We start from the raw sequence: 45124 nt of genomic DNA, 5'->3' as shown, positions 1-45124 counted from the left end.
TCAGATATAGCCCATCGCGACGGCGTAAGAGACTGCCTGCACGCGGTTACTGGCGCCGATTTTGCGTTGGATGTTGCGGTGGTGGTAATTCACCGTATCGGTGCACACCCCCATGATCACGCCGATTTCCTCCGAGGTCTTGCCGTCGGCCGTCCAGCGCAGCACATCACATTCCCTACCGCTGAACTCCACATCCGTATTGAACACACGCACGTCGCTCTCCAGCTCGGAAATCTTCTCGTGGACCGCTGCGGCAAACGCCTTGGTCACCACCTTCAACGCCTCAAATTCCTGAAGACTGATGGGATTATCCTTGCGCGCCAGGCTTAACACCCCAACCCTCCCCTGGGTGTTGAACGAGGGCTGTGCCAGGCCGTGGCGTAAATTCGAGTCGTTGGCTTCGGACCACAGATCCGGGCACCCACGGAACAACTCATTGCTCCACAAAATGGGGGACGACGATACTTTGCTGTGTTTCACCGTGGGATCGATCACCGCGTAGTTAGCCGCCTGATATCGCTGCACCCAGTCCTCGGGATAATTGCCATACATATAAGTCCTGGGCCGCATGAACGGAGTCACGCTGCACATGCCGTAGGCAAAAAAATCAAACCGTAGTTCGCGCAAGGCCCTCAACGCGACAGCCGTAAACTCCTGCATATCCATGGTTCGCGCAAAGATACTATAAAAGTACGCATCCCATCCCAACTGCTGCCCTAATTCCATCTCCCGGGAGGACCGCGCCCACGGCCCATCCATGGGCCGAAGCGCTTGCCGGGCATCCTGCCCGTCACCTCCCTCCGCAAGACCTCCACTCGGCCTCCTGAAGTCGCAATCGGTGGTGACTGAGCTAGCGCGCGCTTAGAAGCAAAGCAGAGCAAAAGCAGAGCAAAAGCACAGCAGTGCGCTTCGCACTCACGCGGGAGGGCAGGTGGGTATTGGTCCGCGCTGCGCTATGCGCCACAATAGGCGATCATTTGCGGAGCCCCCCATGACTGATTTCACCCCCGACGCCATCCTCGATGCCACCGGCCTGAACTGCCCGGAACCAGTGATGATGCTGCACACCCACGTGCGCAACCTCGCCGCCGGCGGCCTGCTCAAGGTTATCGCCACCGACCCCTCCACCCGCCGCGACATCCCCAAGTTCTGCAACTTCCTCGGCCACGAACTCCTCCAGCAGCAGGAAGAGTCCGGCACCTACCTGTACTGGATTCGCAAGAAAGCCGACTGATCCGCGCTGGATCGCACCCCGCGTAGCACCTACACTGCGTTCCCCAGACAGGAGAGCGCCATGCTGATAGTTGCCGACGAGAATATCCCGCTGCTCGATGCCTTCTTCGAAGGCTTCGGCGAGATCCGCCGTTACCCCGGCAGGAGCCTCGACGCCGCCAGCGTCAAAGAGGCCGATGTGCTGCTGGTGCGCTCGGTGACCAAAGTCGACCGGCACCTGCTCGAAGGCAGCAAGGTGCGCTTCGTCGGCACCTGCACCATCGGCACCGATCACCTGGACCTCGACTATTTCGCCCAAGCGGGCATCCACTGGAGCAGCGCACCAGGCTGCAACGCCCGCGGCGTGGTCGATTACGTGCTGGGCAGCTTGCTGACCCTGGCCGACCTGGACGGCGTGGCGCTGGCCCAACGCACCTATGGCGTGGTAGGCGCCGGTGAAGTCGGCGGGCGGCTGGTGCGTGTGCTGCATGGCCTCGGCTGGAAGGTGCTGGTCTGCGACCCCCTGCGCCAGGCCGCCGAAGGCGGTGACTTCGTCAGCCTCGAACGCATCCTCGAACAGTGCGATGTGATCAGCCTGCACACCCCATTGCAGCGTGCCGGCGAGCACCCCACCTGGCACCTGCTGGGCGAGGCACAACTGGCGCACCTGCGTCCCGGCGCGTGGCTGATCAACGCCAGCCGCGGGCCGGTGGTGGATAACCGAGCGCTGCGCGAACTGCTGCTGGACCGCGAAGACGTGCACGCGGTGCTTGATGTGTGGGAGGGCGAACCGCAGGTAGACCTGCAGTTGGCTGATCTATGCACCCTGGCTACCCCGCACATTGCCGGTTACAGCCTGGACGGCCGCCAGCGCGGTACGGCGCAGATCTACCAGGCGCTGTGTCGCTTCCTCGGCGAGGCCGAGCGTGTGCAGTTGCAGGACCTGCTGCCCAAGCCGCCGTTGGCGCAGATCGAGCTGGATGCCAACGCCGACCTGAACTGGGCCTTGGCCACCTTGTGCCGCGCGGTGTACGACCCACGTCGCGACGATGCCGATTTCCGTCGTAGCCTCAGTGACGATGCCGCCGAGCAGCGCGCGGCATTCGACCAGCTGCGCAAGCACTACCCGGCGCGGCGAGAGGTCGAGGGGTTGCGTGTACGCTTGCGCGGCGAGGCGCCGCAGTTGGCGCAGATGGTCAGTGCACTGGGGGGTGTGGTGGTCTGACAGGCCAATAAAAACCCGGCGCCAGCGCCGGGTTGCAGCAATTCTTCTTTCAGCCCTTGGGCACTTTCCTGACCCGGCTGTCCTCAAGGTCTTTGCAGGCCCGCTGGATCATCTGCTCGGTAATCGGGACTTCATGGCCTTGGGCATCGATGATCGAACCGCAGGGCTTGGATTGCGGATTGTTCTGGGGCTTTTGGGTGTCACTGCCGTGTTGCAAGGGCATATACAGTCTCCTCATCAGGTCCAGTTTCAAGGTAAACCTGCGCCGTGACCGGCCCGTGACAAGGGCTCTTGGGTGCCACGACCTCTACAGTCCAACAGAATCGCAGGCAAACCTCCAGAGGCGTTTTAGAACGTTGAGCTATAGCCACCACCAGGGCTGATGAGTGCTAGGCTGCAGGCTCATTGTTGCTGTGGTCTTCGTCATGCCCGAACCGGTTTCCTCTCGTCAGCGTCGCGCCTTGTCCCTCTGCTGGCAGTTCCTGCGCCCTTACCGTCGCCAGGCAGGCCTGGCGTTGCTGGCGCTGGTGGCGACAGCGGCTATCACCTTGTCCATGGGGCAGGGCATTCGCCTGTTGGTGGACCAGGGGTTCATGACGCGCTCGGCGCACCAGCTGAACCAGACCATCGGGCTGTTCCTGATGTTGGTGCTGGCGTTGGCCATCGGAACGTTCAGCCGTTTCTACCTGGTTTCATGGATCGGCGAACGGTGTGTGGCCGACATTCGCCGCGCCGTGTTCGATCACCTGATCGGGCTGCATCCGGGGTTCTTCGAAGACAACCGCAGCTCGGAAATACAATCCCGGCTGACCGCCGACACCACATTGCTGCAAGCGGTGATCGGCTCGTCGCTGTCGATGTTCTTGCGCAATGCCCTGATGGTCATCGGTGGCGTGGTACTGCTGTTCATCACCAACCCCAAGCTCACCAGCATCGTCGTGGTGGCGTTGCCGCTGGTACTCGCGCCAATCCTGCTGTTTGGCCGGCGCGTGCGCAGCCTGTCGCGGCAAAGCCAGGACCGGGTGGCGGATGTGGGCAGCTACGTGGCAGAGACGCTGGGGCAGATCAAGACGGTGCAGGCGTATAACCACCAGGCGCTGGACCGCCAGCTGTTTGCCGGCACGGTCGAGGCGGCGTTCAGCGTGGCACGTCAGCGCATCGCCCAGCGGGCGTGGCTGATCACCCTGGTGATCGTGCTGGTGCTGGGTGCAGTGGGGGTCATGCTGTGGGTGGGTGGCATGGACGTGATTGCCGGGCGTATTTCCGCCGGTGAATTGGCCGCCTTCGTGTTCTACAGCCTTATCGTCGGCAGTGCTTTCGGTACCCTCAGCGAAGTGATCGGGGAGCTGCAGCGTGCGGCGGGCGCGGCTGAGCGCATCGCCGAGCTGCTGGCGGCGCGCAGCAGTATTCTTGAGCCCGAGCAGGCAGTGGCCCTTGATCGACAGCACGCCAGCGGGTGCATAGAACTGCAACAGGTGGAGTTTGCCTACCCTTCACGGCCATCGGTGGCCGCGATCGACAACCTCAGCCTGGTCATCGAGCCAGGCCAGACCGTAGCGCTGGTGGGGCCATCGGGGGCGGGCAAGTCGACCTTGTTCGACTTGCTGCTGCGCTTCTACGACCCTCAACGCGGGCGCATCCTTCTTGATGGGCAGCCAATCACCAGCCTTGAATTGGCCCAGTTGCGCAGCCAGTTCGCCCTGGTTGCGCAGAACCCATCGCTGTTCAGGGGTACGGTGGAGGCCAATATTCGCTACGGCCGCCCCGAGGCCAGTTTTGCAGAGGTCGAGGCGGCAGCACGGGGCGCACACGCCGACGCCTTTATCCGGCAATTACCGCAGGGTTATCAGACGCCGCTGGGCGAGGGCGGTACCGGCCTGTCGGGCGGGCAGCGCCAACGCCTGGCAATTGCCCGGGCGTTGTTGGTGGATGCTCCCATCCTGTTGCTCGACGAGGCGACCAGTGCCCTCGATGCCCAGAGCGAACACCTGATTCAGCAGGCGCTGCCAACCCTGATGGCCGGCCGCACCACGCTGGTCATCGCCCACCGCCTCGCGACCGTGCAGCATGCCGACCGCATCGCGGTGATCGACAAGGGGCAGCTGGTGGCGGTCGGTACCCATCGCCAGCTGATCGAAACAAGCCCGTTGTATGCCCGCCTGGCCTCGCTGCAGTTCACCACATCCTGATGCAACTTGCGTTTGTAACATTTCTGTAGCAATGGCTTGAGACTATCCCCGCATCTGTTGTGTAAGTGCTCGAATTGGCTGCTATCGCCCGATGGCAGCTTTTTTTTGGCCTGCGAACGAGGACAAGGATGTCTGTCGCGGCGCTGCCAACGGCGCGCTGTTTCCTACTTCCTTGTTCCCGAGATCCGCGATGTTGCGTAAATCCCTCCGAGTGCAAATTCTCACCCTGCTTGGCGGCAGCGTTGCAGCGATGCTGCTGATCGCCCTGGTGTGTTTCCAGTTCCTGACGTCCAGCGTGCGCGGTTACGCCGAGCTGGTCGAAGGGCCGCTGCAGGCTTCGCAATCGATCGACGAAGCCAACCTGCAGTTCAAGATCCAGGTGCAGGAATGGAAGAACGTGCTGCTGCGCGGCCGCCAACCGGCCGAGTTGGACAAGTATTGGCAGCAGTTTCAGGCTCGCGAACAACAGGTTCAGCAGTTGCTTGGGCAACTGATCGACAGCAGTGATGACAAGCTCAAGGCACCCTTGCAACAGTTGCGCGACAGTCACCGGCAGTTGGGCGTGGCCTACGCGCAAGGGCGCCAGGCGTTTCTGGCTGCCGGTGCTGACCCGGTTGCCGGCGACCTGGCGGTCAAAGGTGTCGACCGTGCCGCCAGTGAGCAGATGAGCGCGCTGGTCGAGCAACTGCGCGCCGCTGCCCGAGAACGCGCCGCCAGCATCAATGCCAGTGCCGAGCGCACGGTATGGCTGGGTGTGGTGGTGATGCTGGCCTCGGCGCTGCTGGTAGGCTTGCTGAGCCTGTGGCGGGTCAATCGTAACCTGATCGAACCCATCACCCAGCTGACCGAATACGTTGCGCAACTGAGCCAGGGCCGCTTCGGCGCCCGCGTCGACGGCCGTCGTGAAGATGAACTGGGCCGCCTGGCCCGCGCGGCCAATACCCTGCGTGATTTCCTGGCCGAAACCGTTGGCCGCCTCAAGGACAACGCCCAGGAACTTGAAGGCGCCAGTGGCCAGCTGCGCACGATTGCCGGCGACATGGCACGGGGCACCCAGGACCAGTTCCAGCGTACCGACCAGGTGGCCACGGCCATGCACGAGATGTCCGCCACTGCCCAGGAGGTTGCCCGCCACGCTGCCGAGGCCGCGCGTGCCGCAGATGATGCCGACCACAGTGCCCAGGCTGGTGAGCAGGTCATGCAGCAGACCATCGACATCATTGGTGTGGTCAACCGCGAGATTGCCGGTACCGCCGCAGTGATCCGCCACCTTGAAAATGACAGCTCGCGCATCGGCAAGGTGCTGGAAGTGATCCGGGGGATTGCTGAACAGACCAATCTGCTGGCGCTCAACGCGGCCATTGAAGCGGCCCGTGCGGGCGAGGCCGGGCGTGGCTTTGCAGTGGTCGCCGACGAGGTGCGCAGTTTGGCCCAGCGTACCGCCGCGTCGATTGCCGAAATCCACCAGATCATCGAGGCGGTGCAGTCGGGTGCGGTAGAGGCGGTCAAGGCTATTGAAAGCGGCCAGCAGCGCAGCGAGGAGGGCGCCGAGCAGGTGCAGCAGGCCGGGCAGATGCTGCAGCGCATCACCACGGCGGTGGAAGCGATCCGCGACATGAACCGGCAAATCGCCACGGCGGCCGAAGAGCAGACCAGCGTGGCCGACGATATTTCGCGCAACCTGATCGAGATCACCCGCATCGCCACAGCCAACCAGCAGGCGGTGCAGCACACCGAGCAGGCAGGGCAGCGCTTGCATGGTTTGTCGGGGCAGCTGGGCGAAGTGACGTCGCGGCTGACTGCATAGGCCAATCGCAGGCAACAAAAAGCCCGCACATGGCGGGCTTTTCGAGTGGGATTTGGTCGGAGAGACAGGATTCGAACCTGCGGCCTTCTCGTCCCGAACGAGACGCGCTACCTGGCTGCGCTACACTCCGATGAACGAAATCCTACTGCATCGCATTTTCGAGCGCAAGCCCTTGTTGTTAAACGGGCTTATGCTCAAAAGCCGGTGCCAGATCAGAGCTCTTTGACGGTGCGGATCTGGTCTTTGTTCAGGCGCGTACGCTTGCCATCGAGTTGCTCGAATTCGTAGAAACCGGAGTCCTCGTCGAAGGATGGCGTGTCCACTGCCTGGATCTCACGGCCGTCGTTCAGGGTGATCACGGTCGGCGAAGCACAGCCGGCGAGAGCGCCCAGGCCGAGGGCGAGCAGGAAGGCAGGAAGGGTCCGTTGAATCATCGTGTTTCTCCAGTGCAATGGTGCTAGATGACTTTATGACGCAGGGTGTCTGCGCAAGTTCCTTACAAGTGCAGCATAGCGCCAATGACGATGTATTGACCTGGGTCTGTCGAGGGTGCCGCAGGGGCGGCTGTGATATAAATGCGGCCACCCCTTCTCCTGCGATGGACACTCATGAAAGCCAAGGCAGATACCCCCTTCGTGGCGCTGAACATTGCCGTGCTGACGGTCAGCGACACCCGCACATTCGACACCGATACCTCCGGCCAGATGTTCGTTGACCGCCTGACTGCAGCGGGCCACCAGCTGGCTGCCCGTGTGCTGCTCAAGGACGATTTGTACAAGATTCGCGCGCAGGTCGCCACCTGGATCGCCGACGACAGCGTGCAGGTCGTGCTGATTACTGGCGGCACCGGCTTCACCGGCCGTGACAGTACCCCAGAAGCCGTTGCCTGCCTGCTGGACAAGCAGGTAGACGGCTTCGGCGAGCTGTTCCGGCAGATCTCCGTCCCGGATATCGGCACCTCCACGGTCCAGTCGCGCGCCCTTGCCGGCCTCGCCAACGGTACGCTGGTGTGCTGCCTGCCTGGGTCCACCAATGCCGTGCGCACCGGCTGGGACGGTATCCTTGCCGAACAGCTCGATGCCCGCCATCGCCCGTGCAATTTCGTTGCGCACCTGAAGCAGGCAGTGGCCTGCGAAAGCCGTGGCTGAGGCGCCGCAGGCGCGGCCATTGATGCCGGTGGAAGAAGCCCTGGCACAGCTGTTGGCGCTGGCTGAAGCGGCGCCGATCAAAGACATTGAAACCGTGCCGTTGGCCGAGGCCGAGGGCCGTGTGCTGGCGACCGACCTGGTGGCGTCGCTCGACCTGCCGCCCTGGCCGAACAGCGCCATGGACGGCTATGCGTTGCGTCTGGCTGATCACCAGGGCGAACCGCTGCCGGTCAGCCAGCGCATCTTCGCAGGGCACGCACCCGAGCCCCTGCAGCCCGGTACTTGCGCGCGGATCTTCACCGGTGCGCCGTTGCCGGCAGGTGCAGACTGCGTCGAGATGCAGGAAAACACAGAAGTGTTGGCCGATGGCCGGGTACGCTTTCTCGAGCAGCTGAGGCTCGATCAGAATGTTCGCCCCCAAGGCCAGGAAACCCGCAAGGGGGAACAGGTCATGGTGGCAGGCACACGCCTGGGGCCGATCGAGCTGGGCCTGGCTGCGACCCTGGGCCATGCGCAGCTGCACGTGGTGCGGCGGGTGCGGGTGGCGGTGTTGTCCACCGGCGACGAACTGGTCGAACCGGGGCTGCCGCTGGGCCCCGGGCAGATCTACAACAGCAACCGGCGCCTGCTGGTCAGCTGGTTGCAGCGCCTGGGCTGTGAGGTGCGCGACATGGGCATCCTCCCCGATGACCTGGTGCGTACCCGCGAGTGCCTGGCCGGCCTGGGTGATGTCGACCTGATCCTGTCTACAGGCGGGGTTTCCGTAGGTGAAGCCGACTACCTTGGCGCGGCATTGCGCGAAGCCGGTGAGCTGGCCTTGTGGAAGCTGGCGATCAAGCCAGGCAAGCCGTTGACCTTTGGGCACTATCACGGGGTGCCGGTGATCGGCCTGCCAGGCAACCCGGCCTCGACCTTGGTCACATTCGGCCTGTTGACCCGCCCGTACTTGTTGCGACGCCAGGGTGTGGCAGACGTCACGCCGCTGCGTTTCGATGTGCCTGCCGGGTTCGATTGGCCCAAGGCCGGTACCCGCCGCGAGTACCTGCGCGCGCGCATCGACAACGGCCGCGTGCGCATCTACAAGAACCAGAGCTCCGGCGTGCTGCGCAGCGCTGCGTGGGCCGAGGGCCTGGTGGAGGTGCGCGAAGGCAGCACGCCGCAGCAGGGTGACAGCGTGCCGTTCATACCGCTGAGCGAACTACTTGGTTGAACGCCCCAGCCAGGCGCCGCCGGGCTGTGTGGCGTCGGCCGGCACCGACTGGGTCAGGCGCATGTGCACGTTCTCCAGTTGCTGGGCGGCCACGCTCCAGTCGTGGCGCTGCCGGGCGAACTGGCGGCCGGCTTCGCTCAGCTGGCACATGCGCCAGGGCTGGTTGAGCAGTTGGGTGATCAGCAGCGCCAATTGGCCGCCGTCATCGCTGCCCAGGTAATGCTCGCCATTGTTCACGGCCAGCCCGGACACGCCCTTGCCGGTGGTGATGACCGGCAAACCGGCGGCCATGGCTTCGAGGATCTTTACCTTGGAGCCACCGGCGTAACGCAAGGGGGCAAAGAACAGCGCCGAGCGCCGCTGCAGTTCGCGCAGGTCTGGGCGATAGCCGAGCCATTCGATGCGCGGGTCGTTCCAATGAAGCTTCCAGCTCGCCGGCATGGCATGCCCGGCGATGGCCAGGCGCACTGCCGGGTTGCTCATCCACACTTGCGGCAGGATTTCTTCCAGCGCCCACTCGATGGCTTCCAGGTTGGCACCGTACTCGAAGTTGCCAACGAACAGCAGGCGTTGGCTGTGCATGGCCGGTTTCACGTCCTGGAAGTAATCGCAATCCACACCGTTGACCACCACGTTCACCGGGCGGCCGCTGATCTGGCTGATCAGGTCGGCGTCATGCGCGCTCACCGCCACCACCTCGTTCGGCTGGCTCAATACACGTTGTTCCCACCGACGATAGCGCCAGCGGTCGAATGCGTTCAGCGGCCGCAACCATAGCGGCAGGCGGTCGTGGCAGGCGGCACCCATCACCGACTCCAAGGTATGCTCGCTGAGCATGTAGGGCAGGCCCCGGGCTTGCAGGGCTTTCTCGAAGGGCTGGAAACCATAGCTGTGTTCGATCTGGATGACGTCCCAGGGTTCGTCCAGCAGTTGTTCGAAACGATGCCGCAGGCACGGCGCCAGCCCGTTGATGATTGCGCGCATGGGGTAATCGATGATCGGCGAGGCCAGCAGGTTCAGCGGGCTGTGCAGCGCGCGGCGGGGCAGCACGATCAGGCGCTCGACCAGTGGCTCCAGCGCTTCGCGGGTGGCATCGTTCAGCGGGATCTTTGACTGCACCAGCAAGGTGATCCGGTGGCCGTGTTGCGCAAGGGCGCGCAACAGGTGGTATTGCCGGGTCTTGCTGCCGCTGGTGGTGGGCCAGGGCAGGTAGGGCAGTGTCCAGAGTATGCGCATGAGCCGGAATCCTCGCCAAAAACCGCAGACAACAAACGCGCCCGCTGGTAGCTAGCCATGTGCTGCTGCCGGGACACGCCCTTTCTTTTGAGTAAAGCTCACCTTGTCTCGTTCGCCGGGGTCCGTTGCAGCCGTAGTGCCAGCGCTCAACGACAAAAAAACGCTGACGCAAAGTCAAAAAACTGGCGACACTCAAAAGTTTAAAGAGGAAAAGCCAATTACTTGTCGATGATGCGCTCGAGCAGCAAAGCTTTCAATGCCGTTCGGATTATTCTGGCGTTTTGCTCAGGCAGATCGCTCGCCCAGACGTTTTATTACCTGAGCCATGCAGCATTCCTGCACTGACTGTGGTCGAGATTTGCAATGATCGATCCCCAGGGAGAAGCGCGATGCGCAAGGCGATAGTGATCCTGCATGGCAAGCAGGCGATGAACGAAGAGGTACGCAAAGCCGTGCTCGCCCAGCGCGAGCGGGGCTGGACCGTGGATGTGCGGGTTACCTGGGAGGCGGGTGATGCGCAGCGGCTGGTCGCCGAGGCGCTGGCGGCCGGTTATACGCATGTGGTCGCCGGGGGCGGCGATGGCACCTTGCGTGACGTGGCCGAAGCCATGGGGCATGCTCGCACCGAGGCCAGCCTGGCATTGCTGCCGCTGGGCACCGCCAACGATTTTGCCAAGGCTGCGGGCGTTTCACTGGAGCCGGCCGAGGCGTTGGCCCTGCTGGACCAGCCAGCTCGGCCGATCGACCTGGGGCGGGTTGGCGACCAGCTGTTCCTGAACATGGCCACCGGCGGCTTTGGCAGCCAGGTCACCGCCAACACCTCCGAGGACTTGAAGAAGGTATTGGGTGCCGCGGCCTACCTGTTTACCGGGCTGTCACGCTTCAGCGAGCTGCAGGCCGCATCGGTGGAGCTGACGGGCCCAGGCTTCCACTGGCAAGGCGACTTGCTGGCGCTGGGTATCGGCAACGGTCGTCAGGCCGGTGGCGGGCAGGTGTTGTGTGGGGAGGCGGTGGTGGATGACGGCTTGCTTGACGTCGCCATATTGCCGGCGCCGCAGGAAGTGGTAGGGGCGCTGCGTGATCTGCTGGCGGGGGAGGGGTTGTTCGTCCGCGCGCGCTTGCCGTGGGTTGAAATCAAAAGCTCCCAAGGCCTGGATATCAACCTGGATGGCGAGCCTTTGCAGGGTGACAGTCTGCGTTTCGAATCCCTACCCGCCGCGCTGCGCCTGCATTTGCCGCCCGATTCAGCGCTGCTCAGTCGTCCAGGCGAATGATTTTCTCGCGCACGGCAAACAGTACTAGGCCTGCAACGTCATGGATCTGCAGGCGCTTCATGATTTGTGAGCGATGGGTTTCAACGGTTTTGATCGACAGGCCCAGGCCAGTGGCAATCTCACGGGTGGATTTGCCGCGCACGATCAGGCGCAGGATTTCCAGCTGCCGAGCAGTCAGGTTGTGGCGGTCTACATTGGGCTGCTTGCCGTGCTGCGCCCGCATCAGCGCCTGGTTGATCACGGTGTGGGCGATGGCCGGGCTCAGGTAGCGCTCACCGCTGCGCAAGGCGGCCAGGGCCTGCTCCAGTTCGGTGGCGGTGGCGTCCTTGAGCAGGTAACCATGGGCACCGCTTTCCAGGGCCCGCATGATCAGGTCAGGGTCGGTGTGCATGGACAGGATCAGCACCTTGCAGGTGTTGCCGGTGGCGCGCAGCTGGGTGAGGGCGTCCAGGCCGCTGGTCGAGCGCATGGAAATATCCAGCAGGACCATATCGGGCGCCAGCTGCTGAGCCTGTTCGAGCAACTGGTCGCCATCTTCGGCTTCGCCCACCACGGTGTAGCCGGGAATGTCGGATACCAGGGCGCGAACGCCGGCTCGGATCAGCGAGTGGTCATCTACCAGCAACAGTCTGCAAGTCATGGGGAAACAGGGGTCCTGGCGCGTTCATGGGTGCGCGGCGGCCACGGGAACAAGACCTCGATCCGCGTGCCCATGCCGAGCTGGCTGGTAATTTCCAGGCTGCCTTGCAGAGCAGTGGCGCGTTCCTGCATGCCGGCCATGCCGCGTTGGCCGGCTTCGGCCGGATTGGCAGCAGGCATGAAGCCCTGCCCGTCGTCCTGAATCGACAGGGCCAGGCCGACGGGGCTGCGCTGCAGGCGGATGGTCAGGTTACGCGCTTGCGCATGGCGCAGGATGTTGGTGACGGCTTCTTGCGTGATGCGAAAGGCCGCCATGGCCACGGCTTCGGAAATACCCCCCAGCCGTTGATGGCACTCCAGGCTCCAATGCACGTCGGTGTTCGCCAGCGTACGCACCAGGTGCGCACGCAGGCTGGCCTCCAGGCCAAGGCTCGCCAGTTGCCGTGGGTTGAGAATGGCAGACACATCGCGCACCTTGCCCAAAGTGTCTTCAAGCGTGCCGCGCAAAGTGCCGCAGTGTGCCTGCAGGTCGCTCGGTAGCCGCCGTTGCAACCAGCCCACCTGCATCGTGGCGGCAGTGAGCAGTTGGCCAATGTCGTCATGCAGCTCACGGCTAAGGTGTTGACGCTCGCTTTCCTGAACCTTGAGCATGCGATCGGCCAACTCCGCCGGGCGAAGGCTGATTGACCTGGCGTCATGGCTCAACTGCCAGCCAACCCCGAGCATCGCCGCCAGTTGCAGCAGCAACAGGCTGGCCGGCATCGCCTGCCCGCCGATGAACAAGCAAAGATTGCCAGCCAGGGATGCCACGCACAGCAATGCAGTCGCCCAGCGCAGCAAGCTGGCGCGTGAACGGCAACGCAGAGGGATCTTCAAGCGTGGGAGCATAAATGGGAAGCCACTGAAGTCTTGCTGATGGGGGCCTTGAACATGTCTTGCCAAAGGCTTTGGCGTGGTGTTTTCAACAATCTCCGAGCGTGCGTCGAGGCGATCCATATACCGGTGGCCGATGATTGTTAGTGCGCATGTTAACACTTCAAGATGCGTCGGTCGCGGCTGGGTAATGCTTTGAAACCTAGGGATTTCCGGGCCGATCACGGCGGTTCTATGCCTGCGCTAAATAGCTAATTGCTATCATTGGTTCCGGTCTTGAGACATACCCCGTTCAACTTGCGCGCTGGCAGGCAAGTGCTCGCACCTCAAACTTAACAAGTTCATCCATTTCGGATTGCATGACGCGGTTAGTTGCAGGTTGCTATCCCGCTAGTGCGCCCGGCTTGCTCTGTAGGCTGTGCCCTGGGCGGCGGGTGCAGGGGGGTGAACGCATTCGTCGCCACTGTGCTGACAAGGCGCACACGTTTGCGGCAGTGGCTGGCCCAGCGCGCTTGCCAACTCGGTCAGCAACGCTACTTGCTCCGTCGCATCGAGGGCCAGGCGCCCGGTTTGCAGGTCCAGCAGCTCGACTTGCCAGGCCAACAGGGTGAGGCAGGCCCCCAGGGCGGGCAAGGCTTCATTGGGCAGGTGCTGGTGCTGGCAGGCTGGGGCCAGCAGTTGCTGCAGGGCAGTGGTGTAGTGCGCGACTTCGACCAGCCCCAGGCCGCTGGCACGCCGGGCAAGGGTATCGAGGGTATTGCTCAGGCAGAGGCAGGCGTCGGCGTCATTGGCGATCAGTTGCAGGTGCTGCAGGCATTCCTGAGACTGGGTCAGCAAGACCTGCGCATCCAGCAGAAACTCCTGCAGCGCGCTGCTGTTGGCGGCTGTGCTGTCCATCATGAGGCTCCGGCGTGCACGGCGGGAGCGGGGGATGGCAAAGCCATGTCGGTCGCTAGCAAAAGCCTGACTCCATTCATGCAGTGAGAATGGCGTCACATTAATGGCTAAAGGATATCGCGCAAATCAGGTTACACCCGATTGCTTCTAGGGGTTTCCCTGATGGCGGCCTAGGGTGCGACAGGGTGCCCAAGCACTGGATCCAAGCTGGGATGTCCGCAGTAAAGCATGATGGTAATGTGATATCAATTGCCTGCGCGGCATTTTCATACATGGGTCAAGCTGCGCTGCAAACCGCCGATACAGGGTGGATGATTTCACATTTTTCGACTCAAGCCTGGGGGCTTTCCAATGGCCGGCATTCTCGACACGGTAGACCAACGTACGCAACTGGTAGGTGAGAACCGCCTGGAAATCCTGATGTTTCGCCTGGCTGGCCGCCAGCTGTTCGCGATCAACGTGTTCAAGGTGCAGGAAGTGCTGCAACTGCCCAAGCTGACCTTGATGCCGCAGCGTCACCCGTTCGTCTGTGGCGTGGTCAACTTGCGCGGGCAAACCCTGCCGGTGATCGACCTGTCCCAGGCGATCGGCATGCGCCCGCTGACGCCTGGGCCAGACAGCACGATCATCGTCACCGAGTACAACCGTTCGGTGCAGGCATTTCTGGTGGGCGGGGTTGATCGCATCGTCAACATGAACTGGGAAGCCATCCTGCCACCGCCCTCCAGTGCCGGCCGCCAGCATTACCTGACCGCCATCACCAAGGTGGACGAGCAACTGGTGGAAGTGATCGACGTGGAAAAGGTGTTGGCCGAGATCGTGCCGTACAACGCCAAGGTGTCCAACGACAAGCTTGCCGACCCGGTACTGGCGCGTGCCCGTGGCCGGGAGGTGCTACTGGTGGACGACTCCAGCGTGGCCTTGGCGCAGTTGCGTGACACCCTGTCGCAATTGGGGGTGAAACTGCATGTGGCCAGCGATGGCCTGAAGGCGCTGCGCATGCTCAAGGGTTGGGCCGATGCCGGCGAAGATGTGTGCGAGAAGCTGCTGATGGTATTTACCGATGCAGAAATGCCTGAAATGGATGGTTACCGGCTGACCACGGAAATCCGCAGCGATGCGCGCCTGCGCAAGCTTTACGTGGTGCTGCACACGTCGTTGTCGGGCAGCTTCAATGAGTCGATGGTCAAGAAAGTCGGCTGTGACAATTTCCTCTCCAAGTTCCAACCTGATCGCCTGGTCGATGTGGTCAAGCAGCGCCTGCTGTTGAACACAACCGCTGCGTGATCCCAGCGCCTGCCGGGTATAAGCTGGGCTTTTGCATGGCACGAGGCAGGCAGGGATGTTTCTGAGTGAGTTGTATCGGTACCCGGTGAAGTCGGGGCAGGCGCAATGCCTGCAGGCTTCGGCGGTGGATCATCTGGGGCTGCGGGGTGATCGACGCTGGATGGTGGTCGAGGAAGGCAACGGCCGCTTCCTTACCCAGCGCGCCTGGCCGCAGCTCAGCCAGTTGAAGGCGCGCGATGATGAGGCCGGGGCGCTGCTGCTGGAGGCGCCGGGGCAAGCCGTGTTGAGGGTGGCGCTGCCTGGCGCTGATGAGGGCTTGCGCGGTGTGACCCTCTGGCGTGACACATTCCGTGTGCCGGATGCCGGCGACGAGGCGGCAGCCTGGTTGTCGCAGATGCTCGGCAAGCCGGTGCGTCTGGTCTACTGCCCGGAGCAGCGGGCGCGTTACCTGCCCAGTGGTTATGGTTTGATCAGTGACCGGGCGGCGTTCCCCGATGGGTTCCCGTTGCTGCTGATTGGCCAGGGCTCGCTGGATGAGCTGAACAGGCGCATAGGCCGCCCCATGGAGATGCTGCGTTTTCGCCCCAACCTGGTGGTGCAGGGTGCAGCGCCTTTTGCCGAGGATGGCTGGAAGCGGATTCGTATCGGCACGTTGCAGTTTCGTGTGCTCAAGCCCAGCGTACGGTGCATCTTCACCACGCTTGACCCGGCGACCGGGCAGCGCAGCCCGGACCGTGAACCACTGACCACGTTAAGGACCTTCCGCGAAAAGGAGGGGGATATCCTGTTCGGGCAAAACCTGGCGGTGGAGGGCACTGGCCGGGTTGAAGTGGGGATGGAAGTCGAAGTGCTGGAGTAGCGTTTACCAGCCAATGCTCTTCGCGGGTTTGCCCCGCGAAGAGCATTGGCGGTTTCACATGTCGTCGAAATACCGCTCGTGCCAATCCACCAACGGCTGAGGTGAGTTGAGCTTCTGCCCGTAGATCACCGAATACGACAGCACGTTCTGTACGTACTGGCGGGTTTCGTCGAACGGGATCGATTCCACCCACACATCGAAGCTCAGGTGCTTGGCGCCCTTGAGCCACTGGCGTACGCGCCCGGGGCCGGCGTTGTACGCCGCCGAGGCCAGTACGCGGTTGCCGTTGAACTGGCTGTGCACCTGGCTCAGGTAGGCGGCACCGAGCTGGATGTTCTTGTCTGGGTTGAACACCTGCTGTGGCGATGCCAACGGAATGCTGAACTTGCGCGCGGTTTCCTTGGCCGTGGCCGGCATCAACTGCATCAGGCCGCTGGCGCCGACGCTGGAGCGTGCATCTTCCATGAACGCGCTTTCCTGACGCGTGATGGCGAACACCCAGCTCGAATGCAGCCCACGTACCTTGGCCTCGCGTACCAGGGTGTCGCGGTGGGCCATCGGGAAGCGGATGTCCAGGTCATCCCAGTACTGGGCCTGGCTGATGGTGCGGATGGCCGGGAAGTACCAGCGCAAGTCGTAGGCCAGGCGCGCCTGGGCAACCATTTCATCGCGGTTGAAGTGGCGGCTGACGTGGTACCACTCGCGGCGCCCTTCGACTATCTGGCCGCGGGCGTGGAATTCCAGCGCACGCTGGACGCCCGGGGTGTTGCGCACTTTGTTGACCAGTTGCGGGCTCAGCACCAGCGGCCGGTTGTTCAGCTGATAAGGCGTTTGCGCACGGTCGGCAGCGAGGAAGCCATAGAAATCACGCTCCCGCGCCACGGTCTTGTACAGCAGGGGTATTTGCGGGTTGTTCGGCTGTGCCAGCTCCAGGCTGCGCGCCTGCCAGTACTTCCAGCGGTTGCTGCTGGCCAGGTCTTGCGGCAAGCGTTTGGTCAGCTCGTAGGCATCTTCCCAGCGGCCCAGGCGTAGCAGCAGGCGCATGCGCCATTCACTGACGGTGTTGTCGCGCAGCTCCGGGTCGTAGCGGGTCATCAGGTCGAGGGCGCGCGGGTCGTAGCGACGCGCCAGGGTCAGGCCGATCTCGCGGGCGATGGCGACTTTCTCGTCGCGGGAGAAGTGCATGCGCTGCGCGTAGTCGTCGAGCAGCGCCATGGCACGCTCCGGGTCCTGGCGGGCCAGGCGGCGCAGGCCGAGGCTGACCACGTCGGACATGGCTTCGTTGACCGGGGAGAAACGCGATGGCTGGTTGAGCAGCTCAGGCTTTTGCGCCACATCCACCAGCAGGCGGCCTTGCGGGGCAAGGGTGGTCAGGGAATTGACCAGGTTGTTGGCCAGGGCATAGTTGCGTGCCTGGGCTGCCAGCTTGGCGCGGTTCCAGCGTTTGGCCTCGGTGAGCTGGCCTTCGGCGGCCCACATGGCAAACAGGGTGTCGCAGGCGGCCGGTTGCGACTTGCCCACGTTCCACAGTTTCTCGGCGCTGGCATAGCCTTCGGCACGCTGGCCGTGGCTCAACTGGTACTGGCCATTGAGGCAGTCCAGCTCGGTGAAGTTGAGCTTGGGGTCATAGTACTTGACGAAGGTGTTCCACTCGCCGCGCTCGGCCAGCCAGCGCAACCAGCGCAGTTTCATCCAGTTGGCCTGGGGCAGGTCGCCGTGCTTGGCCAGGAAGGCTTCGATTTCCTCGTTGCTGGCGCTTTTCAGGCGCGCGGTGAGTTCGTCGTAGGCCAGGTAAGGCGTCAGCGGGTAGTCGCGCAAGGCCTGGGAGTAGCGCAGGTAGGGGCCTTTGTCGCCTTTGGCCAGCGCACGCTTGGCCTCGTCGTAGTATTGGCGTTGCTGAGAAAGGTCGATGGCCTGCGCCGCGCTGGCGGTGGCGGCGGTAAGCAGCAGGCAGGAGGCAATCTGTAACAGGCGGCTGCGCATGATACGTCCGGGCAGTTGAACCATGGGAAAGTGACGGCGAAGCCAGCACTGTTGGGAGCAATTGCCTTAGCTTAGCCGTTTGCCGGCAGCGGGTGAAAGCACTGTGCTTGTATCAAGGCGTTAAGTTCGACCGGATGTCGTAATGCCCGGGCGTTGCGGTCAACTTAATGCCGGAACGAGCCAACTCAGGTAGAATGCGCGCCCGCTTTCTGGAGACAAACATGACCCTGCTCAAATTCAGCGATGTGTCCCTCGCATTCGGCGCGATGCCGCTGCTGGACAAAGTGTCCTGGCAGATCGCTCGTGGCGAGCGGGTGTGCATCATCGGCCGTAACGGCACCGGCAAATCGAGCATGCTGCGCCTGGTCAAGGGCGAGCAGAAGGGCGACGACGGTGATATCTGGCGCGCCCCTGGCCTGAAGATCGGCGAACTGCCGCAGGAGCTGCCGGTCGCCGACGAGCGCACGGTGTTCGACGTGGTTGCCGCGGGCCTGGATGGCGTTGGCGAGTTGCTGGCGCAATTCCACCACCTCAGCCAGAACATCCAGGGCGACGACGACCTGGACAAGCTCATGCACGTTCAGCACGAGCTCGAAGCCCGTGACGGCTGGCGCCTGCAGCAGGTGGTGGAAAGCACCCTGAGCCGCTTGCAACTGCCGGCCGACAAGACCCTGGCCGAGCTGTCCGGTGGCTGGCGCCGCCGTGTGCTGCTGGCCCAGGCGCTGGTGTCGGAGCCCGATCTGCTGCTGCTCGACGAGCCCACCAACCACCTGGACATCGGTGCCATTGCGTGGCTCGAAGAGGCCCTGCGCGGCTTCAACGGCGCCGTGCTGTTCATCACCCACGACCGTTCTTTCCTGCAGAACCTGGCCACCCGCATCCTCGAACTGGACCGCGGTGGGCTGATCGACTGGAACGGCGACTACGCCAGCTTCCTGGTGCACAAAGAGGCCGCGCTGGCTGCCGAAGAAACCGCCAACGCGCTGTTCGACAAGCGCCTGGCGCAGGAAGAAGTGTGGATTCGCCAGGGCATCAAGGCCCGCCGCACCCGTAACGAAGGGCGTGTGCGTGCGCTCAAGGCGCTGCGCGTGGAGCGCGGGGAGCGCCGTGAGCGCCAGGGCAAGGCCAACATCCAGATCGAAGCGGCAGACAAGTCCGGCAAGCAGGTCATGGTGCTGGAGAACGTCAGCTTCCGTCACCCTGAAGGGCCGATGCTGGTCAAGGACTTCTCCATGGTCCTGCAGCGCCAGGACCGTATTGGCCTGCTGGGTGCCAACGGCACCGGCAAGACCACGTTGCTCAAGCTGATGCTCGGGGACCTCGAGCCTACCTCGGGCAAGGTCGAGCGTGGCACCAAGCTGGAAGTGGCCTACTTCGACCAGATGCGCCACCAGCTCGATCTGGAAAAGACCGTGATCGACAACCTGGCCGAAGGCCGCGATTTCATCGAGATCGACGGCCAGAACCGTCACGTGCTCAGCTACCTCGGCGATTTCCTGTTCAGCCCGCAGCGTGCCCGCACGCCGGTCAAGGCGCTGTCGGGTGGCGAGCGTGCGCGCCTGTTGCTGGCCAAGCTGTTCAGCAAACCGGCCAACCTGCTGGTACTGGACGAACCGACCAACGACCTCGACGTCGAGACCCTCGAGCTGCTGGAAGAAGTACTGTCCAACTACAAGGGCACCGTGCTGATGGTCAGCCACGACCGGGCCTTCCTCGACAACGTCGTCACCAGCACCCTGGTGTTCGAAGGCGAGGGCAAGGTACGCGAGTATGTCGGTGGCTATGAGGACTGGATTCGCCAGGGCGGTTCGCCGCGCCTGTTGGGCGTGACCGAGAGCAAGGGCGGCAAGTCCGAGCTCAACACCGCAGTTGTCCAGAAGCAGGAGGTGCAAGCCGAACCTGCGCCAGTGGCAGCGGTGGCCGATGCCTCGAAGAAAAAGCTCAGCTACAAGCTGCAACGCGAGCTGGAGATGCTGCCAGGGCAGATCGACGCGGTCGAACAGCGCATGGCGGTGGCGCAGGAAGAGGTCAACGCACCGGGCTTCTATCAGCGGCCTATCGAGGAAACCTCGGCGGTGCTGGCCAAGCTCGAGCAGATGCAGGGTGAGCTGGATACCCTGGTAGAGCGCTGGGCTGAGCTGGAAGGCTGATCAGTCCTGCCCTCATCGCCGGCAAGCCGGCTCCCACAGGCTGCCACTGTTCTCAAGAGCAGTGCCAACCCCTATGGGAGCCGGCTTGCCGGCGATGAGGCCGGGCCTGGCTACATCATTCTTTCTTCTGCAGCCGCACCGCCAGCACATCGCACGGCGCGCCATGCAGCACGTCATTGGCCGTTGAGCCCAGCAGCAATGCCAGCCCGTGCCGGCCATGGCTGCCGACCACGATCAGGTCGCACTTCTGGTCCTTGGCCAGTTGGTGGATTTCCTGACGCGGCTGGCCGTAGGTCAGGTGCGAGTCGCCACGGTTGATCTCAGGGTACTTGTTGAACAGGCGGTCCATGCGCTCCTTGGCCTGGTCGAACTGCTGCTGTTGCAGCTGCGACAGGTCCATTGGCACGTCACCGCCGAAGGCCATGGCCATGGGTTCGACGATATGCACCAGCGAGACCTTGGCGCCTGTAGGCTCGGCGAGCTTCATGGCACGTTTGATCACCGGGTCGCACTCTTCGGTAAGGTCGACGGCGACCAGAAGATGTTCGTAGGGCATGAGCTGTACTCCTGACAATCGCGATAGTAGAAGTATGGTCGCTTTCGAGCGGGTCTTCCGTGAAACCGAGTAACCCGCTCATTTGCAACGCTTTATGGGATCTACAGATATGACGGTATTGCTGGTGGTGTCAATCCTGGCGGTGATTCTCAGCCCGTTTGCCTGGCTGCGCCAGTCGCGCAAACAGGGTGAGCAGATGAGCTTGCGCCTGGAGGCGCGGCGCATGGGGTTGGCCATGCAGCTGGCGCCGCAGCAGTGGCCGCACTGGCTGGAGCATGAGCCGCCGAGCCCGTGCCCGCAGTATCACCGCGGGCGCCGGCGGGGGCGGGAGGACAGCTGGTGCTACTGGCAGGTCAGCCCGGGCGTGTGGTGCAACCAGTGGCGTGAAGCGTGCGAGGAGCCGCGCCTGAACGAGGTGTTCGCGCGGCTGCCGGCCACCGTCTACAAGGTCGAAGCCGACACGCGCATGATTGCCCTGTACTGGAGTGAGCGTGGCGATAAATCTGTGTTGCAGGATATTGCCCACGCCTTCGAAGCCCTCGCTTAAGCCCCTATCACGACAAAGCGGCAACCTGGCAGCACCCCATGAAGGGCGGTGTCAGGTTGCCGCTTTGTCGTTTCTGCTGCGCAGAAAAGGCCAGGCAGGCCGGGAATTTCTTCAAGCCAGTCGCAGTGTAGCCAGCCTGCGGCGCCGTGCATGAAAAAATGCAGCGCCCCGCGATATTTGTGGTCAATCGCTGACATGAATGATCGGCGATCACGCTCATCATGCTTTGCCCCCGGACGATACAAAATGACCGGAAAGTCGCGTTTTAACCCCGCTTGCGAGCATTTGACAACGCCGACCTTTTCGGAGAATGTGTGCATACCCAAATCAAACGGGCGTATGAATTGAGCGTTTGTATGTCACATCGCTCATTCATGCTCCCGACTAGCGCGCTGACGGGTGTGCCTGGGCAAGAGCAGCGAATGGCTGCTTTCCACCAGCGATCGGCGTGTACAGTTCAGCTTCCATATCGTGGAGATCAGTTGATGATTTACGAAGGTAAAGCCATCACGGTTAAGGCTCTTGAAAGCGGCATCGTCGAACTGAAGTTCGACCTCAAGGGTGAGTCCGTCAACAAGTTCAATCGCCTGACCCTGGACGAGCTGCGCCAGGCCGTCGACGCCATCAAGGCCGACGCCTCGGTGAAGGGTGTGATCGTCAGCAGTGGCAAGGACGTATTCATCGTCGGCGCCGACATCACCGAATTCGTCGACAATTTCAAGCTGCCCGAGGCCGAGCTGGTTGCCGGCAACCTGGAAGCCAACCGCATCTTCAACGCGTTCGAAGACCTCGAATTGCCGACCGTTGCCGCGATCAACGGCATCGCCCTGGGCGGTGGTCTGGAAATGTGCCTGGCCGCTGACTACCGCGTCATGTCCAGCACCGCGAAAATCGGCCTGCCAGAAGTCAAGTTGGGTATCTACCCAGGCTTCGGCGGTACCGTGCGCCTGCCGCGCCTGATTGGCTCGGACAACGCCATCGAGTGGATTGCCGCTGGCAAGGAAAACCTTGCCGAAGACGCCCTCAAGGTCGGCGCCGTCGACGCCGTTGTCGCCCCTGAGCTGTTGCAGGCCGGCGCCCTGGACCTGATCAAGCGCGCCATCAGCGGCGAGCTTGACTACAAGGCCAAGCGCCAGCCCAAGCTGGAAAAACTCAAGCTCAATGCCATCGAGCAGATGATGGCCTTCGAGACCGCCAAGGGCTTCGTTGCAGGCCAGGCCGGCCCGAACTACCCGGCCCCGGTCGAAGCCATCAAGAGCATCCAGAAGGCCGCCAATTTCGGCCGTGACAAGGCACTGGAAGTCGAGGCCGCAGGCTTTGCCAAGCTGGCCAAGACTTCGGTTGCCGAAAGCCTGATCGGCCTGTTCCTGAATGATCAGGAGCTCAAGCGCAAGGCCAAGGCCCACGACGAAATCGCTCGCGACGTGAAGCAGGCTGCCGTGCTCGGCGCCGGCATCATGGGCGGCGGTATCGCCTACCAGTCGGCGGTCAAGGGCACGCCGATCCTGATGAAGGACATTCGTGAAGATGCCATTCAGCTTGGCCTTAACGAGGCCTCCAAGCTGCTGGGCAATCGTGTCGAAAAAGGCCGCCTGACGCCGGCAAAGATGGCCGAAGCGCTCAACGCCATTCGCCCGACCCTGTCCTACGGTGATTTCGGCAACGTCGACATCGTCGTCGAGGCTGTGGTCGAGAACCCGAAGGTCAAGCAAGCCGTGCTGGCGGAAGTGGAAGGCCAGGTGAAAGAGGATGCGATCCTTGCCTCCAACACGTCGACCATCTCCATCAACCTGCTGGCAAAAGCGCTCAAACGCCCGGAAAACTTCGTTGGCATGCACTTCTTCAACCCGGTGCACATGATGCCGCTGGTGGAAGTCATCCGTGGCGAGAAGTCCAGTGAAGTGGCGGTCGCCACCACCGTGGCTTACGCCAAGAAAATGGGCAAGAACCCGATCGTCGTCAACGACTGCCCGGGCTTTTTGGTCAACCGCGTGCTGTTCCCGTACTTCGGTGGTTTCGCCAAGCTGGTCAGTGCCGGTGTCGACTTCGTGCGCATCGACAAGGTCATGGAAAAATTCGGCTGGCCGATGGGCCCGGCCTACCTGATGGACGTGGTCGGCATCGACACCGGCCACCATGGCCGTGACGTGATGGCTGACGGCTTCCCGGACCGTATGAAGGACGAGCGCCGCTCGGCTGTCGACGCGTTGTACGAGGCCAATCGCCTGGGCCAGAAGAACGGCAAGGGCTTCTACGCCTACGAGACCGACAAGCGTGGTAAGCCCAAGAAAGTCTTCGACGCCACCGTGCTCGACGTGCTCAAGCCGATCGTCTTCGAGCAGCGTGAAGTCACCGACGAAGACATCATCAACTGGATGATGGTGCCGCTGTGCCTGGAGACCGTGCGCTGCCTGGAAGATGGCATCGTTGAAACCGCTGCCGAAGCGGACATGGGCCTGGTCTACGGCATTGGTTTCCCTCCGTTCCGCGGTGGTGCGCTGCGTTACATCGATTCGATCGGTGTGGCTGAATTTGTCGCCCTGGCCGACCAGTACGCTGACCTGGGGCCGCTGTACCACCCGACCGCGAAGCTGCGCGAAATGGCCAAGAACGGCCAGCGCTTCTTCAACTGAGCGGCCAACGAGTTAGAGCGAGAATATTGATATGAGCCTGAATCCAAGAGACGTGGTGATTGTCGACTTCGGTCGCACGCCGATGGGCCGCTCCAAGGGTGGCATGCACCGCAACACCCGTGCCGAAGACATGTCGGCGCACCTGATCAGCAAGCTGCTCGAGCGCAACGGCAAGGTCGACCCGAAAGAGGTCGAGGACGTGATCTGGGGCTGCGTCAACCAGACCCTGGAGCAGGGCTGGAACATCGCCCGCATGGCCTCGCTGATGACCCAGATCCCGCACACCTCCGCCGCGCAAACCGTCAGCCGCCTGTGCGGTTCGTCGATGAGCGCGCTGCACACTGCCGCCCAGGCCATCATGACCGGCAACGGCGATGTGTTCGTGGTCGGTGGTGTCGAGCACATGGGCCACGTCAGCATGATGCATGGCGTCGACCCCAACCCGCACATGTCGTTGCACGCTGCCAAGGCTTCCGGGATGATGGGCCTGACTGCCGAGATGCTCGGCAAAATGCATGGCATCACCCGCGAACAGCAAGACCTGTTTGGCGTGCGTTCGCACCAGCTGGCCCACAAGGCCACGGTCGAAGGCAAGTTCAAGGATGAGATCATCCCGATGCAGGGTTACGACGAGAACGGCTTCCTGAAAGTCTTCGACTTCGACGAAACCATTCGCCCGGAAACCACCCTTGAAGGCCTGGCATCGCTCAAGCCGGCATTCAACCCCAAGGGTGGTACCGTGACTGCCGGTACTTCGTCGCAGATTACCGACGGCGCCTCGTGCATGATCGTCATGTCCGGCCAGCGCGCAATGGACCTCGGCATCCAGCCGCTGGCTGTGATCCGTTCCATGGCAGTGGCCGGCGTTGATCCGGCAATCATGGGCTACGGGCCGGTGCCGGCAACCCAGAAAGCGCTCAAGCGCGCCGGTTTGACCATGGCCGACATCGACTTCATCGAGCTCAACGAAGCCTTTGCCGCACAGGCCCTGCCAGTGCTCAAAGATTTGAAAGTGCTCGACAAGATGGATGAGAAGGTTAACCTGCACGGCGGCGCCATTGCTCTGGGCCACCCGTTCGGTTGCTCCGGTGCACGGATTTCCGGCACCCTGCTCAACGTCATGAAGCAGAATGGCGGTACCTTGGGTGTCGCCACCATGTGTGTCGGCCTCGGCCAGGGCATCACCACGGTCTTCGAACGCGTCTGATCGCGTTGCAAGGCAGCAGCCGGGGCCCTGTGCCCCGGTTTTTGTTTTTTACAGAATTTGTTTCAAGAGGGAAGGCGACATGCAGATACAGCCAGGCGTATACCGGCATTACAAAGGGCCTGAGTACCGTGTCTTCAGTGTTGCGCGGCACTCCGAGAGCGAAGAGTGGATGGTCTTCTACCAATGCCTGTATGGTGATTACAGCTTCTGGGTACGACCCCTTTCGATGTTCCAGGAGTCCGTCGAGGTTGACGGCGAGCAGGTGCCACGCTTTGCTTTGGTCAAGGCCGAAGAGGGGCTTGCAGAGTTGTCTGGCAAGTCGCCGGCATGAACGACCGCGCTTGACCTCACAGTTTCGCCACTATATATAGCGGTGCCGCGTCTGGCACCTGACGCGTTTTTCATCTTCAGATTCAGGAATACTCCGATCCATGGGCAAATCGCTGGTCATTGTGGAATCCCCGGCCAAGGCCAAGACCATCAACAAGTACCTGGGCAACCAGTACGTGGTGAAGTCGAGTATCGGCCACATCCGTGACCTCCCCACCAGCGGTTCGGCCAGCGCCAGCAAAGAGCCGGCTGCCAAGCGGGGCAAGGCTGCGGGTGAGGCTCCGGCCCTGTCGCCAAAAGAAAAGGCCCGTCGCCAGCTGGTGGCGCGCATGGGCGTCGACCCCGATCACGGTTGGAAGGCCAAATACGAGATCCTGCCTGGCAAGGAAAAGGTGATCGAAGAGCTGCGCCGCCTGGCCAAAGATGCTGACACCATCTATCTCGCAACCGACTTGGATCGCGAGGGGGAAGCCATTGCCTGGCACCTGCGCGAAGCCATCGGTGGCGACGACACCCGCTACAAGCGCGTGGTGTTCAACGAAATCACCAAAAAGGCCATCCAGGAAGCGTTCTCGCAACCCGGCGAGCTGGACATCCATCGCGTCAACGCCCAGCAGGCGCGGCGCTTCCTTGACCGTGTGGTGGGCTACATGGTCTCGCCGCTGCTGTGGGCCAAGATTGCCCGTGGCTTGTCGGCCGGGCGTGTGCAGTCGGTGGCGGTGAAGCTGGTGGTCGAGCGTGAGCGCGAAATCCGCGCCTTCATCCCGGAAGAATACTGGGAAGTGCACGCCGACCTGGGCACCGCCAAAAACGCCAAGGTGCGTTTCGAGGTGGCACGCGAGAAGGGTGAAGCCTTCAAGCCGCTCAACGAAGCCCAGGCCATGGCCGCGCTGGAAAAGCTCAAGGCTTCCAGCTACACCGTGCTCAAGCGTGAAGACCGCCCGACCAGCAGCAAGCCGTCGGCACCGTTCATCACCTCCACCCTGCAGCAGGCGGCGAGCAACCGGCTGGGCTTCGGGGTGAAGAAGACCATGATGATGGCCCAGCGTCTGTACGAAGCTGGCTACATCACCTACATGCGTACCGACTCGACCAACCTGTCGACCGATGCCGTGGAAATGGCCCGCAGCTACATCGAAAGCGAGTTCGGCAAGCAGTACTTGCCGGAAGCGCCGCTGGTGTACGGCAGCAAAGAGGGGGCCCAGGAGGCGCACGAAGCGATTCGTCCGTCCGACGTCAACACCCACCCGACCAAGCTCAACGGCATGGAGCGTGACGCCGAGCGCCTGTACGAGCTGATCTGGCGCCAGTTCCTCGCCTGCCAGATGCCGCCGGCCCAGTACCTGTCTACCAGCGTCACCGTGGCAGCGGGCGATTTCGAGCTGCGTGCCAAAGGCCGCATTCTCAAGTTCGACGGTTACACCCGTGTTCTGCCTCAGGTCAGCAAGCCGGGCGAAGACGACGTACTGCCGGAAATGGTCCAGGGTGAAGCGCTCAAGCTGATCCAGATCGACCCGAGCCAACACTTCACCAAGCCGCCGGCGCGCTTCACCGAAGCCAGCCTGGTCAAGGAAATGGAAAAGCGTGGCATTGGCCGCCCGTCGACCTACGCGGCGATCATTTCCACCATTCAGGACCGCGGCTATGTGACGCTGCACAACCGCCGTTTCTACTCCGAGAAGATGGGCGACATCGTCACCGAGCGCCTGTCGGAAAGCTTCGCCAACCTGATGGACTACGGGTTCACCGCCGGCATGGAGGAGAATCTCGACGACGTGGCCCAAGGTGAGCGTGACTGGAAAAACGTGCTGGACGAGTTCTACGGCGACTTCAGCAAGAAGCTGCAGACGGCCGAATCCGCTGAGAACGGGATGCGCGCCAACCAGCCGACCATGACCAACATTCCGTGCAAGGAATGCGGTCGGCCGATGATGATCCGAACTGCTTCCACCGGCGTGTTCCTGGGTTGCTCGGGTTACACCCTGCCGCCGAAAGAGCGCTGCAAGGCCACCGTCAACCTAGTGCCGGGCGATGAAATCGCAGCGGATGACGAGGGTGAGTCGGAGTCGCGCGTACTGTTGGGCAAGCACCGCTGCCCAATCTGCGCCACGGCGATGGACGCCTACCTGCTCGATGAGAAGCACAAGCTGCATATCTGCGGTAACAACCCGGATTGCGTCGGCTACGAGATCGAAGAGGGCAGCTACCGCATCAAGGGCTACGAAGGGCCGAGCCTGGAGTGTGACAAGTGCGGCAGCGAAATGCAGCTCAAGACTGGCCGCTTTGGCAAGTTCTTCGGCTGTACCAACCCTGCGTGCAAGAACACCCGCAAGCTGCTCAAGAGTGGCGAAGCGGCGCCGCCGAAGATGGACAAGGTGGACATGCCGGAGCTCAAGTGCGAGAAGGTCGACGACACCTACGTGCTGCGTGACGGTGCTTCGGGGCTGTTCCTGGCTGCCAGCCAGTTCCCCAAGAACCGCGAGACTCGCGCGCCGCTGGTAATGGAAATCGTGCCGCACAAGCACGAGATCGATCCGAAGTATCACTTCCTTTGCGAAGCGCCGCAAAAAGACCCGGAGGGTCGTCCAGCGGTGATCCGTTACAGCCGCAAGACCAAGGAGCAGTACGTGCAGTCCGAGGTCGATGGCAAGCCGACCGGCTGGAAGGCCTTCTACGACGGCAACGCCTGGAAGGTGGAAGACAAGCGCTGATCGTTCAGCACTGCAAATGGGGCCGCTAGGCGGCCCATCGCCGGCAAGCCAGCTCCTACCAGGCCACGCAATACCCTGTGGTAGCCGGCAAGCCAACTCCCACCAGGACCACGCAATACTCTGTGGGAGCCGGCTTGCCGGCGATGGGTCGCACAGCGGCCCCATTTCATTGGTGACAAGCAGTCGCTGATCCCTGAAACTGCAGGTATTCGCCTTGCAGCTTCAGGGAGGTCACTCGAGATGGCCCAGGAACTCTACACCCGCACCAACCAGAAACTCTTCTTTGCCGGGCTTGCGCTCGAGTCCATGGCCAAGGCGGCAGACAGCCAGGCGATGAACGCCCAAGGCCTGGTCCAGGCTGAGCGCGAATCGGCGCTGTTCCACCTGTACGGGGCCCTGCTGGGGCTATGTCACGAGATTGGTGGCTTTTACCGCTTGCCGGTTGCGACCAGTGTCGAGCAGGCGCTTGCCGACGATGCGCTCAATGGCATCGCGATACCTGAGGTCGCCGAATTGCTGGAATTGGCCAGGCAGCGCGAAACGTGGCTGGCCCAGTTCCTCAGCGCTTATGCCGATTTGTTCCGACCACCCGTCGCGAAGAAAACTCCAAAAACCGATGTTACGCAGCCGCTGATTCAGGCCGTCAACCTCGACCAACCTGAGCAGCCTGCGCTATCGCGGGAAGAGCTGGAAAGCTGGCGCACCAACCTCAAAGGCTTGGTGAGACGATTCCGTGACGCGTTGAGTGAGTGCTGATAGCTGCGCTGGCTGGTACAATACTGGCCTTTCGCGGAGAACAGCCCTTTATGTCTACGTCTTTTCTGGAAATTGTCGAGTTGCCTGATGGCCGGATCGAACTGCGTCGTGCCGAGGACGAAGGCTCCCTGGTAACCCTGGATTTCTCGGAAGATGCCAAGGTGTTCCTGCAGGGCCAACACGTCGAAGTCGCCAAGGCGATGCTGAGTGTCGGCGTGCAGATGGCAGGTCGCCTGATGGATGGCGAGCTTGAGCGTGACGAAGGGCCGCGCGTACTTCACTGACACTGGTTTTTAATCGTGTCCAGGCAAAGCCTGAACATCAGCCGAGGCGGATGTTCAGGCTTTGTGCATTTCCGGCACTGGCGGCACGGAGCAGTTGCTGCCGCGCAGTGGCGTTAACGCTGCCCAGCCAGCTGACCACGGTGTGGCTGCGCCCCAGGCGCAAGGCTTCACAGGCGAGTTGCAACGGGCTCTGGTTGCCGCGTGGGTGCAGCAGCAGGATGCGTTCACGGTTGAGGCCGGCATCCCGCAACCAGGCCTGGGTCAGGCTGGCGGGTGGGGCTATCAGCGTCAGCCAGCGGGCCTCTTGCTCTTCGCTCAGTTCGCGCAGCACGGGTGCCAACAGGCTCTGGCAATGCTCGGGGGCGCCACGCAGGGACAGTTCACTGAACAGGTCCGGCTGGCTATTCTTGCGTGCCTGCTCACTGGCCTTCAGGCCAGGCAGTACCGGTTGAGCAAGGAACGCCTCGAAAAGCGGAAGCTGAACCTGCTGTTGTGGTTGGACGAGCTGCTGCATGACGCCTCCTGGTTCAGCGGCGAATGACGCCGACACTCAAACCCTCGATCACCAGTTCCTGATCTTTCAGGTCGACTTCGATGGGGGCGAACTCCGGGTTTTCGGCGATCAGCCAGACCTTGCTGCCCTCGCGCTTGAAGCGCTTGACGGTCACTTCATCGCCGATACGGGCGACGACGATCTGGCCGTTACGAGCCTCGCGGCAGGTGTGCACTGCCAGTAGATCGCCGTCGAAGATGCCGACATCCTTCATGCTCATGCCGTGCACGCGCAACAAGTAGTCGGCGGGCGGGTGGAAGAAGGTCGGGTTGATGTTGCACGATTGCTCGATGTGCTGCTCGGCGAGGATCGGTGCACCGGCCGCGACCCGGCCGATGATCGGCAGGCCGCTTTCTTCGGCTTTCGCTTCAAGGCCCGGAATGCGGATGCCGCGGGAAGCGCCCGGGGTCATTTCGATGGCGCCTTTGCGGGCGAGGGCCTTCAAGTGCTCCTCGGCGGCGTTGGGCGACTTGAAGCCCAGCTCCTGAGCGATCTCCGCACGCGTCGGTGGGAAGCCGTTGTCTTCGAGGCAGCGTTTGATGAAGGCCAGAATTTCGGCTTGGCGTGGCGTCAGTTTCAACATGGCAGGCGCTCTGTCTTTTTATACAGTGACTGGGATTATATACAGTACTGGATGAGCTGCAAGCTCCAAGCTGCAAGAAAAAGCGCTGTACCACCCATCTTGCTGCTTGCAGCTTCGAACCTGTGGCTTTCTAATGGCGACCGCACGGTCACTGAGCCTTGACATCATCAGGGCTGAAACGTATGTTTCAAACACCTGTTTGTTTGTCTGTCTGGCGGAGTGGTCATGGCCCAATCGGAAACCGTTGAACGCATTCTCGATGCTGCCGAGCAGCTGTTTGCGGAAAGGGGGTTTGCGGAAACCTCGTTGCGGTTGATTACCAGCAAGGCTGGGGTCAACCTGGCTGCGGTCAATTACCACTTTGGTTCCAAGAAAGCCCTGATCCAGGCGGTCTTCTCGCGCTTCCTCGGGCCGTTCTGCGCCAGCCTCGAGCGCGAGTTGGAGCGGCGTCAGGCCAAGCCCGAACAAAAGCCCAGCCTCGAAGAACTGCTGGAAATGCTCGTGGACCAGGCGCTGGTGGTGCAGCCGCGCAGCAATAATGACCTGTCGATCTTCATGCGCCTGTTGGGCCTGGCCTTCAGCCAGAGCCAGGGGCATCTGCGGCGCTACCTGGAAGACATGTACGGCAAGGTGTTCCGCCGCTACATGCTGTTGGTCAACGAAGCCGCACCGCGCATTCCGCCGCTTGAGTTGTTCTGGCGCGTGCACTTCATGCTCGGTGCGGCGGCGTTCAGCATGTCCGGCATCAAGGCGCTGCGTGCCATCGCCGAAACCGATTTCGGCATCAACACCTCGATCGAGCAGGTCATGCGCCTGATGGTGCCATTCCTCGCCGCCGGTATGCGCGCCGACAGCGGTGTCACCGATGACGCCATGGCTGCCGCCCAGCTGCGCCCGCGCAGCAAGACCAGCAGCACCACCGCCAAAGCCTGAAGGCTGGGCGGGGCAGGGCGCTTCGGCTAAGCTAGCGCCCATGCCCGACCTCGATTTCCTGCACATTTCCCTCGCTGACCAGCGCCTCTATGGCTTTGCCGAAGGGCGGCTGTGCCTGCGGCTTGCTGTTTCCACGGCGCGCAATGGCGCCGGGGAGCGCAACGGGTCCGGGTGTACACCGCGAGGGCTGCACCAGGTGCGTGCAAAGATTGGTGCAGGCTTGCCGCTCAATGCCGTGCTATGTGCGCGGCGCTGGACTGGAGAGGTCTGGTCGCCCGAACTGCACGCCCAACACCCCGGACGCGACTGGGTCCTCACCCGCATTCTCTGGCTCAGCGGCTGCGAGCCAGGGGTCAATCGCCTGGGTGTGGTGGACACGTTCCGCCGTTATATCTACCTGCACGGCACGCCCGACACGGAACCCTTGGGCGTTCCGCTGTCCCATGGCTGCATACGCCTGCGCAACACCGATCTGCTTGGCCTGTTCGAGCGTGTTCCGGCGCATTGCCTGGTGCGCATCGACCAGGCCGCATGCCCCCAGTGGGCTTCTTTAAGTCTGCAATGAAGGATTGCCTATGACCGTCAGCCTGCAAGGCTCCCTGATGGTGGATATCGCCGGTAAATGGCTGACCGCCGAAGACCGCCAACTCCTGCGCCAGCCAGAAGTGGCCGGCCTGATCATCTTTGCCCGCAACATCGACAGCCCGCGCCAGGTGCGTGAGCTGTGCACGTCGATCCGTGCCATCCGCCCCGACCTGATTCTGGCCGTGGACCAGGAAGGCGGGCGGGTACAGCGCCTGCGTCAGGGCTTCGTGCGTTTGCCGGCGATGCGTGCAATCGCTGATAACCCCAACGCCGAATACCTGGCCGAGCAGTGCGGCTGGTTGATGGCCACCGAGGTGCTGGCGGTTGGCCTGGACCTGAGCTTCGCCCCCGTGCTCGACCTTGACCACCAGCGCAGCGCCGTGGTCGGCAGCCGTGCTTTCGAGGGCGACCCGCAGCGTGCCACGCAACTGGCCGGCGCTTTCATTCGCGGCATGAACGCAGCGGGCATGGCCGCCTGTGGCAAGCATTTTCCCGGGCACGGCTGGGCCGAGGCCGATTCGCATGTAGCCATCCCGACCGACGAGCGCAGCCTTGACGAGCTGCGCCAGGCGGACTTGATCCCGTTCACCCGCCTCAGCGGCCAGTTGGCGGCGGTGATGCCGGCGCACGTCATCTATCCGCAGGTCGACAACCAACCGGCCGGCTTTTCACGCCGCTGGCTGCAGGACATCCTGCGCGGCGAGCTGGGTTTTGACGGGGTGATCTTCAGTGATGACTTGTCCATGGCCGGTGCCCATGTGGTCGGCGATGCGGCCAATCGCATCGAGGCGGCCCTGAGTGCGGGCTGCGACATGGGCCTGGTGTGCAACGACCGGGCGGCGGCGGAGCTTGCGTTGAGCGCGGCGCAGCGCCTGAAGGTCAAGCCATCACCGCGTATTGCGCGGATGCGTGGGCAGGGTTTTGCGCGGACCGATTACCGCCAGCAGCCGCGTTGGCTGGAGGCGCTGGGGGCGTTGCGTGAGGCGCAGTTGGTGGATTGACCGGCCCGGTCTCTTCGCGGGGCAAGCCCGCTCCCACAGACTGGATTGCCCCAAGAGGTTGGGCATCAATTCAACCCTTGGAGGCAGTCCAGATTGTATTGAATTTGTGGGAGCGGGCTTGCCCCGCGAATAGGCCGGCCTGGCTGTCAGCGGCCGCGCTTGCCTGGCAGCGGCGCGAACAACGCCTCGATCTCCTCATCCCCCAGCCGCCACTGCCCAGCCTGCCCACCATCGAGCAGGCTCGCCGCCAAGGCAGCTTTCTCCTGCTGCAGCTGTTGGATCTTCTCCTCCACCGTGCCGCGCGTGATCAGCTTGAACACGAAAACCGGCTTGTCCTGACCGATACGGTACGCACGGTCGGTCGCCTGATTCTCACTGGCCGGGTTCCACCAGGGGTCGAAGTGAATCACCGTGTCGGCAGCGGTCAGGTTAAGCCCTACGCCGCCGGCCTTGAGGCTGATCAGGAACACCTCGCTGTCGCCCTGCTGGAACTGCTGCACGGGTGTGCGCCTGTCGCGGGTGTCGCCGGTGAGCAGGCTGTAGCGGATCTTGCGCTTGTCCAGCTCTTGCTCGATCAGTGCCAGCATCGAGGTGAACTGCGAGAACAGCAGCACCCGTCGGCCTTCGCTGAGCAGCTCTTCGAGCATGTCCAGCAGCGCACCCAACTTGCCTTTGTCGGCCTGGTTGCCTTTGGTCTCGACCCCTTTCACCAGGCGCAAATCGCAGCACACCTGGCGCAGCTTGAGCAGCGCATCGAGGATCACGATCTGGCTGCGTGCCGCGCCATTGCGGGCGATTTCGTCGCGCACCTTCTTGTCCATGGCGACCCGCACGGCTTCGTAGGTGTCGCGCTGCGCATCGCTGAGTTCCACCCAGTGCACCATCTCGGTCTTGGGCGGCAACTCGGTGGCCACCTGCTCCTTGGTGCGGCGCAGCAAAAATGGGCGAATACGGGTAACCAGGTGAGCCAGGCGCTCGGTGTCGCCATGGCGCTCGATCGGGGTGCGGTAATCCTGGTTGAAGCGTTTGAGCTCGCCCAGCCAGCCGGGCATGAGGAAATGGAAGATCGACCACAGCTCGCCCAGGTTGTTTTCCATAGGCGTGCCGGTCAGGCACAGGCGCTGGTTGGCCTGCAGCTCGCAGAGGGCGAGGGCGGCCTTGCTGGTGCTGCTCTTGATGTTCTGCGCCTCGTCCAGCACCAGCACGCTCCACGGTTGCGCGCGCAGGTGTTCGAGGTCGCGCGGCACCAGGGCGTAGGTGGTCAGCACCAGGTCGTATTCGTGCAACTTGGCGAAATGCTTGCTGCGGCCGGGGCCCTGCAGGGCAAGCACACGCAGGCCTGGCGCAAAGCGCTTGGCCTCGTCGAGCCAGTTGGGCACCAGGCTGGTCGGCATAACAGCCAGGGCAGGGTGGGCCAAGCGCCCGTGCTGTTTTTCCAGCAGCAGGTGGGCCAGGGCCTGCAAGGTCTTGCCCAAGCCCATGTCGTCGCCCAGGATGCCGCCGGTGCCCATTTCGCGCAGCGCCTGCAGCCAGTTGAGGCCCTGCTGCTGGTAGGGGCGCAGGGTGGCGTTGAGTGCGGCGGGTGGGGCCACCTGCAGGTCGCGTGCATCGCGCAGGCGCCGGCCGAGGTCACGCACATGGGCGCCACCCTCCCAGTGCAGTGGCAGGTGTTCGATCTCGTTCAGGCGTGCCGCGTCGGCGCGGTCCATGCGCAGTGCGGGGCCTGCACTGCCTTCGTGCAGGTACAGCTCGCCGAGGGTGCCCATCACCGCCTTGATTCGCCCGTAGGGCAGGGCGACGCGCAGCGCGGGGCTGTCCAGCCGGCCGCGGTTGAGGTCGATCAGCAGGTGCTCGTCGTCGCTGCGCCGGGCCAGCTCGCTGGGGCGCAGCAGCTCGGGGTTGCTGCGCAGCAACTGCAGCACGATTGGCAGCAGGCTGTGGCGCTGGCCTTCGACAACGATGCCCAGTTCCAGGTCGAACCATTCATGGCCCGGCGCTTCTTCGATACTGGCGTACCAGTCGTCCACGTCCTGCAGGTTGAAGGCGAAGTCGCGGTAGATGTCGACTTCCCAGCCGGCGTCGCGCAGGCGTGGCAGGCCATCGCGGGCGAAGCGCAGCCAGGCTTCGTCGTCGGGCAGCTGGAGCATTTCGCCGGCGCTGTCTGGCAGGGCTTTGCTTTGCCGGGTGGCAGGCTTGAAGCCCAGGTCGCGCAGGGTTTTGCGCAGTGCCTGCTCGGCCGCTGGCTGGCGGCGGATGCGTTGGCTGGTGGCGTCCACTAGCCGGGTCAGCGGCTTGTCGTCATTGCCGCTGGCGCGCAGGCCGTCGTAGTCGAACGCCAGCGCGGCGCGGTGCTGCATCTGTCGCTGCATGCGGCCGGTCTTGGGCATGTAGGCGCTGAATTCGAGGCTACCGAGGGTTAGCCGACCTTTGGGCGGGATGTCATCGACCTGCTGGGTGTTCACCGCGGTAGGCGTGGGGACTTGGCGGTTCAAGGCGTTCAATCGATGGCTCAAAGGGACAACCAGGTGTTCGGGGACAGTGGGCGCGCGTGCAAGCTGGCTGGCGATGAAGGGGTCGAGGTCGTGGCGTAGCTTGCCGGCCTGATGCCTCTGTTTGTCCACGTAGTACATAGGGTCGATGGGCAAGGCCTGCAGCTGAACTTGATCATCGAGGTACCAGGCCCCCCGATAACTGCCGTTGTCCAGCCTGACCCAGCGGAATTCGGCATGCCGCTCAGGCCCGGCCGCCATTGGTGCGGGGTCTTCTTCGCAGAGCAGGCGCCCTGTCGCCAGGGCATAACCAAACAGTTCTGCGCCTTGCTTACCCTCCAGTTCCACCACCGGCGCAATGGTTTTGCTGCGGGCGTCGATCAGCCGAAGCAACCGCGCATCTTCCTCGGTAACGTAGCGCGGGGTGTAGTAGATCAATTCGGGCATCGACGTGATTCGGCCGATTTTCAGGGTGCCATCGGCTTGCCGGGTACCCTTGATCGCCTCCAGTTGCCAATGCTCGCGGTCCATCTGGATGCGATAGTAGATTGCCGGGCCCTTGCGCACAGGCTCGCCGGTTGCAGTGCTCGGCGCGGGCGACTCGAGCGCCTCGACCCACAGGTTGAGATCCGGTGGCAGCACTAAGGCGGCCTGCTCTTGGGGCATAGGCGGCGCCAGGCGGCCGCCGCCGCTCTGCAGATGCAGGAGTGCGGCAACGCAGTGTTTGCAGTTGAGCCCCACTGGGCAGGTACAGCGCCCGAAAACGCGCAGGTCGGGGCCGTTGATCACCAAGTTGATGGTCTGGTGGTATCTCTGGTCCGCCGACCCCTCGCAGGTCGCTTCGATGGTTCTGTCATTCGACGAGACGATGCGGGTGCGCGCCTGCGCAGCGTAATTCCGCCCCCGGGCCAACGCGCCGGGTTCGATAAAATCGACCCAGTGCGGGTAAGCCATCAACAAGTGCTGCGCATCGGCCGCGCTCACATCACTGCTCCATCATCTCCGGGTCCATCACAGGCATCTTGCGTGTGCCCGGTGGCGTGACCTTCAGCAGTACCGCCAAATGGCCCCCGTCGAGGAAGGTCAGCTGGCCGCCTTTCATGTTGCTGTTGCTCTGCCGGAACTGCTCGCTTTGCAGCACGTTGCCATTGCCGTCGAGCTGGTTGACCCAGACGTTGGCGTCCACGGCGATGAAGCGGCCGTTGGTGATGCTCAGGTTGCCTTCGATCGGGAAGTGGCCGAATTGCTCCTCGCCAGCGCTCAGGGCAATGCGGCTCGGGCCTTCGACCACTGGCTGCTGCCAGGCCTTGTGCAGCAGCACGGTGTAGTCTGCCGTCGCCTGCAGCCGTGTGGCTTCATCTTCCAGCGCCAATGGGCGCTCGGCGCCTTTGTCCAGGCGCGGTGCGCTAGCGCTCCAGTCTTCGGGCGCGAACGGGCTGGTGAAGGCGGGCACGCTGTTCTGCCGCACAAGGATCATTTCTACCTGATACAGGCCTTCGGCGAAGGCCGCCGGCGCGAACAGCGCAAGCAACAAGGTCAGGCAACGGATGGCACGCATGGATCTTCCTTAGGCTGTCTGTGGGGTCAGGCGCTCGAACAGCGCCTCCAGAGTGTTGAAGCGTTCGTCGGGGCGTTCCATGGGGACCAGGAAGCGGAACTGCGTGGCGCCTTCGAACTTGTAGCGTTTTGGCTGGCCCTGGATCAGCTTGATCAGGGTCAGCGGGTCGACCGGGGTTTCGGCCTCGAACTCGAGCTTGCCGCCATTGGGGCCGGCGTCGACTTTCTTGATGCCGAGCTTTTCCGCCTGCAGCTTGAGCTGGGTCAGGCGCATCAGGTTCTTGGTCGGCTCGGGCAGCAGGCCGAAGCGGTCGATCATCTCCACTTGCAGGTCCTTGAGGCCTTCTTCGTCGGCCGCCGAGGCGATGCGTTTGTAGAGGATCAGCCGCGCATGCACGTCAGGCAAGTAGTCCTCGGGGATCAGCGCCGGCAGGCGCAGGTTGATCTCCGGGCCGCCGCCAAGCGGTTGCTCAAGGTTCGGCTGGGTGCCCTTGCGGATGGCCTTGACCGCGCGTTCGAGCATTTCCATGTACAGGGTAAAGCCCACGGCCTGGATCTGCCCGCTCTGGCCTTCGCCCAGCAACTCGCCGGCACCGCGGATTTCCAGGTCGTTGGTGGCCAGCACGAAGCCTGCGCCCAGGTCCTGGGTGTTGGCGATGGCCTCCAGGCGTTTCTCGGCGTCGCTGCTGACCTTTTGCCGTGCCGGGGTGAGCAGGTAGGCGTAGGCCTGGTGGTGGCTACGGCCAACCCGGCCGCGCAGCTGGTGCAACTGAGCCAGGCCGAACTTGTCGGCGCGCTCGATGACGATGGTGTTGGCGCTGGGCACGTCGATGCCGGTCTCGATGATGGTCGAGGCGATCAGCACGTTGAAGCGCTTGTGGTAGAAGTCGCTCATCACCTGTTCCAGTTCACGCTCGCGCATCTGCCCGTGGCCGATGCCGATGCGCGCTTCGGGGACCAGTTCGGCGAGGTCGGCGGCGCATTTCTCGATGGTTTTCACATCGTTGTGCAGGTAATAAACCTGGCCGCCGCGCAGCAGTTCACGCAGCAGGGCTTCTTTGACCGTGCTGTTGTTCTGCTCCATGACAAAGGTGCGTACAGACAGGCGCCGGGCGGGCGGGGTGGCGATGATCGACAGGTCGCGCATGCCGGCCACGGCCATGTTCAGGGTGCGCGGGATCGGCGTGGCGGTCAGGGTGAGGATGTCCACCTCGCTGCGCAGGGCCTTGAGCTGTTCCTTCTGGCGTACGCCAAAACGGTGCTCTTCGTCGATCACCACCAGGCCCAGGTCCTTGAAGCGCACATCGTCCTGCAGCAGCTTGTGGGTGCCGATGAGGATGTCGATCTTGCCTTCGGCAAGGTCTGCGGCAGCGCTGGCCACTTCCTTGGCCGACTTGAAACGGCTCATCACTTCAACCGAAACCGGCCAGTCGGCGAAGCGGTCACGGAAACTGTTGTAGTGCTGCTGGGCGAGCAGGGTAGTGGGCACCAGCACCGCTACCTGGCGGCCACTGTGCACGGCGATGAACGCGGCGCGCATGGCCACCTCGGTTTTGCCGAAGCCCACGTCGCCACACACCAGGCGGTCCATCGGCTTGGCGGCGAGCATGTCGGCACGCACCGCTTCGATGGCGTTCTGCTGGTCGGGAGTTTCCTCGAACGGGAAGCCGGCACTGAAGGTGGCATAGTCGGCGGCCGGGTCGGCAAAGGCATAGCCTTTACGCGCGGCGCGGCGGGCATAGATGTCGAGCAGTTCGGCGGCAACGTCGCGCACTTGCTCGGCGGCCTTGCGCTTGGCCTTCTGCCAGGCTTCCGAACCCAGCCGGTGCAGCGGGGCCAGGGCATCGTCGCTGCCGGTGTAGCGGGCAATCAGGTGCAGGTTGGCCACGGGCACATAAAGCTTGGCGTTCTCGGCGTACTCCAGGGTCAGGAACTCGGCGGCCTGGCCGTCGATTTCCAGTGTGGCCAGGCCCAGGTAGCGGCCCACGCCGTGGTCGATGTGCACCACCGGCGCGCCTTCGCGCAGCTCGGTAAGGTTCTTGATGACCGCGTCGTTGGCCGCCTCGCCGCGCTTGTCGCGGCGCCGGCGCTGCATCACGCGTTGGCCGAACAGCGGGCTTTCGGCGACCAGGGCCAGGCCTGGGTCTTCGAGCAGCAGGCCATCGTCGAGCGGGGCGATGGTGATCGCCAGGCGCGCGTTGCCGGTGATGAAGTCGGCCCAGCCTTCGACCGTTTGCGGCCTCAGCTTGAGGCGCTCGAGCAGCTCCAGCAGCACTTCGCGCCGGCCCGCCGATTCGGCGGTGAACAGCACCCGGCCGTTGAACTGGTCGAGGAACTCGGACAGCGCCGCCAGCGGCTGGTTGGCCTTGGCCTCGATGGCCAGGTTGGGTAGGGCGCGGGCCGGGAAGCGTTCCCGGCCGCTGCCGGCCTCGACGTCGTCGGCGCTGACCACTACCCGCGGCCACTGTTTCAGCCGGGCGAAGCAGTCTTCCACCGGCAGGAACAGCTCGGCCGGTGGCAGCAGTGGGCGGCTCAGGTCGCCGCGGCGGTCTTCATAGCGCCCGCGCACATCGTTCCAGAAATGCTCGGCGGCCTGTTCGACGCCTGGCAGGGAGAACACCTGGGTGTCGCTCGGCAGGTAGTCGAACAGGGTCGAGGTTTCTTCGAAGAACAGCGGCAGGTAGTACTCGATACCGGCGGGGATGATGCCGCTGGCGAGGTCCTGGAAGATCGCGCTGCGGCGGAAGTCGACGTCGAAGCGTTCGCGGAAGCGGGCCTTGAAGCGCGTCACTTCTTCCTTCTGCATGGGGAATTCGCGCGCCGGCAGCAGGCGGATCGAGTCGACCTTGTCGATCGAGCGCTGGGTCTCCGGGTCGAAGGTGCGCAGTGTTTCGATTTCGTCGTCGAACAGGTCGATGCGGTAGGGCAGTTTGCTGCCCATCGGGAACAGGTCGATCAGTGCGCCACGCACAGCGAATTCGCCGTGCTCGTAGACCGTGTCGACGCAGCGGTAGCCGCTGGCTTCCAGGCGCGAGCGCATCTGTTCGACGTCGATGGTCTGGCCCACGTCCAGCACCAGGCTGCTGCCGAGCAGAAAGCGCGTCGGCGCCAGGCGGTGCAGGGCCGTGGTGATCGGCACGACGAGGATGCCATGGCTCAGCTCCGGCAGCCGATAAAGGCTGGCGATGCGCTGGGAGATGATGTCCTGGTGCGGCGAGAACAGGTCGTAGGGCAGGGTTTCCCAATCGGGGAACGGCAGCACCGGCAGGTCCGGGGCAAAGAAGCGCAGCTCCTGTTCCAGACGGTCGGCAGCCTGGCTGTCGGCGGTCAGCAGCAGCGTGAAGCGGCCAGCACTGCTGGCGGCCTCGGCGATGGCAAGGCTGAGGGCGGCACCTGGCAGGTTGCCCCAGGTTTGTTTGCCGGCCGTGGCCGACATTTGCGGTAGGCGCAGAACTGACACGGGAGATTGCACTCCAAGCGTTGCGGCAAAGAGACCGATTGTACCGGTGCCGGTGCGTGATGTCAGGCTCGAGAAGGGCCCTGAACTCAGGCTTCGGCTGCCACGACAGGCGCTCATTGCCGGTTACGCGTTGGGGCGTCATAATGTAGCCCCTTTTTCTCCCCCTACATGTGGAAGGTTCCCGTGACTCAGAAGCCCGACCAGTGTCTTGGTGAGTGGATCGATCGTGAAGCACTTGCTGAAGCGATGATCCCGCTTATCGGTCAGCTCTACCGCAATAACAACGTGGTGAGCTCGATCTATGGCCGCAGCCTGATCAACCGTTCGGTTATCTCGATTCTCAAGGCGCACCGCTTTGCGCGTCACCGCCAAACCGACGAAACCGAGCTGTCCGTCCACGAGACATTCCCCCTGCTCAAGGCCATGAGCGAGCTGAAACTGGGCGCCGCTTCGGTCGACCTGGGCAAGCTGGCCAACAAGTTCAAGCAGGAAGGCAACGGCAAGACTGCCGAGCAGTTCGTCCGTGAAGAACTGGCCGACGTGGTTGGCCAGCAGAACGCTTCGGCGCGCAAAGGCACCGACGTCGTCCTGTACGGCTTCGGCCGCATCGGCCGCCTGCTGGCGCGCATCCTGATCGAGAAGACCGGTGGTGGCGACGGCCTGCGTCTGCGCGCCATCGTTGTGCGCAAGGGTGCTGAAAACGACCTGGTCAAGCGCGCCAGCCTGCTGCGTCGTGACTCGGTGCACGGCCCGTTCGATGGCACCATCACCATCGATGAAGCCAACAACACCCTGACCGCCAACGGCAACCTGATCCAGATCATCTACGCCAAGAGCCCGAGCGAAGTCGACTACACCCAGTACGGCATCGAGAACGCGCTGATCGTCGACAACACCGGTGTATGGCGTGACGCCGACGGCCTGGGCCAACACCTGGCCTGCCCGGGCGCTGCCCGCGTGATCCTCACCGCACCGGGCAAGGGCGCGCTGAAGAACATCGTGCACGGCATCAACCACGGTGACATCGCCGCCGATGACAAGATCATCTCGGCCGCTTCCTGCACCACCAACGCCATCGTGCCGGTGCTGAAGGCTGTCAACGACAAGTACGGCATCGTCAACGGCCACGTCGAAACCGTTCACTCGTTCACCAACGACCAGAACTTGATCGACAACTTCCACAAGGGCAGCCGCCGTGGCCGCGCCGCGCCGCTGAACATGGTCATCACCGAGACCGGTGCCGCCACTGCAGCCGCCAAGGCACTGCCAGTGCTCAAGGGCAAGCTGACCGGCAACGCCATTCGCGTACCGACGCCGAACGTTTCGATGGCCATCCTCAACCTGAACCTTGAGAAAGCCACTAACCGCGACGAAATCAACGAGTACCTGCGCCAGACGGCCATGCACTCGGAGCTGCACAAGCAGATCGACTACGTAAGCTCGCAGGAAGTGGTTTCGACCGACTTCGTGGGCTCGCGCCACGCCGGTGTGGTTGATGCCGAAGCGACCATCGCCAACGATAACCGCGTTGTTCTGTACGTCTGGTACGACAACGAGTTCGGTTACAGCTGCCAGGTGGTTCGCGTGATGGAAGACATGGCCGGTGTGAACCCGCCAGCGTTTCCACGTTGATTCGCTTGTAAGGCAATGAAAAAACGGGAACCTTCGGGTTCCCGTTTTTTTTGCCTGTATTTATGGTGTCTGTACCGGCCTCTTCGCGGGGCAAGCCCGCTCCCACAAAGTGAGTGACATCCGCCGGGTCGAGGTGACCCTGTGGGAGCGGGCTCGCCCCGCGAAGAGACCGGCACTGGCAACCGAGAACTGAAATTTTGCGCACAGCCCTCCTGTTCATCCTGATGCTCCTCACCGCCTGCAACCAAGGCCCGACCCTGGAGCGCCTGGGCGGCCCGACCATGGGCAGCAGCTACAGCATCCAGTACGTCCGCGAGCCCGGCGGCCCCGCACCTGTCCAGGTGCAGGCCGCCGTCGAAACCATCCTTCACGACATCGACCAGCACTACTCGACCTACCGCGGCGACTCTACCGTCAGCCAGTTCAACCAGCTGCCCGCCAACCAGTGCCTGGCCCTGCCGCCCGACATGCTCGAACTGGTCAGCCTCGGCCAGCACTTGGCCAGGCAGAGCGATGGCGCCTTCGACCTCACCGTCGAGCCGCTGCTTGACCTCTGGGGTTTCGGCCCCCAGGCCCGGCATGAGCAGGTGCCTGACCCGCAGGCCCTGGCCCAGGCCCGCCAGCGCGTCGGCTACCGGCACCTGCGCATCGATGGGCAGGCGCTGTGCAAGGACGCTGCGGTGCAGCTGGACTTCAACAGCATCGCCGCCGGCCATGCCGTCGACCTGATTGCCGCGCGCCTGAGCGCGATGGGCATTGGCAACTTCATCGCCGAAGCCACCGGCGAGCTCAAGGCCGTTGGCCGCAAACCCGATGGCAGCCCGTGGCGCATCGCCCTGGAATTGCCCCGCGAAGACCGCCAGATTGCCCGCCAGGTAATCCCGGTAAATGGGCTGGGTGTGTCGACCTCGGGTGACTATCGGCACTATTTCGAGCAGAATGGCCGGCGCTATTCGCACACCTTCGATGCCCGCCTCGGGCGCCCGGTCGATCACGACCTGGCCGCCGTCACCGTGCTCGATGCCTCGGCGCTGCAGGCCGACGGCTATTCGACCCTGCTGCTGATCCTTGGGCCTGAGCGCGGCTGGGACTTCGCCATCGCCCACGACCTGGCAGCAGTACTGGTGACTCGGGCAGAGGGTGGTTTCGTCTCCCGAGCGACGCCCGCATTCGAACGGGCGCTGAAAGGCGAGTGAAAGCGCAAGCAGGGAAGATCAAGGCCAGGGAATGGGTGAATGCACATGTAGTGCAGGCAAAATTGGCCTACGACGCGACCAAGGGTTAATGTGCGCGCCGTTCACGCTTGATTAGACTGCACCCGAATTTTCTCATGGCGCCCCGGCGGCATGATCGAGTCCCGCGGCGACCGTGGCCAGCGGGCCAGTTCTGAAGGAGTACGCATGGCTGTCTACAACTACGACGTAGTGGTGTTGGGTTCCGGCCCGGCCGGAGAAGGCGCGGCAATGAACGCCGCCAAAGCAGGGCGCAAGGTGGCGATGGTCGACAGCCGTCGCCAGGTCGGTGGCAACTGCACCCACTTGGGCACCATCCCGTCCAAGGCACTGCGTCACTCGGTGCGGCAGATCATGCAGTTCAACACCAACCCGATGTTCCGTGCCATCGGTGAGCCGCGCTGGTTCTCCTTCCCGGATGTGCTCAAAAGCGCCGAGAAGGTGATCTCCAAGCAGGTCGCTTCGCGTACCGGCTACTACGCCCGTAACCGCGTCGATCTGTTCTTCGGCACTGGCAGCTTTGCCGACGAGCAGACCATCGAAGTGGTGTGCCCCAATGGCGTGGTAGAAAAGCTCAACGCCAAGCACATCATCATCGCTACCGGCTCGCGCCCTTATCGCCCGGCCGACATCGACTTCCACCACCCGCGCGTCTACGACAGCGACACCATCCTCAGCCTGAGCCATACCCCGCGCAAACTGATCGTTTACGGCGCCGGGGTGATCGGTTGCGAATACGCCTCGATCTTCAGCGGCCTGGGGGTGCTGGTCGAGCTGGTCGACAACCGTGGCCAGTTGCTGAGCTTCCTCGACTCGGAAATTTCCCAGGCGCTGAGCTACCACTTCAGCAACAACAACATCACCGTGCGCCACAACGAGGAGTACGAGCGGGTCGAAGGCCTGGACAACGGTGTGATCCTGCACCTGAAGTCGGGCAAGAAGATCAAGGCCGACGCCTTGCTGTGGTGCAACGGCCGTACCGGCAACACCGACAAGCTGGGCCTGGAAAACATCGGTATCAAGGTCAACAGCCGTGGCCAGATCGAAGTCGACGAGGCCTACCGCACCGCCGTGCCGAATATCTACGGCGCCGGTGACGTGATCGGCTGGCCAAGCCTGGCCAGCGCCGCCCACGACCAGGGCCGTTCGGCGGCCGGCAGCATTGTCGACAACGGCAGCTGGCGCTTCGTCAACGACGTGCCGACCGGTATCTACACGATTCCGGAGATCAGCTCGATCGGCAAGAACGAGCAGGAGCTGACCCAGGCCAAGGTGCCGTACGAAGTGGGCAAGGCGTTCTTCAAAAGCATGGCGCGTGCGCAGATTGCCGGCGAGCCGCAAGGCATGCTGAAAATCCTGTTCCACCGCGAAACCCTGGAAATCCTTGGCGTGCACTGCTTCGGCTACCAGGCTTCGGAAATCGTCCATATCGGCCAGGCGATCATGAACCAGCCGGGCGAGCTGAATAACCTGAAGTACTTCGTCAACACCACGTTCAACTACCCGACCATGGCCGAAGCCTATCGGGTAGCTGCCTACGACGGCCTGAACCGGCTTTTTTAAGCGGCTCCGGCCGGTGGCCTGAGCCGGTCGGGGAGACCGATTTCAGCCCTACCCGAGGGTGGTCTTGGCCAAACCGGGAAAGTCTGTAATCAGGCTGTCCACGCCAAAATCAGCGAGCCGGCGCATCAGTGCCGGTTCGTTGACCGTCCATACCGACACATGCAAACCCTGGCCCTGCGCTTTGAGCAGGCGCTCGGGGGTGCACAGTGTCCAGTTCAATGCCAGCAGCTCGCAGCCGTAGTTCTGCGCGACCTTCAGCGGGTCGAGCCAGGCGTACTCGGCGACCAGCCCGCGCTTCACGTCCGGCACCAGCTCCAGCGCGGCGCCCAGTACTTCCCGTGAACTCGAGGTGATGGTCACTTTGTCCAGCAGGCCGTACTGCTGGGCCAGTTCGCGGATGGCCAACACGGTGGTGGCGGCGCGGGTGCGCGAGGCACTCTTGACCTCCAGTTGCCAGTGCTCGAAGGCGCATTTTTCGAACAGTTCTTCCAGCCGTGGGATAGGGCAGGGCTGCACATGGCCC

At 63.1% G+C, this 45124-nt stretch carries 39 protein-coding genes, 1 tRNA gene and 1 pseudogene (1 of these 41 only partly in view); 24 read left to right on the top strand and 17 right to left on the bottom strand.

The window, feature by feature from the left end; all coding sequences use genetic code 11:
* A complete protein-coding gene (locus ACNQPL_RS02840) occupies positions 1–666 on the bottom strand; it encodes an autoinducer binding domain-containing protein (protein WP_347033368.1) in 666 nt (221 codons plus the stop codon).
* 325 nt (positions 667–991) lie between these two features.
* Between ACNQPL_RS02840 and tusA the strand changes: the two genes are divergently transcribed.
* Together tusA and pdxB are read left to right on the top strand one after the other, a co-directional pair.
* On the top strand, positions 992–1234 hold the full coding sequence (tusA, locus tag ACNQPL_RS02835) for a sulfurtransferase TusA (protein WP_346613821.1): 243 nt from the start codon (positions 992–994) through the stop codon (positions 1232–1234).
* 60 nt (positions 1235–1294) lie between these two features.
* On the top strand, positions 1295–2437 hold the full coding sequence (pdxB, locus tag ACNQPL_RS02830; protein ID WP_416465781.1) for a 4-phosphoerythronate dehydrogenase PdxB: 1143 nt from the start codon (positions 1295–1297) through the stop codon (positions 2435–2437).
* 49 nt (positions 2438–2486) lie between these two features.
* Here the strand turns inward: pdxB and ACNQPL_RS02825 are convergent, their stop codons facing one another.
* Entirely contained in the window at positions 2487–2660 is a 174-nt protein-coding gene (locus ACNQPL_RS02825) for a PA1571 family protein (RefSeq protein ID WP_346613823.1), read from the bottom strand.
* 202 nt (positions 2661–2862) lie between these two features.
* Between ACNQPL_RS02825 and ACNQPL_RS02820 the strand changes: the two genes are divergently transcribed.
* The 3 genes and pseudogenes from ACNQPL_RS02820 to ACNQPL_RS02810 all read left to right on the top strand — a co-directional run bounded on the left by ACNQPL_RS02820 (position 2863) and on the right by ACNQPL_RS02810 (position 6433).
* Positions 2863–4626, top strand: a complete 1764-nt coding sequence (locus ACNQPL_RS02820; RefSeq protein WP_346613824.1) for an ABC transporter transmembrane domain-containing protein — start codon at positions 2863–2865, stop codon at positions 4624–4626.
* A gap of 91 nt (positions 4627–4717) precedes the next feature.
* Positions 4718–5548: pseudogene (locus ACNQPL_RS02815) on the top strand (methyl-accepting chemotaxis protein); the annotation flags it as partial.
* A gap of 117 nt (positions 5549–5665) precedes the next feature.
* Complete coding sequence (locus ACNQPL_RS02810; RefSeq protein ID WP_416465792.1) at positions 5666–6433, top strand: methyl-accepting chemotaxis protein; 768 nt, start codon at positions 5666–5668, stop codon at positions 6431–6433.
* A gap of 53 nt (positions 6434–6486) precedes the next feature.
* On the opposite strand, the gene ACNQPL_RS02805 is transcribed toward ACNQPL_RS02810, so the two are convergent.
* Positions 6487–6563: transfer RNA gene (locus ACNQPL_RS02805), tRNA-Pro, on the bottom strand.
* Between the two features lie 82 nt (positions 6564–6645).
* Complete coding sequence (locus ACNQPL_RS02800) at positions 6646–6867, bottom strand: YgdI/YgdR family lipoprotein (protein ID WP_027596642.1); 222 nt, start codon at positions 6865–6867, stop codon at positions 6646–6648.
* Positions 6868–7041: 174 nt separating this feature from the next.
* Between ACNQPL_RS02800 and moaB the strand changes: the two genes are divergently transcribed.
* Positions 7042–7581, top strand: coding sequence for a molybdenum cofactor biosynthesis protein B (gene moaB, locus ACNQPL_RS02795; RefSeq protein WP_387529806.1), 540 nt, complete (start codon positions 7042–7044; stop codon positions 7579–7581).
* Between the two features lie 22 nt (positions 7582–7603).
* Entirely contained in the window at positions 7604–8791 is a 1188-nt protein-coding gene (gene glp / locus ACNQPL_RS02790; RefSeq protein WP_416465778.1) for a gephyrin-like molybdotransferase Glp, read from the top strand.
* Here the strand turns inward: glp and ACNQPL_RS02785 are convergent.
* Complete coding sequence (locus tag ACNQPL_RS02785) at positions 8780–10027, bottom strand: glycosyltransferase family 4 protein (RefSeq protein WP_416465776.1); 1248 nt, start codon at positions 10025–10027, stop codon at positions 8780–8782. The two genes, glp and ACNQPL_RS02785, sit on opposite strands and share 12 nt — an antisense overlap.
* Positions 10028–10416: 389 nt before the next feature.
* Here ACNQPL_RS02785 and yegS point away from each other — a divergent pair, with 389 nt between their 5' ends.
* Entirely contained in the window at positions 10417–11301 is an 885-nt protein-coding gene (gene yegS, locus ACNQPL_RS02780; RefSeq protein WP_346613829.1) for a lipid kinase YegS, read from the top strand.
* Here the strand turns inward: yegS and ACNQPL_RS02775 are convergent.
* The 3 genes from ACNQPL_RS02775 to ACNQPL_RS02765 all read right to left on the bottom strand — a co-directional run bounded on the left by ACNQPL_RS02775 (position 11282) and on the right by ACNQPL_RS02765 (position 13710).
* A complete protein-coding gene (locus tag ACNQPL_RS02775; protein WP_387529797.1) occupies positions 11282–11941 on the bottom strand; it encodes a response regulator in 660 nt (219 codons plus the stop codon). The two genes, yegS and ACNQPL_RS02775, sit on opposite strands and share 20 nt — an antisense overlap.
* Positions 11938–12828, bottom strand: coding sequence for a sensor histidine kinase (locus ACNQPL_RS02770; RefSeq protein ID WP_416465774.1), 891 nt, complete (start codon positions 12826–12828; stop codon positions 11938–11940). The genes ACNQPL_RS02775 and ACNQPL_RS02770 overlap by 4 nt, the downstream gene beginning before the upstream one ends.
* A 375-nt stretch (positions 12829–13203) precedes the next feature.
* Positions 13204–13710 carry a histidine kinase gene (locus ACNQPL_RS02765; RefSeq protein ID WP_416465772.1) on the bottom strand — a complete coding sequence of 169 codons (507 nt, stop codon included), beginning with the start codon at positions 13708–13710 and terminating at the stop codon, positions 13204–13206.
* A 351-nt stretch (positions 13711–14061) separates the two neighbouring features.
* Here ACNQPL_RS02765 and ACNQPL_RS02760 point away from each other — a divergent pair, with 351 nt between their 5' ends.
* Complete coding sequence (locus ACNQPL_RS02760) at positions 14062–14997, top strand: chemotaxis protein CheV (protein ID WP_346613833.1); 936 nt, start codon at positions 14062–14064, stop codon at positions 14995–14997.
* A gap of 55 nt (positions 14998–15052) precedes the next feature.
* A complete protein-coding gene (locus ACNQPL_RS02755) occupies positions 15053–15856 on the top strand; it encodes an MOSC domain-containing protein (RefSeq protein WP_346613834.1) in 804 nt (267 codons plus the stop codon).
* Positions 15857–15910: 54 nt separating this feature from the next.
* On the opposite strand, the gene ACNQPL_RS02750 is transcribed toward ACNQPL_RS02755, so the two are convergent.
* Entirely contained in the window at positions 15911–17839 is a 1929-nt protein-coding gene (locus ACNQPL_RS02750) for a transglycosylase SLT domain-containing protein (protein WP_416465770.1), read from the bottom strand.
* Positions 17840–18060: 221 nt separating this feature from the next.
* Here ACNQPL_RS02750 and ACNQPL_RS02745 point away from each other — a divergent pair, with 221 nt between their 5' ends.
* Complete coding sequence (locus ACNQPL_RS02745; RefSeq protein ID WP_346613836.1) at positions 18061–19989, top strand: ATP-binding cassette domain-containing protein; 1929 nt, start codon at positions 18061–18063, stop codon at positions 19987–19989.
* A 115-nt stretch (positions 19990–20104) separates the two neighbouring features.
* On the opposite strand, the gene ACNQPL_RS02740 is transcribed toward ACNQPL_RS02745, so the two are convergent.
* Positions 20105–20545: a universal stress protein gene (locus tag ACNQPL_RS02740; protein ID WP_346613837.1), complete on the bottom strand. Its 441-nt coding sequence runs from the start codon at positions 20543–20545 to the stop codon at positions 20105–20107.
* Between the two features lie 109 nt (positions 20546–20654).
* Here ACNQPL_RS02740 and ACNQPL_RS02735 point away from each other — a divergent pair, with 109 nt between their 5' ends.
* Positions 20655–21092, top strand: a complete 438-nt coding sequence (locus ACNQPL_RS02735; protein WP_416465767.1) for a hypothetical protein — start codon at positions 20655–20657, stop codon at positions 21090–21092.
* Here the strand turns inward: ACNQPL_RS02735 and ACNQPL_RS02730 are convergent.
* On the bottom strand, positions 21089–21412 hold the full coding sequence (locus ACNQPL_RS02730) for a hypothetical protein (RefSeq protein ID WP_416465765.1): 324 nt from the start codon (positions 21410–21412) through the stop codon (positions 21089–21091). The genes ACNQPL_RS02735 and ACNQPL_RS02730 overlap by 4 nt on opposite strands.
* A 165-nt stretch (positions 21413–21577) precedes the next feature.
* Here ACNQPL_RS02730 and fadB point away from each other — a divergent pair, with 165 nt between their 5' ends.
* The 6 genes from fadB to ACNQPL_RS02700 all read left to right on the top strand — a co-directional run bounded on the left by fadB (position 21578) and on the right by ACNQPL_RS02700 (position 29013).
* Positions 21578–23725: a fatty acid oxidation complex subunit alpha FadB gene (gene fadB, locus ACNQPL_RS02725; protein WP_416465763.1), complete on the top strand. Its 2148-nt coding sequence runs from the start codon at positions 21578–21580 to the stop codon at positions 23723–23725.
* Positions 23726–23756: 31 nt separating this feature from the next.
* Positions 23757–24932: an acetyl-CoA C-acyltransferase FadA gene (gene fadA, locus ACNQPL_RS02720; protein WP_387529769.1), complete on the top strand. Its 1176-nt coding sequence runs from the start codon at positions 23757–23759 to the stop codon at positions 24930–24932.
* 79 nt (positions 24933–25011) lie between these two features.
* Positions 25012–25263: a DUF1653 domain-containing protein gene (locus ACNQPL_RS02715; protein ID WP_346613841.1), complete on the top strand. Its 252-nt coding sequence runs from the start codon at positions 25012–25014 to the stop codon at positions 25261–25263.
* A gap of 100 nt (positions 25264–25363) precedes the next feature.
* Positions 25364–27973: a type I DNA topoisomerase gene (gene topA, locus ACNQPL_RS02710; RefSeq protein WP_416465761.1), complete on the top strand. Its 2610-nt coding sequence runs from the start codon at positions 25364–25366 to the stop codon at positions 27971–27973.
* A gap of 240 nt (positions 27974–28213) precedes the next feature.
* Entirely contained in the window at positions 28214–28729 is a 516-nt protein-coding gene (locus tag ACNQPL_RS02705) for a DUF6586 family protein (protein WP_416465759.1), read from the top strand.
* A gap of 50 nt (positions 28730–28779) precedes the next feature.
* Positions 28780–29013: a hypothetical protein gene (locus ACNQPL_RS02700; RefSeq protein WP_003248777.1), complete on the top strand. Its 234-nt coding sequence runs from the start codon at positions 28780–28782 to the stop codon at positions 29011–29013.
* A 37-nt stretch (positions 29014–29050) separates the two neighbouring features.
* Here the strand turns inward: ACNQPL_RS02700 and sulA are convergent, their stop codons facing one another.
* Positions 29051–29527 (bottom strand): SOS-induced cell division inhibitor SulA, encoded by a 477-nt coding sequence (sulA, locus tag ACNQPL_RS02695; RefSeq protein WP_346613844.1) that lies wholly within the window; start codon positions 29525–29527, stop codon positions 29051–29053.
* Positions 29528–29540: 13 nt separating this feature from the next.
* Positions 29541–30149: a transcriptional repressor LexA gene (gene lexA / locus ACNQPL_RS02690; protein ID WP_346613845.1), complete on the bottom strand. Its 609-nt coding sequence runs from the start codon at positions 30147–30149 to the stop codon at positions 29541–29543.
* Between the two features lie 225 nt (positions 30150–30374).
* Between lexA and ACNQPL_RS02685 the strand changes: the two genes are divergently transcribed.
* Genes ACNQPL_RS02685 through nagZ form a run of 3 tightly spaced genes read left to right on the top strand, consistent with a single transcriptional unit; the run spans position 30375 to position 32668 of the window.
* Positions 30375–31082 (top strand): TetR/AcrR family transcriptional regulator, encoded by a 708-nt coding sequence (locus tag ACNQPL_RS02685; protein WP_346613846.1) that lies wholly within the window; start codon positions 30375–30377, stop codon positions 31080–31082.
* A 40-nt stretch (positions 31083–31122) separates the two neighbouring features.
* A complete protein-coding gene (locus ACNQPL_RS02680) occupies positions 31123–31647 on the top strand; it encodes a L,D-transpeptidase family protein (protein ID WP_416465756.1) in 525 nt (174 codons plus the stop codon).
* A gap of 22 nt (positions 31648–31669) precedes the next feature.
* On the top strand, positions 31670–32668 hold the full coding sequence (gene nagZ, locus ACNQPL_RS02675; protein ID WP_416465790.1) for a beta-N-acetylhexosaminidase: 999 nt from the start codon (positions 31670–31672) through the stop codon (positions 32666–32668).
* 146 nt (positions 32669–32814) lie between these two features.
* Here the strand turns inward: nagZ and ACNQPL_RS02670 are convergent, their stop codons facing one another.
* The 3 genes from ACNQPL_RS02670 to mfd are packed head-to-tail and all read right to left on the bottom strand — an operon-like array spanning position 32815 to position 40174.
* Complete coding sequence (locus ACNQPL_RS02670) at positions 32815–36141, bottom strand: SNF2-related protein (RefSeq protein ID WP_416465755.1); 3327 nt, start codon at positions 36139–36141, stop codon at positions 32815–32817.
* A gap of 1 nt (position 36142) precedes the next feature.
* On the bottom strand, positions 36143–36715 hold the full coding sequence (locus ACNQPL_RS02665; protein WP_416465753.1) for a CsiV family protein: 573 nt from the start codon (positions 36713–36715) through the stop codon (positions 36143–36145).
* Between the two features lie 9 nt (positions 36716–36724).
* Complete coding sequence (gene mfd / locus ACNQPL_RS02660) at positions 36725–40174, bottom strand: transcription-repair coupling factor (protein WP_416465751.1); 3450 nt, start codon at positions 40172–40174, stop codon at positions 36725–36727.
* A gap of 168 nt (positions 40175–40342) precedes the next feature.
* Here mfd and ACNQPL_RS02655 point away from each other — a divergent pair, with 168 nt between their 5' ends.
* The 3 genes from ACNQPL_RS02655 to sthA all read left to right on the top strand — a co-directional run bounded on the left by ACNQPL_RS02655 (position 40343) and on the right by sthA (position 44601).
* The gene (locus ACNQPL_RS02655) at positions 40343–41806 is read left to right on the top strand and encodes a glyceraldehyde-3-phosphate dehydrogenase (RefSeq protein ID WP_416465749.1); all 1464 of its coding nucleotides are present in this window, start codon (positions 40343–40345) and stop codon (positions 41804–41806) included.
* 197 nt (positions 41807–42003) lie between these two features.
* Positions 42004–43002 carry an FAD:protein FMN transferase gene (locus ACNQPL_RS02650; protein ID WP_346613852.1) on the top strand — a complete coding sequence of 333 codons (999 nt, stop codon included), beginning with the start codon at positions 42004–42006 and terminating at the stop codon, positions 43000–43002.
* Positions 43003–43206: 204 nt separating this feature from the next.
* The gene (gene sthA / locus ACNQPL_RS02645) at positions 43207–44601 is read left to right on the top strand and encodes a Si-specific NAD(P)(+) transhydrogenase (RefSeq protein WP_346613853.1); all 1395 of its coding nucleotides are present in this window, start codon (positions 43207–43209) and stop codon (positions 44599–44601) included.
* Positions 44602–44649: 48 nt separating this feature from the next.
* Here sthA and ACNQPL_RS02640 read toward each other — a convergent pair whose 3' ends face one another.
* A protein-coding gene (locus ACNQPL_RS02640) for a glycerophosphodiester phosphodiesterase (RefSeq protein WP_346613854.1) crosses the window boundary here: on the bottom strand, positions 44650–45124 show its 3' portion. 242 nt of this gene lie beyond the right edge of the window; 475 of the gene's 717 nt are visible here — the last part of the coding sequence; its start codon lies beyond the right edge, outside the window; its stop codon occupies positions 44650–44652.

This window comes from Pseudomonas sp. LFS044 (assembly GCF_047978245.1).
GTDB lineage: Bacteria > Pseudomonadota > Gammaproteobacteria > Pseudomonadales > Pseudomonadaceae > Aquipseudomonas.
Note: the sequence above shows the minus strand (reverse complement) of the source record. Positions and strands in the feature narration are given on the sequence as shown.

Excerpts from the sequence above, each read along its gene's own strand:
- ACNQPL_RS02730 (WP_416465765.1), bottom strand. The coding sequence starts at position 21,412 with ATGCACACATTCTCCGAAAAGGTCGGCGTTGTCAAATGCTCGCAAGCG.
- ACNQPL_RS02665 (WP_416465753.1), bottom strand. The coding sequence starts at position 36,715 with ATGCGTGCCATCCGTTGCCTGACCTTGTTGCTTGCGCTGTTCGCGCCG.
- ACNQPL_RS02765 (WP_416465772.1), bottom strand. The coding sequence starts at position 13,710 with ATGGACAGCACAGCCGCCAACAGCAGCGCGCTGCAGGAGTTTCTGCTG.
- yegS (WP_346613829.1), top strand. The coding sequence starts at position 10,417 with ATGCGCAAGGCGATAGTGATCCTGCATGGCAAGCAGGCGATGAACGAA.
- ACNQPL_RS02760 (WP_346613833.1), top strand. The coding sequence starts at position 14,062 with ATGGCCGGCATTCTCGACACGGTAGACCAACGTACGCAACTGGTAGGT.
- pdxB (WP_416465781.1), top strand. The coding sequence starts at position 1,295 with ATGCTGATAGTTGCCGACGAGAATATCCCGCTGCTCGATGCCTTCTTC.
- sthA (WP_346613853.1), top strand. The coding sequence starts at position 43,207 with ATGGCTGTCTACAACTACGACGTAGTGGTGTTGGGTTCCGGCCCGGCC.
- ACNQPL_RS02840 (WP_347033368.1), bottom strand. The coding sequence starts at position 666 with ATGGATATGCAGGAGTTTACGGCTGTCGCGTTGAGGGCCTTGCGCGAA.
- ACNQPL_RS02745 (WP_346613836.1), top strand. The coding sequence starts at position 18,061 with ATGACCCTGCTCAAATTCAGCGATGTGTCCCTCGCATTCGGCGCGATG.
- ACNQPL_RS02755 (WP_346613834.1), top strand. The coding sequence starts at position 15,053 with ATGTTTCTGAGTGAGTTGTATCGGTACCCGGTGAAGTCGGGGCAGGCG.
- ACNQPL_RS02800 (WP_027596642.1), bottom strand. The coding sequence starts at position 6,867 with ATGATTCAACGGACCCTTCCTGCCTTCCTGCTCGCCCTCGGCCTGGGC.
- ACNQPL_RS02825 (WP_346613823.1), bottom strand. The coding sequence starts at position 2,660 with ATGCCCTTGCAACACGGCAGTGACACCCAAAAGCCCCAGAACAATCCG.
- tusA (WP_346613821.1), top strand. The coding sequence starts at position 992 with ATGACTGATTTCACCCCCGACGCCATCCTCGATGCCACCGGCCTGAAC.
- lexA (WP_346613845.1), bottom strand. The coding sequence starts at position 30,149 with ATGTTGAAACTGACGCCACGCCAAGCCGAAATTCTGGCCTTCATCAAA.
- ACNQPL_RS02740 (WP_346613837.1), bottom strand. The coding sequence starts at position 20,545 with ATGCCCTACGAACATCTTCTGGTCGCCGTCGACCTTACCGAAGAGTGC.
- ACNQPL_RS02785 (WP_416465776.1), bottom strand. The coding sequence starts at position 10,027 with ATGCGCATACTCTGGACACTGCCCTACCTGCCCTGGCCCACCACCAGC.
- sulA (WP_346613844.1), bottom strand. The coding sequence starts at position 29,527 with ATGCAGCAGCTCGTCCAACCACAACAGCAGGTTCAGCTTCCGCTTTTC.
- topA (WP_416465761.1), top strand. The coding sequence starts at position 25,364 with ATGGGCAAATCGCTGGTCATTGTGGAATCCCCGGCCAAGGCCAAGACC.
- ACNQPL_RS02700 (WP_003248777.1), top strand. The coding sequence starts at position 28,780 with ATGTCTACGTCTTTTCTGGAAATTGTCGAGTTGCCTGATGGCCGGATC.
- ACNQPL_RS02715 (WP_346613841.1), top strand. The coding sequence starts at position 25,012 with ATGCAGATACAGCCAGGCGTATACCGGCATTACAAAGGGCCTGAGTAC.
- ACNQPL_RS02735 (WP_416465767.1), top strand. The coding sequence starts at position 20,655 with ATGACGGTATTGCTGGTGGTGTCAATCCTGGCGGTGATTCTCAGCCCG.
- ACNQPL_RS02680 (WP_416465756.1), top strand. The coding sequence starts at position 31,123 with ATGCCCGACCTCGATTTCCTGCACATTTCCCTCGCTGACCAGCGCCTC.
- fadB (WP_416465763.1), top strand. The coding sequence starts at position 21,578 with ATGATTTACGAAGGTAAAGCCATCACGGTTAAGGCTCTTGAAAGCGGC.
- moaB (WP_387529806.1), top strand. The coding sequence starts at position 7,042 with ATGAAAGCCAAGGCAGATACCCCCTTCGTGGCGCTGAACATTGCCGTG.
- ACNQPL_RS02705 (WP_416465759.1), top strand. The coding sequence starts at position 28,214 with ATGGCCCAGGAACTCTACACCCGCACCAACCAGAAACTCTTCTTTGCC.
- ACNQPL_RS02775 (WP_387529797.1), bottom strand. The coding sequence starts at position 11,941 with ATGACTTGCAGACTGTTGCTGGTAGATGACCACTCGCTGATCCGAGCC.
- ACNQPL_RS02820 (WP_346613824.1), top strand. The coding sequence starts at position 2,863 with ATGCCCGAACCGGTTTCCTCTCGTCAGCGTCGCGCCTTGTCCCTCTGC.
- ACNQPL_RS02770 (WP_416465774.1), bottom strand. The coding sequence starts at position 12,828 with ATGCTCCCACGCTTGAAGATCCCTCTGCGTTGCCGTTCACGCGCCAGC.
- glp (WP_416465778.1), top strand. The coding sequence starts at position 7,604 with ATGCCGGTGGAAGAAGCCCTGGCACAGCTGTTGGCGCTGGCTGAAGCG.
- ACNQPL_RS02750 (WP_416465770.1), bottom strand. The coding sequence starts at position 17,839 with ATGCGCAGCCGCCTGTTACAGATTGCCTCCTGCCTGCTGCTTACCGCC.
- fadA (WP_387529769.1), top strand. The coding sequence starts at position 23,757 with ATGAGCCTGAATCCAAGAGACGTGGTGATTGTCGACTTCGGTCGCACG.
- ACNQPL_RS02655 (WP_416465749.1), top strand. The coding sequence starts at position 40,343 with ATGTGGAAGGTTCCCGTGACTCAGAAGCCCGACCAGTGTCTTGGTGAG.
- ACNQPL_RS02810 (WP_416465792.1), top strand. The coding sequence starts at position 5,666 with ATGGCACGGGGCACCCAGGACCAGTTCCAGCGTACCGACCAGGTGGCC.
- ACNQPL_RS02685 (WP_346613846.1), top strand. The coding sequence starts at position 30,375 with ATGGCCCAATCGGAAACCGTTGAACGCATTCTCGATGCTGCCGAGCAG.